The organism is Bacillus sp. FSL P2-0099, from assembly GCF_038007445.1.
In the GTDB taxonomy this organism is placed as follows: domain Bacteria; phylum Bacillota; class Bacilli; order Bacillales; family Bacillaceae_G; genus Bacillus_A; species Bacillus_A mycoides.
In genome coordinates this window covers 4,858,150-4,914,125 of the sequence record NZ_JBBOXE010000001.1, presented here as the reverse complement: position 1 = coordinate 4,914,125, position 55,976 = coordinate 4,858,150, and the positions used below count along the sequence as shown (strand labels likewise).

General features: G+C 37.0%; 66 protein-coding genes, 1 pseudogene and 1 riboswitch (1 of these 68 running past the window's edge). Of the genes and pseudogenes, 52 read left to right on the top strand and 15 right to left on the bottom strand.

Annotated elements, in window-relative coordinates; genetic code table 11:
- The 5 genes and pseudogenes from MKY90_RS30485 to MKY90_RS25635 form a co-directional block, all read left to right on the top strand.
- A pseudogene (locus MKY90_RS30485) lies at positions 1–463 on the top strand (cache domain-containing protein); its annotated part reaches 590 nt to the left of the window's first position; the annotation flags it as partial.
- Complete coding sequence (locus tag MKY90_RS30480) at positions 458–1,411, top strand: methyl-accepting chemotaxis protein (protein WP_445661558.1); 954 nt, start codon at positions 458–460, stop codon at positions 1,409–1,411. The pseudogene MKY90_RS30485 and the gene MKY90_RS30480, both read left to right, overlap by 6 nt.
- A 77-nt stretch (positions 1,412–1,488) precedes the next feature.
- The gene (locus MKY90_RS25645; RefSeq protein WP_002089423.1) at positions 1,489–1,791 is read left to right on the top strand and encodes an MTH1187 family thiamine-binding protein; all 303 of its coding nucleotides are present in this window, start codon (positions 1,489–1,491) and stop codon (positions 1,789–1,791) included.
- 48 nt (positions 1,792–1,839) lie between these two features.
- A complete protein-coding gene (locus tag MKY90_RS25640) occupies positions 1,840–2,085 on the top strand; it encodes a YusU family protein (protein WP_001290599.1) in 246 nt (81 codons plus the stop codon).
- Between the two features lie 310 nt (positions 2,086–2,395).
- Complete coding sequence (locus MKY90_RS25635) at positions 2,396–3,313, top strand: proline dehydrogenase family protein (protein WP_088044972.1); 918 nt, start codon at positions 2,396–2,398, stop codon at positions 3,311–3,313.
- 22 nt (positions 3,314–3,335) lie between these two features.
- On the opposite strand, the gene MKY90_RS25630 is transcribed toward MKY90_RS25635, so the two are convergent.
- Positions 3,336–4,175, bottom strand: a complete 840-nt coding sequence (locus MKY90_RS25630; protein WP_098168788.1) for a D-alanyl-D-alanine carboxypeptidase family protein — start codon at positions 4,173–4,175, stop codon at positions 3,336–3,338.
- A gap of 260 nt (positions 4,176–4,435) precedes the next feature.
- Positions 4,436–4,570, bottom strand: coding sequence for a YuzL family protein (locus MKY90_RS25625; RefSeq protein WP_078204912.1), 135 nt, complete (start codon positions 4,568–4,570; stop codon positions 4,436–4,438).
- Positions 4,571–4,807: 237 nt separating this feature from the next.
- Here MKY90_RS25625 and MKY90_RS25620 point away from each other — a divergent pair, with 237 nt between their 5' ends.
- The 9 genes from MKY90_RS25620 (at position 4,808) to MKY90_RS25580 (ending at position 15,028) form a co-directional block, all read left to right on the top strand.
- Positions 4,808–7,189, top strand: a complete 2,382-nt coding sequence (locus MKY90_RS25620; RefSeq protein ID WP_341092874.1) for a 3-hydroxyacyl-CoA dehydrogenase/enoyl-CoA hydratase family protein — start codon at positions 4,808–4,810, stop codon at positions 7,187–7,189.
- Positions 7,190–7,210: 21 nt separating this feature from the next.
- Positions 7,211–8,383 carry an acetyl-CoA C-acetyltransferase gene (locus MKY90_RS25615; protein ID WP_001206332.1) on the top strand — a complete coding sequence of 391 codons (1,173 nt, stop codon included), beginning with the start codon at positions 7,211–7,213 and terminating at the stop codon, positions 8,381–8,383.
- A 510-nt stretch (positions 8,384–8,893) separates the two neighbouring features.
- Positions 8,894–10,678, top strand: a complete 1,785-nt coding sequence (locus MKY90_RS25610) for an acyl-CoA dehydrogenase family protein (RefSeq protein WP_088293166.1) — start codon at positions 8,894–8,896, stop codon at positions 10,676–10,678.
- A gap of 141 nt (positions 10,679–10,819) precedes the next feature.
- On the top strand, positions 10,820–11,542 hold the full coding sequence (locus MKY90_RS25605) for an MBL fold metallo-hydrolase (protein WP_063218094.1): 723 nt from the start codon (positions 10,820–10,822) through the stop codon (positions 11,540–11,542).
- A gap of 3 nt (positions 11,543–11,545) precedes the next feature.
- Positions 11,546–12,103, top strand: coding sequence for a TetR/AcrR family transcriptional regulator (locus tag MKY90_RS25600; protein ID WP_063218095.1), 558 nt, complete (start codon positions 11,546–11,548; stop codon positions 12,101–12,103).
- A gap of 244 nt (positions 12,104–12,347) precedes the next feature.
- Positions 12,348–12,533, top strand: coding sequence for a hypothetical protein (locus tag MKY90_RS25595; protein WP_001180550.1), 186 nt, complete (start codon positions 12,348–12,350; stop codon positions 12,531–12,533).
- Between the two features lie 13 nt (positions 12,534–12,546).
- A complete protein-coding gene (locus MKY90_RS25590; protein WP_002034620.1) occupies positions 12,547–12,795 on the top strand; it encodes a spore coat protein in 249 nt (82 codons plus the stop codon).
- A 246-nt stretch (positions 12,796–13,041) separates the two neighbouring features.
- Positions 13,042–13,992: an L-lactate dehydrogenase gene (locus MKY90_RS25585; RefSeq protein ID WP_002034621.1), complete on the top strand. Its 951-nt coding sequence runs from the start codon at positions 13,042–13,044 to the stop codon at positions 13,990–13,992.
- A gap of 22 nt (positions 13,993–14,014) precedes the next feature.
- On the top strand, positions 14,015–15,028 hold the full coding sequence (locus tag MKY90_RS25580; RefSeq protein WP_002089394.1) for a PTS transporter subunit IIC: 1,014 nt from the start codon (positions 14,015–14,017) through the stop codon (positions 15,026–15,028).
- Between the two features lie 54 nt (positions 15,029–15,082).
- On the opposite strand, the gene MKY90_RS25575 is transcribed toward MKY90_RS25580, so the two are convergent.
- Positions 15,083–15,730, bottom strand: a complete 648-nt coding sequence (locus MKY90_RS25575; protein WP_002034622.1) for a phosphatase PAP2 family protein — start codon at positions 15,728–15,730, stop codon at positions 15,083–15,085.
- Between the two features lie 144 nt (positions 15,731–15,874).
- Between MKY90_RS25575 and MKY90_RS25570 the strand changes: the two genes are divergently transcribed.
- The 25 genes from MKY90_RS25570 to yunB all read left to right on the top strand — a co-directional run bounded on the left by MKY90_RS25570 (position 15,875) and on the right by yunB (position 35,347).
- Positions 15,875–16,402 carry a hypothetical protein gene (locus MKY90_RS25570; protein WP_012261939.1) on the top strand — a complete coding sequence of 176 codons (528 nt, stop codon included), beginning with the start codon at positions 15,875–15,877 and terminating at the stop codon, positions 16,400–16,402.
- Between the two features lie 55 nt (positions 16,403–16,457).
- Complete coding sequence (locus MKY90_RS25565) at positions 16,458–16,610, top strand: hypothetical protein (protein ID WP_002034624.1); 153 nt, start codon at positions 16,458–16,460, stop codon at positions 16,608–16,610.
- A 350-nt stretch (positions 16,611–16,960) separates the two neighbouring features.
- Positions 16,961–17,779, top strand: a complete 819-nt coding sequence (locus MKY90_RS25560) for a WXG100 family type VII secretion target (protein WP_341092870.1) — start codon at positions 16,961–16,963, stop codon at positions 17,777–17,779.
- A 15-nt stretch (positions 17,780–17,794) separates the two neighbouring features.
- Positions 17,795–17,986, top strand: a complete 192-nt coding sequence (locus MKY90_RS25555) for a hypothetical protein (protein ID WP_064476278.1) — start codon at positions 17,795–17,797, stop codon at positions 17,984–17,986.
- A 14-nt stretch (positions 17,987–18,000) separates the two neighbouring features.
- Positions 18,001–18,264 carry a DUF4176 domain-containing protein gene (locus MKY90_RS25550; RefSeq protein ID WP_002143636.1) on the top strand — a complete coding sequence of 88 codons (264 nt, stop codon included), beginning with the start codon at positions 18,001–18,003 and terminating at the stop codon, positions 18,262–18,264.
- Positions 18,265–18,380: 116 nt separating this feature from the next.
- On the top strand, positions 18,381–18,770 hold the full coding sequence (locus MKY90_RS25545; RefSeq protein ID WP_341092866.1) for a hypothetical protein: 390 nt from the start codon (positions 18,381–18,383) through the stop codon (positions 18,768–18,770).
- A gap of 620 nt (positions 18,771–19,390) precedes the next feature.
- Positions 19,391–19,633: a DUF3937 family protein gene (locus MKY90_RS25540; RefSeq protein WP_002143630.1), complete on the top strand. Its 243-nt coding sequence runs from the start codon at positions 19,391–19,393 to the stop codon at positions 19,631–19,633.
- A 607-nt stretch (positions 19,634–20,240) separates the two neighbouring features.
- Positions 20,241–20,606: an arsenate reductase family protein gene (locus tag MKY90_RS25535; RefSeq protein WP_002129756.1), complete on the top strand. Its 366-nt coding sequence runs from the start codon at positions 20,241–20,243 to the stop codon at positions 20,604–20,606.
- A gap of 41 nt (positions 20,607–20,647) precedes the next feature.
- Positions 20,648–21,031: a glycine cleavage system protein GcvH gene (gene gcvH, locus MKY90_RS25530; RefSeq protein WP_000026895.1), complete on the top strand. Its 384-nt coding sequence runs from the start codon at positions 20,648–20,650 to the stop codon at positions 21,029–21,031.
- Between the two features lie 103 nt (positions 21,032–21,134).
- Positions 21,135–21,464, top strand: coding sequence for a hypothetical protein (locus MKY90_RS25525; RefSeq protein WP_341092865.1), 330 nt, complete (start codon positions 21,135–21,137; stop codon positions 21,462–21,464).
- A gap of 65 nt (positions 21,465–21,529) precedes the next feature.
- Positions 21,530–21,874 carry a toprim domain-containing protein gene (locus tag MKY90_RS25520; RefSeq protein ID WP_000640865.1) on the top strand — a complete coding sequence of 115 codons (345 nt, stop codon included), beginning with the start codon at positions 21,530–21,532 and terminating at the stop codon, positions 21,872–21,874.
- Between the two features lie 3 nt (positions 21,875–21,877).
- Positions 21,878–22,186: a thioredoxin family protein gene (locus MKY90_RS25515; protein WP_081257354.1), complete on the top strand. Its 309-nt coding sequence runs from the start codon at positions 21,878–21,880 to the stop codon at positions 22,184–22,186.
- A gap of 152 nt (positions 22,187–22,338) precedes the next feature.
- On the top strand, positions 22,339–22,683 hold the full coding sequence (locus MKY90_RS25510) for a hypothetical protein (RefSeq protein ID WP_002015939.1): 345 nt from the start codon (positions 22,339–22,341) through the stop codon (positions 22,681–22,683).
- A 125-nt stretch (positions 22,684–22,808) separates the two neighbouring features.
- Positions 22,809–22,916: riboswitch (SAM riboswitch) on the top strand.
- A gap of 308 nt (positions 22,917–23,224) precedes the next feature.
- Positions 23,225–24,250, top strand: coding sequence for a methionine ABC transporter ATP-binding protein (locus MKY90_RS25505; RefSeq protein ID WP_002015938.1), 1,026 nt, complete (start codon positions 23,225–23,227; stop codon positions 24,248–24,250).
- A complete protein-coding gene (locus tag MKY90_RS25500) occupies positions 24,243–24,908 on the top strand; it encodes a methionine ABC transporter permease (protein ID WP_002129754.1) in 666 nt (221 codons plus the stop codon). The genes MKY90_RS25505 and MKY90_RS25500 overlap by 8 nt, the downstream gene beginning before the upstream one ends.
- Positions 24,909–24,930: 22 nt before the next feature.
- Positions 24,931–25,743, top strand: coding sequence for a methionine ABC transporter substrate-binding lipoprotein MetQ (gene metQ, locus MKY90_RS25495; protein WP_098168810.1), 813 nt, complete (start codon positions 24,931–24,933; stop codon positions 25,741–25,743).
- Between the two features lie 71 nt (positions 25,744–25,814).
- Positions 25,815–26,621, top strand: coding sequence for a methionine ABC transporter substrate-binding lipoprotein MetQ (metQ, locus tag MKY90_RS25490; protein WP_098168809.1), 807 nt, complete (start codon positions 25,815–25,817; stop codon positions 26,619–26,621).
- 237 nt (positions 26,622–26,858) lie between these two features.
- Complete coding sequence (gene sufC / locus MKY90_RS25485; protein ID WP_002015933.1) at positions 26,859–27,644, top strand: Fe-S cluster assembly ATPase SufC; 786 nt, start codon at positions 26,859–26,861, stop codon at positions 27,642–27,644.
- Positions 27,645–27,659: 15 nt separating this feature from the next.
- Positions 27,660–28,952, top strand: a complete 1,293-nt coding sequence (sufD, locus tag MKY90_RS25480) for a Fe-S cluster assembly protein SufD (RefSeq protein ID WP_002015931.1) — start codon at positions 27,660–27,662, stop codon at positions 28,950–28,952.
- Positions 28,952–30,172 (top strand): cysteine desulfurase SufS, encoded by a 1,221-nt coding sequence (sufS, locus tag MKY90_RS25475; protein ID WP_002015930.1) that lies wholly within the window; start codon positions 28,952–28,954, stop codon positions 30,170–30,172. The genes sufD and sufS overlap by 1 nt, the downstream gene beginning before the upstream one ends.
- The gene (gene sufU, locus MKY90_RS25470; protein WP_002089369.1) at positions 30,162–30,593 is read left to right on the top strand and encodes a Fe-S cluster assembly sulfur transfer protein SufU; all 432 of its coding nucleotides are present in this window, start codon (positions 30,162–30,164) and stop codon (positions 30,591–30,593) included. The genes sufS and sufU overlap by 11 nt, the downstream gene beginning before the upstream one ends.
- A 48-nt stretch (positions 30,594–30,641) precedes the next feature.
- Positions 30,642–32,039 carry a Fe-S cluster assembly protein SufB gene (gene sufB, locus MKY90_RS25465; protein ID WP_002015928.1) on the top strand — a complete coding sequence of 466 codons (1,398 nt, stop codon included), beginning with the start codon at positions 30,642–30,644 and terminating at the stop codon, positions 32,037–32,039.
- A 737-nt stretch (positions 32,040–32,776) separates the two neighbouring features.
- On the top strand, positions 32,777–34,192 hold the full coding sequence (locus MKY90_RS25460) for a bifunctional metallophosphatase/5'-nucleotidase (RefSeq protein WP_341093298.1): 1,416 nt from the start codon (positions 32,777–32,779) through the stop codon (positions 34,190–34,192).
- A gap of 65 nt (positions 34,193–34,257) precedes the next feature.
- Positions 34,258–34,560: a YunC family protein gene (locus tag MKY90_RS25455; RefSeq protein ID WP_002015926.1), complete on the top strand. Its 303-nt coding sequence runs from the start codon at positions 34,258–34,260 to the stop codon at positions 34,558–34,560.
- A gap of 55 nt (positions 34,561–34,615) precedes the next feature.
- A complete protein-coding gene (gene yunB, locus MKY90_RS25450; protein ID WP_078185108.1) occupies positions 34,616–35,347 on the top strand; it encodes a sporulation protein YunB in 732 nt (243 codons plus the stop codon).
- Between the two features lie 56 nt (positions 35,348–35,403).
- On the opposite strand, the gene MKY90_RS25445 is transcribed toward yunB, so the two are convergent.
- Positions 35,404–36,387 carry a M23 family metallopeptidase gene (locus tag MKY90_RS25445; RefSeq protein ID WP_078185109.1) on the bottom strand — a complete coding sequence of 328 codons (984 nt, stop codon included), beginning with the start codon at positions 36,385–36,387 and terminating at the stop codon, positions 35,404–35,406.
- 189 nt (positions 36,388–36,576) lie between these two features.
- Here MKY90_RS25445 and lipA point away from each other — a divergent pair, with 189 nt between their 5' ends.
- A complete protein-coding gene (gene lipA / locus MKY90_RS25440) occupies positions 36,577–37,473 on the top strand; it encodes a lipoyl synthase (protein WP_002015922.1) in 897 nt (298 codons plus the stop codon).
- Between the two features lie 20 nt (positions 37,474–37,493).
- On the opposite strand, the gene MKY90_RS25435 is transcribed toward lipA, so the two are convergent.
- Together MKY90_RS25435 and MKY90_RS25430 are read right to left on the bottom strand one after the other, a co-directional pair.
- Entirely contained in the window at positions 37,494–37,973 is a 480-nt protein-coding gene (locus MKY90_RS25435) for a YbaK/EbsC family protein (RefSeq protein WP_002034581.1), read from the bottom strand.
- 74 nt (positions 37,974–38,047) lie between these two features.
- Positions 38,048–38,602: a histidine phosphatase family protein gene (locus tag MKY90_RS25430; protein WP_098168707.1), complete on the bottom strand. Its 555-nt coding sequence runs from the start codon at positions 38,600–38,602 to the stop codon at positions 38,048–38,050.
- A 135-nt stretch (positions 38,603–38,737) separates the two neighbouring features.
- Between MKY90_RS25430 and MKY90_RS25425 the strand changes: the two genes are divergently transcribed.
- Positions 38,738–39,181, top strand: a complete 444-nt coding sequence (locus tag MKY90_RS25425) for a hypothetical protein (RefSeq protein ID WP_341092859.1) — start codon at positions 38,738–38,740, stop codon at positions 39,179–39,181.
- 22 nt (positions 39,182–39,203) lie between these two features.
- Here MKY90_RS25425 and MKY90_RS25420 read toward each other — a convergent pair whose 3' ends face one another.
- Positions 39,204–40,019: a YhfC family intramembrane metalloprotease gene (locus MKY90_RS25420; RefSeq protein WP_151305052.1), complete on the bottom strand. Its 816-nt coding sequence runs from the start codon at positions 40,017–40,019 to the stop codon at positions 39,204–39,206.
- Between the two features lie 99 nt (positions 40,020–40,118).
- Between MKY90_RS25420 and MKY90_RS25415 the strand changes: the two genes are divergently transcribed.
- Positions 40,119–40,850: a MerR family transcriptional regulator gene (locus tag MKY90_RS25415; protein ID WP_078185113.1), complete on the top strand. Its 732-nt coding sequence runs from the start codon at positions 40,119–40,121 to the stop codon at positions 40,848–40,850.
- Between the two features lie 28 nt (positions 40,851–40,878).
- Here MKY90_RS25415 and MKY90_RS25410 read toward each other — a convergent pair whose 3' ends face one another.
- The gene (locus tag MKY90_RS25410; protein WP_002015915.1) at positions 40,879–41,457 is read right to left on the bottom strand and encodes a YhcN/YlaJ family sporulation lipoprotein; all 579 of its coding nucleotides are present in this window, start codon (positions 41,455–41,457) and stop codon (positions 40,879–40,881) included.
- Positions 41,458–41,575: 118 nt separating this feature from the next.
- On the opposite strand from MKY90_RS25410, the gene MKY90_RS25405 reads away from it, so the two are divergent.
- The gene (locus MKY90_RS25405) at positions 41,576–41,878 is read left to right on the top strand and encodes a YutD family protein (RefSeq protein ID WP_002015914.1); all 303 of its coding nucleotides are present in this window, start codon (positions 41,576–41,578) and stop codon (positions 41,876–41,878) included.
- Positions 41,879–41,888: 10 nt separating this feature from the next.
- Here the strand turns inward: MKY90_RS25405 and MKY90_RS25400 are convergent, their stop codons facing one another.
- From MKY90_RS25400 to glpX, 4 genes are all read right to left on the bottom strand, one after another.
- Entirely contained in the window at positions 41,889–42,410 is a 522-nt protein-coding gene (locus MKY90_RS25400) for a GNAT family N-acetyltransferase (RefSeq protein WP_078185114.1), read from the bottom strand.
- Positions 42,411–42,421: 11 nt separating this feature from the next.
- Entirely contained in the window at positions 42,422–42,919 is a 498-nt protein-coding gene (locus MKY90_RS25395) for a hypothetical protein (protein WP_063218106.1), read from the bottom strand.
- Positions 42,920–43,291: 372 nt separating this feature from the next.
- Complete coding sequence (locus MKY90_RS25390; protein WP_002034592.1) at positions 43,292–43,558, bottom strand: DUF3055 domain-containing protein; 267 nt, start codon at positions 43,556–43,558, stop codon at positions 43,292–43,294.
- Positions 43,559–43,574: 16 nt separating this feature from the next.
- Positions 43,575–44,546 carry a class II fructose-bisphosphatase gene (gene glpX / locus MKY90_RS25385; RefSeq protein WP_002015911.1) on the bottom strand — a complete coding sequence of 324 codons (972 nt, stop codon included), beginning with the start codon at positions 44,544–44,546 and terminating at the stop codon, positions 43,575–43,577.
- Between the two features lie 147 nt (positions 44,547–44,693).
- On the opposite strand from glpX, the gene MKY90_RS25380 reads away from it, so the two are divergent.
- The 5 genes from MKY90_RS25380 (at position 44,694) to MKY90_RS25360 (ending at position 48,626) form a co-directional block, all read left to right on the top strand.
- A complete protein-coding gene (locus MKY90_RS25380; protein ID WP_002145069.1) occupies positions 44,694–45,134 on the top strand; it encodes a DUF86 domain-containing protein in 441 nt (146 codons plus the stop codon).
- Positions 45,135–45,212: 78 nt separating this feature from the next.
- Positions 45,213–45,845, top strand: coding sequence for a helix-turn-helix transcriptional regulator (locus MKY90_RS25375; RefSeq protein WP_063218107.1), 633 nt, complete (start codon positions 45,213–45,215; stop codon positions 45,843–45,845).
- 107 nt (positions 45,846–45,952) lie between these two features.
- A complete protein-coding gene (locus MKY90_RS25370; RefSeq protein WP_078204906.1) occupies positions 45,953–46,717 on the top strand; it encodes a TIGR01457 family HAD-type hydrolase in 765 nt (254 codons plus the stop codon).
- Positions 46,718–46,831: 114 nt separating this feature from the next.
- Positions 46,832–47,362 carry an iron ABC transporter substrate-binding protein gene (locus MKY90_RS25365; RefSeq protein ID WP_098168710.1) on the top strand — a complete coding sequence of 177 codons (531 nt, stop codon included), beginning with the start codon at positions 46,832–46,834 and terminating at the stop codon, positions 47,360–47,362.
- Between the two features lie 107 nt (positions 47,363–47,469).
- A protein-coding gene (locus MKY90_RS25360) for an IS3 family transposase (RefSeq protein WP_215598873.1) occupies positions 47,470–48,626 on the top strand; the annotation gives its coding sequence in 2 pieces (ribosomal slippage) (positions 47,470–47,722 and positions 47,722–48,626; 1,158 coding nt in all).
- 58 nt (positions 48,627–48,684) lie between these two features.
- Here the strand turns inward: MKY90_RS25360 and MKY90_RS25355 are convergent.
- Positions 48,685–49,266 carry an NAD(P)H-dependent oxidoreductase gene (locus MKY90_RS25355; protein WP_215599242.1) on the bottom strand — a complete coding sequence of 194 codons (582 nt, stop codon included), beginning with the start codon at positions 49,264–49,266 and terminating at the stop codon, positions 48,685–48,687.
- Positions 49,267–49,552: 286 nt separating this feature from the next.
- Between MKY90_RS25355 and MKY90_RS25350 the strand changes: the two genes are divergently transcribed.
- The 3 genes from MKY90_RS25350 to MKY90_RS25340 all read left to right on the top strand — a co-directional run bounded on the left by MKY90_RS25350 (position 49,553) and on the right by MKY90_RS25340 (position 53,898).
- Positions 49,553–50,341 carry an ABC transporter ATP-binding protein gene (locus MKY90_RS25350; RefSeq protein WP_098168712.1) on the top strand — a complete coding sequence of 263 codons (789 nt, stop codon included), beginning with the start codon at positions 49,553–49,555 and terminating at the stop codon, positions 50,339–50,341.
- Positions 50,325–52,898: an FtsX-like permease family protein gene (locus tag MKY90_RS25345; RefSeq protein ID WP_002191072.1), complete on the top strand. Its 2,574-nt coding sequence runs from the start codon at positions 50,325–50,327 to the stop codon at positions 52,896–52,898. Before MKY90_RS25350 ends, MKY90_RS25345 begins: the two co-directional genes overlap by 17 nt.
- Positions 52,899–53,418: 520 nt before the next feature.
- On the top strand, positions 53,419–53,898 hold the full coding sequence (locus MKY90_RS25340; RefSeq protein ID WP_098168714.1) for a GNAT family N-acetyltransferase: 480 nt from the start codon (positions 53,419–53,421) through the stop codon (positions 53,896–53,898).
- A gap of 19 nt (positions 53,899–53,917) precedes the next feature.
- On the opposite strand, the gene MKY90_RS25335 is transcribed toward MKY90_RS25340, so the two are convergent.
- Entirely contained in the window at positions 53,918–54,409 is a 492-nt protein-coding gene (locus tag MKY90_RS25335; protein ID WP_002015902.1) for a phosphatidylglycerophosphatase A family protein, read from the bottom strand.
- Between the two features lie 120 nt (positions 54,410–54,529).
- Between MKY90_RS25335 and yutH the strand changes: the two genes are divergently transcribed.
- Positions 54,530–55,531: a spore coat putative kinase YutH gene (gene yutH / locus MKY90_RS25330; protein ID WP_002089339.1), complete on the top strand. Its 1,002-nt coding sequence runs from the start codon at positions 54,530–54,532 to the stop codon at positions 55,529–55,531.
- Positions 55,532–55,590: 59 nt separating this feature from the next.
- Here yutH and MKY90_RS25325 read toward each other — a convergent pair whose 3' ends face one another.
- A complete protein-coding gene (locus MKY90_RS25325) occupies positions 55,591–55,806 on the bottom strand; it encodes a hypothetical protein (protein WP_001137788.1) in 216 nt (71 codons plus the stop codon).
- Between the last annotated feature and the right edge of the window lie 170 nt (positions 55,807–55,976).

The window sequence follows — 55,976 nt, the reverse complement described above, 5'->3', positions numbered from 1 at the left end:
CAATATTCAATACAATAATGACGGAGAAATGTTTATTATAAATGATAAAAATATGGCTCTTGTTTATCCAGAAAAAGTAGGGAAAGATGTTTCTAAAGAGCCACTTATGAAGAGTTTAAATAAAGAGGTAACAAAATATGCTGTCACTACATTAAAAGGTGAAGATGTAGTTGTTTATAGTCAGTCATTTGATGCGATGAAATGGAAGATAGGAATCTTTTATCCGAAACAAACGATTGATGGATTGTTAAGTAGTACGAGAAATACAGTTATTATAATGGCGTGTATTAGTTTATTGATTGGAATAGTAGCATCATATTTATTCTCAAGAAGATTAGCAAGACCATTGCAACTATTAACAAATCACGTTCAAAAAGTAGCAGAAGGTGACTTAACGTTGCAAATGAAAGTGACAAGTAAGGATGAAGTCGGAGAACTGACAAATCATTTTAATCATATGGTTGAGCAAATGAATGAAATGGTAAGTAAAATTAAAAATAGTGTATCGACAGTACAGAAATCGACTCACAATCTGCATTATTTAACGAATGAAACTGTAGCAGCTAGTAGAGAAGTTTCAGGTGCTATGGATGATGTGAGCGGAGGCGCGTCTACTCTTGCTAATAGTGTAGAGGAGGTTTCAGAGCAACTTGAAAATATGGCGCAGTCGATGGGAGAAATGAATAGTTCCGTTGGTGAAATAAAGGGAGTGACTGGTAAGGCGGAAGAAGCGTCTAAGCAGGGACTCAATACGATGCGAAATTTAGTTCGTACAAGAGAACAATCATCTTCTATCGTTGTTCATACGGAAGAAGCGTCCGGTAAGTTAGAGCAAAGGGTTGGATCGATTCAAAATGTGGTAGAACTTATAAAAGGTCTTTCGGATCAAACGAATTTACTGGCTTTAAACGCTTCAATTGAAGCAGCACGTGCAGGTGAGCAAGGTAAGGGCTTTGCTGTTGTTGCGGAAGAGGTTCGGAAATTAGCTGAACAATCAAAAGAGGCAACGGGTGAGATTACAATAATGATTAGCGATGTGCAGTTAGAAGTAAAGCGAGTTGTAGAAGTTGTAAGTAAATTGAAAGACATTGCGGATATACAAAATAAAGTTACGACAGAGGCGGAGACAGAATTCCGCACAATTATGTCAGTTGTAAATACTATTAGTGCCTCAGTTGAAAAAATTGTAGAAGAGGTAAATAACATAGGTCACGAGCAAGAAGAAATTACAGAAGTTATGCAAACAATTGCTAGCACGAGTCAAGAGAGTGCGGCTGTTTCTGAAGAGGTAAATGCAGCAACTGAGTCACAAGTGAATCATTTAGAAAAAGTAGCTCATACGATGGAAAGTTTGACAGAGAATATGCAGGACTTAGAAAGATTGGTTGAGCAGTTTAAAGTAGAAGAGTAACGTATTAGTAAAATGATGAGAATTTCGGTAAAATAGACAATGGATATATAAGAAGCAGTAATAGGAGGAAGATTATTATGGCAATTGTTGATGTATCGATTATTCCAGTAGGAACAGGTAATCCAAGTGTTAGTGAATATGTAGCAGAAGTACAAAAGGTACTAGAGAAAAATGCTGATCGCGTGAAGTATCAATTAACACCGATGAATACAGTAATTGAAGGAGATCTTCCTGTCATTTTAGAAGTCATTCAACAAATGCATGAAGTTCCATACACGAAAGGTGCACAGCGCGTTGCGACAACAATTCGTATCGATGATCGCCGTGATAAAGTAAGTACGATGGAGAAGAAATTAAACTCTGTTCAATCAAAATTATAAGAAAAAGCAGCGATCTTCGCTGCTTTTTTCATATAGGAGGAAAATAAGATGAGTGAAAAGTTTAATGAGCAGTTTGATGGCTTGTTAGAGAAATACACGGAACTATTACTTGGAGAGAGCAACGAAGAGCGAAAAGAGCAGGTACAGAAATGGGCACTTTATTCTTATATGGCTAAGACGATGCCAGCTTTAGTGAAACATTGGAATGAGACGTATCCAGATGCAAAAGAAGAGATGGTACAGTTAATTACGAATATTAAAAAGCTGAATGATGAAAAGCGAAATGAGAAGTAAGAAGGCTTGAGATAATGTTACTTCAAGTTTTTGTTATTAATATCCTTATATAATTTACATGAAATATAAATGGTTTTGTGAGCATGTCGAATATTTTCGGTATGCTCATTTTTTCCCTAGTAAACCCGTTTTTTCTGAATGTCGAAAAATATTTTCTTCATATTTACAAACGAGAATATAGGGTTTTAAATGTTTTGATAGTATTTTATAAATTATCTAAATAATTATTTGTATCAAATAATTTTAAACAATGATATAATTTTGAAGAGGGGTAAAAAACAGATAAATTATAGTCGTAGGGGTGAATTACATGGAACAATTAATGCGAAATTCGTTTCTTTTCTTATCTAAAAATAAAGCGCTAACAAAACTGGCTAAAAAGTACGGTTTACGCTTTGGTGCAGGTCGCTTCGTCGCAGGGGAAACGATTGAATTAGCGACAGCTGCAATTAAAGCATTAAATAAGCAAGGTCTTTGTGTAACGATCGATTATTTAGGTGAATTCGTTGATAACGAAGCGGAAGCAAATGAAATGGCTAGCGAATCGATTGAAGCGATTCGTGCAATTGGAAGAGAAGGTCTTAATTCGCAGCTTTCTTTAAAGATGACTTCTATGGGATTAGATATTTCTGACGAAATCGTAATGAACAATATGCGCCGTATTTTAGAAGCTGCAAAAGAAAATGGTGTGTTTATTACAATTGATATGGAAGACTATACGCGCTGCGGAAAAACAATTGATATCTTTAAACAGTTAAAATCTGAGTACGATAATATTGGTACAGTTATTCAAGCTTACTTATATCGTACAGAAAAAGATATGGAAGAATTAAATGCTTATAGTCCTAATTTACGTCTTGTAAAAGGAGCTTATAAAGAACCTGAAGAAGTAGCGTTCCCAGAAAAGAAAGATGTAGATGACAATTATAAAAAAATTATTAAAATGCACTTATTAAATGGAAATTACACTGCAATTGCTTCACATGACGAAGCGATTATTGAATATACGAAAAAACTTGCGGAAGAACACAACATTCCAAGGGATCAATTTGAATTCCAAATGTTATTTGGTATTCGTACAGAGCGTCAACTTGAGCTAGTAAAAGAAGGTTACAAAATGCGCGTTTACGTGCCTTATGGAAACGACTGGTATGGCTATTTCATGCGCCGTCTAGCAGAACGTCCAGCAAACGTTGCGTTCGTATTAAAAGGTATGATCAAAAAATAACCAAGGAGAAAATACTCCTTGGTTATTTTAATTGCTGAAATGCGTAGTGCGCCATTTTCTTCGTATCAGGATATAGCTGCGTACGAGTAGAAGATAACACGACGTTAATGACGCGTTTACCGTCTTTTTCATCAACTGTTACGACTGTGTATTTTCCGAGAGCTGATAAACCGCTTTTACTTCCAATTGCATATGGATCATCATATAGTTCTTCCCGTCCATAGTTTGCGATTTTCGGAGAACGCTCTGAAGTATGTAGTGTTGTATGTATTGAATTCATATATTCTAAAACGATCGGATACTTCAAGGCTTCTTTCGTAATAATAGCAATGTCATATGGTGATACTTTATTTCCAAGTGCATCAGCACCGCTTGCGTTTTTGAAAGTCGCATGTTTTGTCCCAAGTTCCTTCGCCCTAGCGTTCATCATTTTCACAAACTCATTTTTTGATCCTGCGATATGTTCTGCAATTGACTCAGCGATTGGGTCTGCACTAATAATAAGCATAAGTTTTAATGCCTCATCACGTTTTAATTTTTCACCCGCGTGAAGCTTAATCTTCTTACTTTGACTTTCCGTTTTAATCGCATTCTCTGTAACCGTAATTTCTTCATCTTCTTTCACATTTTCTAGTAAGAGTAAGGTAGTCATCATTTTCCCTATACTAGCCGGATAAGAGCGTTCATCTTCCCGTTTTCCATACAAAATTTCACCTGTGTCTGCATCGATTGTAATCCCGTATTGCCCAGTAATGTTAGGCTGATCTGCTCTTACAACTTGTTGCCTTTGTGCATAAGAGAAGAAAATCATCCCTGTAAATAGTGTGGCAATCATTACAATCATAATTATTGTTCGTTTCATCGTCGTTCCCTCTTTTGTTTTCCATATGTACAAATAAATTGGGCAGAAAAAGCAGCCATTAATCATTATGCCACGTTCTCTGCCCAAAAATATACCGTTATTTTTCGCCCATATTATGCTTCTTGCCCCGCATTAACGGGCAGTAAGACTCCCACCTCAAAATTCGGCTTGAACAAAGAAGTTAGGTGGGAGGTCAACTGTCCGTAAAAGCCCGATTGGTTCAACTAATAATCAGTGGGAAAGAACAAAAGCCCCACTGATTAAAGTTTCACTTTATATTGTTGGTTATTACTTTGACGCCCTTTTTCAACACCGCGATTATGCGGACCTGCATTTCCAGTTACACTTGCTGCGCTAATTCCAGCTTTTGAAGGGTTCTTCTTAAGTTTTGCCATATATATTCCTCCAGTTTCGTCAGATTATAAAAAGGAAAAGTGCATTTTGATGAAGAAAATACACATGTATAGCATAGCCAAATGAAAGAAATATATTTATTTCAGAAAATTTTATCAATAAATATATTGCGAAAATTCAAACTGTATCATATATTTATTAGTAGAGGCTCACTCATTGATTGCGACTTATGTCGAAAAATTGAATGAGCATTCATTCAAGAATAGGGGGAGAAATGGATGTTCCAAATTAAAAAGGCTGCTGTTCTAGGTTCAGGCGTAATGGGTTCAGGGATTGCGGCACACTTAGCTAATATTGGTATTCCGACATTATTGCTTGATATTGTACCACCTGCGCTTACGAAAGAAGAAGAGGCGAAGGGACTTACATTAGAACATAAAAGTGTGAGAAATCGTTTTAGTAATACGGCTGTGCAAAAACTATTAAAGCAAAAACCAGCTCCTCTGACAGTGAAAGGAAATTTAGCACTGATTGAAGCAGGTAACTTAGAAGATGATCTTGAGCGTCTAGGTGATGTAGATTGGATTATTGAAGTAGTAGTTGAAAACTTAGATATAAAGAAGAAACTATTTGAAAAAGTAGATGCTGTTCGTAAACTAGGCTCAATTGTGAGCTCAAATACATCAGGCATTTCCGTTGAAAAAATGGCAGAGGGTCGTTCAGACGACTTCCAGAAACACTTCTTAGGAACACACTTTTTTAACCCACCACGATATTTAAAACTTCTAGAGGTAATACCGACGAAAGAAACTGATCCACAAGTATTAAGCTTCATGAAACTATTTGGCGAAGACGTTCTTGGAAAAGGCGTTGTTATCGCAAAAGACACACCAAACTTTATTGGAAACCGCATCGGTACGTATGGCTTGCTTGTAACATTGCAAGAAATGATTAAGCGTGGCTATAGCATTGGAGAAGTTGACTCTGTAACAGGTCCATTAATTGGTCGTCCGAAGAGCGCAACGTTCCGTACATTAGATGTTGTTGGTTTAGATACATTCGTACACGTTGCAAATAACGTATATGAAAACGTACAAGAAGAAGAGCGTGATGTATTTAAAGTACCAGCTTTCATGCATGACATGCTTGATAAAAAATGGCTTGGAAGCAAAACAGGTCAAGGCTTCTTCTTAAAACAAGGAAAAGAAATTTTAGAACTAAATCCTGAAACGATGGAATACGAAGCTCGCAAAAAATTAAAAGCTGCATCTATCGAGTTAAGTAAACAAGAAAAAGGTTTATCGAATAAATTGAAAGCGCTTGTATACGCGAAAGACCGCGCAGGAGAGTTGTTATGGAACATCATCACACCAACTCTTTTATACTCTGCAAAACTTCATAAAGAAATTGCTGACGATATCGTTGCAATTGACCAAGCGATGAAGTGGGGCTTCGGCTGGGAGCAAGGACCATTTGAAGTTTGGGATGCAATCGGCGTTGAAAAGTCCGTTCAAAAGATGGAAGAAAACGGCGTAGTTGTTCCGACTTGGGTGAAAGAAATGTTAGAGAAAGGTTTCACTACTTTCTACAAACACGATAACGGAGATAGCTACTATTACGATAATGGCGAATATAAGCTAATCGAACGCAATAAAAAGGCAATTTCTCTTAAACAATTAAAAGCGAAAAATGGCGTATTAAAGAAAAATAGCGGAGCGAGCTTAATCGATTTAGGCGATGGTATCCTTTGCTTAGAATTCCATTCGAAGAGCAATGCAATCGGTATGGATATTACGCAAATGATTAATTACGCTGTTGATGAAGTAGAAAAGAATTATAAAGGTCTTGTTATCGGTAACCAATCGAAGAACTTCTGCGTTGGTGCGAACCTAGCAATGATCTTAATGGAAGCACAAGATGACAACTACTTTGAAATTGAGTTGGTTGTGAAAAACTTCCAAGATGCAATGACGAAAATTAAATACTCTTCTAAGCCAGTTGTAGCGGCGCCATATGGTATGACGCTTGGCGGAGGTACAGAAGTTTGTTTACCAGCAGCGAGCATTCAAGCTTCTAGTGAGACTTATATGGGCTTAGTAGAAGTAGGTGTTGGCTTAATCCCTGGCGGAGGCGGTAACAAAGAGTTATACATTAAACACTTAAACAAAATGGCAAACGGTGTAGAATTCGACTTACAAAAAGTTGCGAATAAAGTATTCGAATCTGTAGCGATGGCGAAAGTTTCTACATCAGCACAAGAAGCTGTATCGAACAACTTCTTAGGCGATAAAGACGGTATTAGTGTGAATGGTGATCACTTACTATATGATGCGAAACAAAAAGCACTTTCTTTATATGAAGCAGGTTATAAAGCACCTATCCGCAAAAAGATACCAGTTGTTGGTGAGACAGGATATGCAGCGCTTGTACTTGGTGCAGAGGCAATGCATTTATCAGGTTACATTTCTGAACATGATCTGCACATTGCGAAGAAACTGGCATATGTCATTGCGGGCGGAAAAGTGCCGTACGGAACAGAAGTTGATGAGCAGTATTTATTAGATGTAGAACGTGAAGCATTTATTAGCTTAGTAAGTGAGATGAAATCACAAGCAAGAATGCAGCACATGCTTGTAAAAGGAAAACCATTACGTAACTAATAACGAGGGGAGATATCGTTCATGAGAGAAGCTGTCATTGTTGCGGGAGCAAGAACACCAATTGGAAAAGCAAAGAGGGGTTCATTAAAAACAGTTCGTCCTGACGATCTAGGGGCGTTAGTAGTAAAGGAAACGTTAAAGCGTGCGAATTATGAAGGGCCAATAGATGATTTAATTTTCGGTTGTGCGATGCCAGAAGCAGAACAAGGTTTAAATATGGCTCGTAATATCGGCGGGCTAGCAGGACTTTCTTACGATGTTCCAGCTATTACAATTAACCGTTACTGTTCTTCAGGTTTACAAAGTATCGCTTACGGAGCAGAGCGCATTATGCTTGGTCACTCTGAAGCTGTATTATCAGGCGGAGCGGAATCAATGAGTTTAGTTCCAATGATGGGGCACGTTGTTCGTCCGAACAGTCGCCTTGTAGAAGCTGCTCCAGAATATTATATGGGTATGGGACATACAGCAGAGCAAGTTGCTGTGAAATATGGAATTTCTCGTGAAGAACAAGATGCATTTGCAGTAAGAAGTCATCAACGTGCTGCGAAAGCATTAGCTGCAGGGAACTTTGCGGATGAAACAGTATCTGTAGATGTGACGTTACGCTCTGTTGGATCAAACAACAAACTGCAAGAAGAAACAATCATTTTCGCACAAGACGAAGGTGTAAGAGCAGAGACGACGCTAGACATTTTAGGTAAATTACGCCCAGCATTTAACGTTCGCGGTTCTGTAACGGCTGGTAACTCTTCACAAATGAGTGACGGTGCAGCATCTGTACTATTAATGGATCGTGAAAAAGCAGTGAGCGATGGCATGAAGCCACTTGCAAAATTCCGCTCATTCGCAGTAGCTGGAGTACCACCAGAAGTAATGGGAATCGGCCCAATTGCTGCAATTCCGAAAGCGTTAAAATTAGCTGGTTTAGAGCTATCTGATATCGGTCTATTTGAACTAAATGAAGCATTCGCTTCTCAATCTATCCAAGTTATTCGTGAACTTGGTCTAGATGAAGAAAAAGTAAACGTAAACGGCGGTGCAATCGCACTTGGACATCCACTTGGCTGTACAGGAGCAAAACTAACACTATCTCTTATTCACGAAATGAAACGTCGCAACCAACAATTTGGTATCGTAACAATGTGTATCGGCGGCGGAATGGGAGCAGCGGGAGTGTTTGAATTACTATAAAAAAAGTGGAAGCGGCTCGCTCAGAATGTGAGGGGGATGGAGCTTCAGACGAAGAGGCGCTGTTTGCCTCGTAGGAAGAAACGAAGCCACCGAACATTCTAGCCGCTGGAACTGGATTATATAAAAAGTGCAGGTGGCTTGCTTAGAACAGGAGGGCGTTGGAAGCCCTGACGAAGAGGCGCTTTTTGCCTCACAGGAAGGGGTGAAACGACCGACTGTTTTAGCCACTGGAACTGGATTATATAAAAAGTGCAGGTGGCTTGCTTAGAACAGGAGGGCGTTGGAAGCCCTGACGAAGAGGCGCTTTTTGCCTCACAGGAAGGGATGAAACGACCGACTGTTTTAGTCGCTGGAACTGGATTATAAAAAAAGCGCAGGCGGCTCGCTCAGAACAAGAGGACGCTAAAGCAAAGAATGGAAGCAACAAAGGTTTATAAAAAATAAAATTGAGAGCCAGCTTCTTTCAAAATGAGAGAAGCGGCTTATGAAAATATGAAGGAGGAAATTTTCATGGAAAAAACAGTAGGAAATGCGGTTAAAGGCGGTAGCTTTTTAGTAGAGGAAATTACAATTGATCAAGTGTTTACGCCAGAAGATTTTTCATCTGAGCATAAAATGATTGCAAAAACGACAGAGGACTTTATCGTAAATGAAGTTCTTCCGGAGCTTGAATATTTAGAGCAACACGAGTTTGATCGTTCTGTTCGTCTTTTAAAAGAAGCTGGGGAACTTGGTTTATTAGGCGCTGACGTACCAGAAGAGTACGGCGGAATTGGTCTTGATAAAGTAAGCTCAGCGTTAATCGCAGAGAAATTCTCGCGCGCTGGTGGTTTTGCAATTACTCACGGTGCTCACGTAGGTATCGGATCATTACCAATCGTATTATTCGGTAACGAAGAGCAAAAGAAAAAGTATTTACCATTACTTGCAACTGGTGAAAAATTAGCGGCATACGCATTAACTGAGCCAGGTTCAGGATCTGACGCATTAGGTGCAAAAACAACGGCACGTTTAAATGCAGAAGGTACACATTACGTATTAAATGGTGAAAAGCAATGGATTACAAACTCTGCATTCGCTGACGTATTTATCGTATACGCAAAAATTGATGGAGAGCACTTCTCAGCATTTATCGTAGAGAAAGAATATGCTGGTGTATCTACAAGCCCAGAAGAAAAGAAAATGGGTATTAAATGTTCTTCAACTCGTACGTTAATTTTAGAAGATGCATTAGTACCGAAAGAAAACTTACTTGGTGAAATCGGTAAGGGTCATATTATCGCGTTCAACATTTTAAATATCGGCCGTTATAAATTAGGTGTTGGTACAGTTGGATCTGCGAAACGTGCAGTAGAAATTTCAGCACAATATGCAAATCAACGTCAACAGTTCAAACAACCAATCGCTCGCTTCCCATTAATTCAAGAGAAACTTGCGAATATGGCAGCGAAAACATATGCAGCTGAAAGCTCTGTATACCGTACAGTAGGTTTATTCGAAAGCCGCATGAGCACATTATCTGAAGAGGAAGTAAAGGACGGTAAAGCAGTAGCAGCTTCTATCGCTGAATATGCAATCGAGTGCTCTTTAAATAAAGTATTCGGTTCTGAAGTACTAGATTATACAGTAGATGAAGGTGTTCAAATTCACGGTGGTTACGGATTTATGGCAGAGTACGAGATTGAAAGAATGTACCGCGATTCTCGTATTAACCGTATTTTCGAAGGCACGAACGAAATTAACCGCCTAATCGTACCAGGTACGTTCTTACGTAAAGCGATGAAAGGTGAATTACCACTTCTTCAAAAAGCACAAAAATTACAAGAAGAGTTAATGATGATGATGCCAGAAGAAGTAGGCGATGAGCCATTAGCACTTCAAAAATATTTAGTAACTAACGCGAAGAAAATCGGCTTAATGGTAGCTGGATTAGCAGCTCAAAAATACGGTAAAGCATTAGATAAAGAGCAAGAAATTCTTGTGAATATCGCTGACATCGTAAGCAATCTTTACGCAATGGAATCAGCTCTTCTTCGTACAGAAAAAGCAATTAAAACAACTGGTCTTGAAAAGAATAAACAAAAAGTGTTATACACTGAAGTATTCTGCCAAGAAGCATTCAACGAAATCGAAGCAGATGCGAAAGAAACACTTATCGCAGTTGAAAACGGCGACATGCTGCGCATGATGTTATCATCATTACGTAAATTAACTCGCCACACACCACTTAATGTAATTCCGAAGAAACGTGAAATTGCTGCAAAAATTTTAGAAGATGAGCGTTACACAGTTTAATAGCTGTAAAGAAAAGTAGTCGTATAAACGGCTACTTTTCTTTTTTTTTTTGTAAAAATGAAATTTTTAGTGACATAAAACTAATACCATTAGTATAATGAAACTAATGGTATTAGTTTTCGTGAAAAGGGAGATGGAAATATGAGAATGATGCATGAAAAAACGGTATATCAATTGTCATTTTTGCCAAGAGTGTTTCCTGTGAATTGTTACTTTGTGGAGGAAGAAGATGGTTTAACTTTAATTGATGCGGCTTTGCCATATAGCGCAAAAGGTATTTTACAGGCGGCTGAGAAAATAGGGAAACCCATTACTAAGATTGTATTAACACATGCGCATGATGATCACATCGGTGCATTAGACGCGTTAAAGGAAGTACTTCCTAATGTTCCAGTCTATATTTCTAAGCGGGACGCAAAGCTGTTAGAAGGAGATACGACGTTACAAAAGGATGAACCGAATATACCGATAAAAGGCGGTGTACCTAAAAAGGTAAAAACGGTACCTGATGTTTTATTGGAAGATGGCGACCGAGTTGGATCGCTTCTTGCGATTATGACACCGGGACATACGCCAGGATCCATGTCGCTTCTTGATGTACGAAATAAAGCTCTTATTGTCGGGGATGCCTTCCAAACAAGAGGGGGTATGGCTGTTTCGGGGCAAATGAAATTTTGGTTTCCGTTTCCTGCAATGGCAACGTGGAGCAAAGAAATATCATTACAAAGTGCAGAGAAGCTAAGCGAATATGAGCCTTCCTTACTTGCGGCAGGACATGGGAAAATGATAAAGGATCCAGGCACTGTCATAAAACTTGCTATTAAGGAAGCTAAGCGGAATATAGAAAGTAGGAAAGAGGGATAATTTATGTCACCGAGAATCGGACTTACATTACAGAAAATTGTAGAAACAGCGGCAGAAATTGCAGATACAAATGGAATACAAGAAGTAACGTTAGCTTCATTAGCGCAAACATTAGGGGTACGTTCACCCTCGCTATATAATCATGTGAACGGTTTACAAGATGTACGGAAAAATCTCGGTATGTACGGAATAAAACAGCTGCATAACAGACTGGAAGAAGCGGCTGAGGGTAAACGTATGGATGAAGCAGTTCATGCTTTAGGAGAAGCGTACGTAGCATTCGTCCGCAAACATCCTGGACTGTATGAAGCAACCTTTTTACGAGATGAAGAAGTAAGAAAAGCAGGTGACGGAATTGTAAAGCTTTGTCTTCATGTTTTACAACAATACGGCTTAGAAGGAGAGAATGCACTTCATGCGACACGTGGATTCAGAAGTATTTGTCATGGATTTGCGTCGATTGAACAGCAGGGTGGATTTGGTTTGCCGCTAGATTTAGATACGAGTTTACATTTATTATTAGAAACCTTTATTAAAGGATTGCATGTAATGAAAGAGTGAATAAGAAGCGAGACAACATGAATTTGTTGCTGATCATGCTTTTTGTATAGTAGGCTTCGGTTTGCTGGAGGCAAAATTACAAGTGGTAGTTGTGTTCTTAATTCTTTCGTTAATTATAGGTGTTGCAGCTTGAGTATGAATAAGAGAAAACCTTAGAAGCGATTCTAAGGTTTTTTTAGTGCATATAATCCTAAAAGAAATAAATACTAAATCGTGAATGAACAAAGAAAGGTAGGAGTATTTTATGCAAAACTTAACAGAGCTTGAAGTAGAAAATTTACGTCATTTAATTGGTGGACATGCGACGATTATTAACAAATTGGACCAGTATGCACAGGCTTGTACAGATCCACAGCTAAAGCAAATGCTACAAAAGGATGCGCAAGATGCACGAAATACGAAACAGCAGTTAATGACTTTTTTAGGATAGGGGGAAAAGAGAAATGAATGAAAAAGATATGGTAAATGATTATTTAGCAGGGTTAAATTCAAGTTTAACAAGTTATGCAAATTATATTTCTCAGTCTGATAATGAACAGTTACATCAAACGTTAATTCAAATTCGTAATCAAGATGAATCCCGTCAACGTAATATGTATGAATACGCAAAGCAAAAAAGTTATTATAAGCCGGCAGCACCTGCTAATCCAATGATTGTGCAGCAATTAAAAAGTCAATTAAGTGCGGAATAGTGTGATGAATGAAACGAGCGAATGGATTCGCTCGTTTTTTTGTTTGGTATATGTCAATAAATACATAAAAAATATTTTTCCGGTTGTAACAAATATGACGAAAATGGAATATAACAATTCACAAAAAGGACAAAAGTTTGCTCAATATTTCACAAAGTATCCATGGTTTCTATCGTGAGAACCTCTATAATTAGGGGTGTAAAGAACGAAAGAAATAGACTACATGATCAATTAGGAGAGATTGCTATGAATAGAAACACAAGAAAAATTGCAATTATCGGTACTGGATTAGTTGGATCAAGCTGTGCGTATTCCATTGTAAACCAAGGGATTTGCGAAGAGCTATTGTTAATTGATATAAATCATGAACGTGCAGTTGGAGAAGCGATGGATTTATCGCACTGCATTAACTTTACAAATACAAGAACAAAAGTATATGCAGGAAGTTATGAAGACTGCAAAGATATGGACATTGTCATTATTACAGCAGGACCAGCGCCGAAGCCTGGACAAAGTCGTTTAGACACTTTAGGAGCCAGCGCTAAGATTATGGAGGGTGTTGTTGGCGGCGTAATGGAAAGTGGATTTGATGGCATTTTCTTACTCGCATCGAACCCAGTTGACATTATTACATATCAAGTGTGGAAGCTATCTGGATTACCTAGAAATCGTGTGATTGGTACAGGTACATCACTAGATTCTTCTCGCTTAAGAACAATTTTATCTGAAATGTTACATGTAGATCCTCGTAGTATTCATGGGTATTCATTAGGAGAACATGGTGATTCTCAAATGGTTGCTTGGTCTCACGTAACTGTCGGTGGAAAACCGATTTTACAAATTTTAGAAGAGAAAAAAGACCAATTTGGTGAAATAGATTTAGATGAAATTGTTGAGAAGACTGCAAAAGCTGGATGGGAAATTTATAAGCGCAAAGGAACTACTTATTACGGAATCGGAAATTCTTTAGCTTATATTGCTCGCTCAATTTTCAATGATGATCACCGTGTTATCGCTGTTTCAGCCATTTTAGATGGTGAATATGGCGAATACGATATTTGTACAGGAGTACCAGCAATTATTACTAGAGACGGTGTAAGAGAAGTGGTAGAACTAAACTTATCAGAAGATGAAGAAAGTCGCTTTGCAAAATCAAACGATGTTTTACGCGATTATATGAAAACAATTGGTTACTAAATTATAGGAGAAGGTGAAACAAATGAAGGAATATATAATGTCTCGTGTGTTTAAAGCTTCAGCCGGAATCGCACAGGGTATTTTCGTATCCCTTGGAATTGGTTTACTGATCGAAAATATAGGAAGAATTGTTGATATCCCATTACTTATTACAATCGGAGTTGTTGCAAAATCACTTATGGCACCAGCAATTGGAGCCGGGATTGCCTTTATGCTCGGTGCAAACGGACTCGTAATTTTCTCAGCAATGGTAGCTGGAGCAATTGGAGCAGGTTCCATTTCAATTACTGAAGCTGGTCTCATCATTAAAACAGGTGAACCAATCGGTGCATTATTAACAGCGACTTTAGCAGTTTATATTGGTAAACGATTAAGTGGAAAAACTGCTTTAGATATGATGCTCGTTCCATTTGCAGCAATATTAGGTTCTGGTTTAGTCGGTATTTGGTTAGCTCAAAATATTAGCCCAGTTTTAAATACAGTTGGAGCATTCATTAAAGATAGTTCAGCTGGTAGCCCGTTTATCGCTTCTATCGTGATTGCTGTAGTTTGGGGATTGTTACTTATCTCTCCAGCTTCATCAGCAGCATTAGCAATAGCACTTAGTTTAGACGGTGTTGCAGGCGGTGCAGCACTTGCAGGATGTGTTGCTCAATTTATCGGATTCTCTGTTATTTCAGCGAAAGAAAATAACTTAGGTGGCATATTAGCCCAGGCACTTTGTACTCCAAAAGTACAGTTGCCGAACATTACTAAAAATCCAATGATTCTCGTCCCAACTGTCGTCGCCAGTGCTATAGTGGGCCCAGTATCAGCATTAATTTTCCAACTGGAAGCAGGAAAAGAAATTGCAGGTCTTGGATTAAGCTCTCTTATCGCACCAATTAATTTAATTTCCAGCCAAGGGTGGGAAGTTGTCCCAGCGATGGTAATCACTTATATCATCATTCCAGTAGCTGTTTCTTATATACTGTACATTGCTCTTAAAAAAGCAGGTCGTATTCATTCTGGTGACATGACTGTACCACAATCTTAATTTGAAAATCTCCTTAATATAGAGAAAAGCAGACTGAAGCCACAGTCTGCTTTTTTACATTTTATGATTTTGTTTTACTGGAACACGTACTGTTTCTTTTGCTAATAATAGCTGAACACCAAAGTATAGTACGCTTGCAAGCGTCATTCCAGAAATGGCGTCTACAAATGCATGCTGCTTCGTAAATAATGTTGATAAAATAATAAGCGTACCGAAGAAAGTAAGGATGTAATATTCCAAAGTATGCTGTTCTCTACGCTTAAAGGCAGCTAACATAATTACAAATGTCGTAAGGACATGAATGCTTGGGAAACAGTTTACTGGTTGATCAATACTATAAATATAGCGGACTAGTTCGGAAAATACATCTGTTCCAACGACGGTTGGGCGTGGTACAGTTGTCTGCCAAAAAAAGTAAATCGAAAAACAAGCAAGTTTTCCAAGAATTACACTACTTAAAGTGACATAATATTGCTTTCGATCAGCAAAACAGTAATAAATAAGTGCACCGTATAAGTATGGAAACCAAAGTAAGTAAGGAATAATAAATGCTTTCACAAATGGGATCCAATCATCTACTACAGTTGTGACATCTACTGCGTGAACAGTAGATTTATTTAATACGTCGTAAAGGGGACTTACGAGTACGAGTAGAAGTATATAACTTAACGGAAGAAGAGATGAAAGTTTAAATTTCTTCATGATAATCTCCTATGTTTTAGTAATGTAAATAAATTCAATTGATTATAATATAGAAAATCCAATTGGGCTATCGATTTTACTTACATTTTCTTGAATTCACCTTACATTTTTGTCACTTGACTTAAAAGAGGGGGAGGGTGCTATATGAAGCGTTCATTTTATTTCTTAGTTTTTATATTGTTATGCCTAGTGAGTACTGGGTGTGCAAAGGATAAAGAAGGAGAGAAATTAGAATACAACGGGAGAGCACTCGTAATTGGAGTTGTTGGTGAAAAGCCGAAAGATACGTTTAGAAATATAAAGTTTGAAAATGTGAAGTTAGAGGAATTGGAAAAGAAATCTAAGGAAGTGGATGGTTTTCTAATAATGAAAGATCACTTTCAAGAAGCCTCAACAGAGCAGTATAAAGATGTATTTTCATCGCTAAAGAAACCAGTGTTTTTTATTGGTTTACAAGATAAATCATATTCAACTTTTATTACAAAAGGGATAGAGTATAACAGTGCACGAAAAGATGTAAATGCTATGTATACGCAAGGTTTTGCAAATATCGGAAGTGGTGAAGGACAACAATGGGCAGTTGGTTTATCGAATGGTGGAAATACAGAAGAAAGTATTCATAATATGTATATCGTAGTATTTCAAACAATTGCAGATTATTTGAATAGATGATGAAGGAGCCTGTAAACGAGGCTTCTTATTTTTTTATGTAGAAGCATATAACAATGTGATTGAGAAGCTCACGCAAGCTTTACAACGTATGCCAGATGCATTCGCGGCTGTAATGATACCGATTTATAATTTTATATCAGCTATTGCAGATTTAATTATAAAATTTAATAAAGCGCATCGAGTATTAGCTCGTTTTATCAAGGGATGATAATGTTAGTTCCACATCTCCCCCCTTGCGATTGGTATTGGTTTGTGGGCAAGTATGCAAGCAGCTTTAGCTTTATTATGGTAGGTAGAGCCAGGAACGAGGATTCTCCTTTATTTTGCATGCAGAAATCGGTTATATAGTGGTTCAAATGGTTCCATTGTTTATAAAATTGCTAAAGATATATAGATTACTTTTTTATTTGGAGGAATTCCCTAACTATCATGGAATACAATCATCAAAAATTCTAAATAATATAATTTTTACCTTGATTTTTTTGGGAAAAACAGTAATTATATGAATGTGTAATTCTAATGTTAAATTAGGAACCATAGAAATAAGGGGGGGTATAAATGGGAGAGATCAAGGTTACTCCAGAGGAATTAAGAAATAGGGCAAAAAATTTTAAATACGCTAGTGCTGAAGCAACTGATCGTCATAATAGGATTCTTTCAGAATTGTTGAATCTTCAAATGAGATGGATAGGAGCTTCGAGTTTATCTTTTTATAATGATTTGCCTACTTTAACCAAAGCTTATGAATCTTTTAATAGTCATTTGAAAAATATTGAAGAAGAATTAGTGCGTATTGCCCTTAAGTTTGAAACAACGGATAATAATGGAGTTAATATGACTAGTGGTGCTACTGGATTAAGTACTGCCGGATTAAGTGCTGGATTAGGGATTAATAATAAAGTTAATTTACAATCAATAACTGATTTGTTAAGTACCAAGTCTAAAGAAGGCTATTTATATAATGAAAGAAGTGGCCCGTTATATGCTAAAGCTATAGGTGGTGAATTGAAAGCTGGAGCAATTATTGGAGGCAGTGCCTCATATAACACTGTAAAAGTAGGTATTGAAGGTTCAGTAAATATTGATGGAAGAGATTTAAAAGGAGAAGCAAGTTTAAGCATGGCAAACGCGGAAGTTGCTGCTAAAATAGATAAAAATGGCTTTGAACTTGGGGCGGAGGCCTCTTTAGCAAAATATGAAGCGGGGATAGATATACCTATACCATTTACAGATCATGATTTACATCTTGGTGGTTCAGCCTCACTTGGACAAGCCGGTGGTTCACTAAAGGTAAGTTCAAGTGGATTTAAAGTGAATTTCCCTTGGGGACCTGGAGCTAGTCCTGTGGGTACAGGTGTTGAAGTAGAGATAAAGTAAAAAGGAGTATCTTTTATGACTTTAGAAAGTTTGAAAAAAATTTTAACAATTCTTTTTGTTATTTGTTTTTTTGGTACTATTATTCTTACAATGTTTGATACTACATATAATTTAAAAGAAAAAATAATCTTTTCATTGATATATTTAATTACAGTTCCTATTAGTTTTTTAATTTTATATAAAATAGGTAAATTTTTCATTAAATAAAGAGGTGAATTAAAATGGAGAAGGTAGAGAAAGACACATTACTTCCGATTGGTTCAGTTGTGAAATTTAAAACATGGGAACAGCCATTAATGATATATGGTAGAAAACAAGAAGATTCAAAAACTAAGAAAACTTGGGATTATGTAGCTTGTTATTATCCTATCGGAAATATTTCAACCGAATATAATATGTTTTTTAATCATGAACATATATCAGAGGTGATTTTTACTGGATATGTAAATGAAGATGAAATGAAGTTGCGTGAAGATTTAAAATAGCATTATTGATTTTACAACTATAATAATTATAATATATTCACTAGGGTATATTATAGTTATTATAGTTTTTTTGAATGTAAATAGGAGGATATTTATTGTGAGGATAAGGGGGAATGATGTTGAAAACTATTAAAAATACATTATTATTTATTCTATGTTTGGTAGTTCTTAGTGGTTGTTTTACAAGAGAGGGAACGATTGTTGGTGGTAAGGTTCATGGAGGTTCAAATAGTATAGATGGAAAGTATAAAAGTTTCACAGGTTTTGCCACTCAAGATATAGATGTAAAAAAAGGTGAAAGCTGGATATTTTCCTTTGATGATAAAACTAAGCAAGGAACCATAAAGGCTTATGTTTTAGATTCAAATGATAATACAATACTGGAAGTTAATAGTGGAAACAGTAAAAATAATATTAAAGTGTCTAAAGATGATACATATAAAGTTAAAATTATAACAGAAGAACATGGTGGAGAATTTGAAATATCATGGAAAAAAGAAAAGTAGTTAAGTTAATGAGTATCGGGCTATTATTATGTTCTTAGGATTCGGATATCTTCCAAAGAGATGGGGAAAAAGGAAAGTTTCAGAAAAGTTTCTGCAAGCAAAATTTGCTGATGAAGGAAAAGGGATTTTGATTATTACTTATGCTATAGATTTATATGTAATATCTATTCCTTTAAAAGTAAAGAAATATAATTCACTTTAATTTCTATTGAATATAGAAGTGATTATGCTATGAAAGTCATGTTTATGCATGGCTTTTTCTTTGCAGTAATTTCTTACCTGTCGGTTCTATCGCATCCGTTGTAGCGTTATGTGGCGGGATATTCATTATGGGTGGTAGCCAGGAAAAGGGATTTCCCCTTATTTTAAGGACTGGGATTGGCTATATAGTGGTTCAAATGATTCCGTTATTTATGCGATTAATTGTCGGGATTGCTAAAGCTATTTTGTCCTACACTTGTAGGGCTTTTTTATTAACAGTAATTCCTCAATATTCACGAAATATGCAAATGTGCATATTGTATTTATTTGGATTTTATTCATGTTAAAATTACATATAAAGATTTTTATATGTAATGAACTGAAAGCAGAAATATCCAATGAATTTTGAGAGGTGTTACATGTTTAAAAATAAGAAATTGATTCAATTTGGTCTAACATTACTTGTATGTTTATGTGTAATTGATTTTACAATCAGTTATTTTCAAGCGTATCTTGAATCAGCCGCAGGTATTAAATGGGTAATATCAGAAACTTGGAGAACTATTTTGTTAGATGCCCCTGAAAGTATATTGGTTATTTTAGGCGCAGTTGCTTTATATGATTTCACAAAAGAAACATTGCCAAAAGACGCATCACTTTAAATGCGTCTTTTTTTATTTCATTCAATTAGCAATTTCATGGATAGTAGTCTTGGTGTAAAAGCGGAATAAGAAGCCCTAATTAGGGCTTTTTTCATTGCAGTAATTTCTTCAACATCATGGAATACTCTCACTATTACGGCCAAAATCGTTAGTTCCTTTTATCTGTACGCCTTTGTCATTTAAAGTGTTTCCGGGTTCTGTGATTATAGGCTGAAATGGTTAAATAAACGTTTGTTTAAGATGTATGTTCGGTAGGAAGAAACCGATGCAACTCAAAGGTTAACAAAGAAAAGTAGGAAATTAATCAAACGTTTGTTTAAGATGTATGTTCGGTAAGAAGAAACCGATACAGCTCAAGGGCTAACAAAGAAAAATAGGTAGTTAATCAAACGTTTGTTTAAGATATATGTTCGGCGTGGGATGAGAAAAAAATTTTAAAAAATTATATATTTATTTTTTCTTAATAAATGGCGGAAAAATAAGAAAAATTAGCAGGATTATTAAAAATTATCACGAAATAAGTAAAAGTTTAGCGAATAATCGTTTGAAATAATAAAATGTTTTCTATATGATAAAGGTAAAGGTTAGTAAAAAAGTAGGTGAATTTATGACAGTAACATTTTATTCATATCCAAAATGTGGCACATGTCAAAAAGCAAAGAAATGGTTTGAGGCAAACGATGTAGCATATGAGATGATTCATATTGTTGAAAATCCACCGTCAAAAGAAGATTTACGTAATTTACATGAGAAAAGTGAATTACCATTAAAAAAATTCTTTAATACAAGTGGAATGCGTTACCGCGAACTTGGTTTAAAAGATAAGTTAAAGGATGCAAGCGAAGACGAAATGTATGAGCTTTTAGCATCTGATGGCATGTTAATTAAACGTCCAATTGTAACAGATGGAACGAGTGTAACACTTGGTTTTAACGAAGAGCAGTTTGAAAGTGTGTGGAAAAAGTACCAATAAGGTATTTTTACATAATTAATACATTCACTGGAGGTACAGTCATGAGCATTCCAAATAATTTACGTTACTCTGAAGAACACGAATGGGTAAAAACAGAAGGTAATGCGGTTGTTATCGGTATTACTCATTTTGCGCAAGGTGAGTTAGGCGATATCGTATTCGTTGAACTTCCTGAAGTAGGTGCAACAATCCAAGCTGACGAGCCATTCGGAAGCGTAGAATCTGTTAAAACAGTTTCTGAATTATACGCACCTGTAAGTGGTAAAGTTGTAGCAGTAAACGAAGAATTAAGTGACCAACCAGAACTAGTTAACGAATCTCCATACGAGGGTGCATGGATGGTTAAAGTTGAACTTTCTGATGCAAGCCAAGTTGAGAAGTTATTAACTGCAGAAAAATATGCAGAAATGACAAACCAAGACTAATTATAGTCGAAGAAAAAGGACAGCCTTTGTGCTGTCCTTTTTTATGTTGTGTACATAATGAATTTAAAAACATATATATTAATTATTATGTAGGAGAACGTTTTTGAAAAACTTTTTTCATGGAGGCTTCATGCTGATCGAGCGGCTTGCACTTTTCTTTGTGATCCAGCTCCAGCGGCTAGATTGTTCGGTGGCTTCGCTTCTTCCTACAAGGCAAAAAGCGCCTTTACGTCAGAAGCTCCATCCCCCTCACAATCTGAGCGAGCCGCTTGCACTTTTCTTTGTGATCCAGCTCCAGCGGCTAGAACAGTCGGTCATTTCACTCCTTCACTTGAGGCAAAGAGCGCCGCTAGTTCAGGGGTGCGGGTGCCCTCCTGTTCTGAACGAGCCGCTTCCGCTTTTCTTTTGCAAAAATAAACAGGAAACAACATGAAAATAACGAATATACTATATACTAAGTTAAAGGTTGTATAGTATATGGTGATCGGGTGATGACATATGATTTATGTGGAAAAAGTCATTATTGTAGAAGGTAAATCGGATAGAAGAAAGATTGAATCTATTATTCGTGAACCAGTGGAAATTGTTTGTACAAATGGTACAATTGGTTTGTCGAAAATGGATGAGCTCATTGATCAATTTTTTGATAAGGACGTATATGTGCTAGTGGATGCTGATGATGCAGGAGAAAAGTTAAGGAAACAATTCCGAAAAGAATTTCCGCAAGCAGAGCATATTTATATTGATCGCTCGTATCGCGAGGTGGCGACTGCACCTTCTTCACATTTAGCAAATGTATTATGGGGAGCAGACATTGACGTTTATACAGAATATTTACGGTAAGGAATGATAGAAGTGATTGATTGGACAGGTGCCGAAGCTACAGCCCTAATAGGAAATGAAGAAAAAACAGTGTTATATGTGTATACACCAATGTGTGGAACATGCCAATTGGCAAAGAAGATGTTAACGGTCGTTGAGATGACGATTGAAGATTTGAAAATTGGAATGTTAGATTTAAATTATGCCCCGCATTTAGCGAAAGAGTATGGGATAGAAAGTGTACCGTGTTTACTTGTTTTTGAAAATGGGACACTGATGAAGAAAATATATGCATTTCATTCGGTTGAATATTTATATACGGAATTAAAGTAGGCGGCAAAGTTTTTGCCGCCTCGACATATTTCTTGGGAAATATGTCGACATGCGTGATAGATACAGTATTTGTCGAGCGAAAATAACAGGATTGCCCTTTAATAAGAGGGAATGGTATGTAATAGAAAGTGATATGAGGGATGTGGTTTAGGATGAAATTATATTCTTTGCTTCAATCATTTGTAAATTACGCTAATGGTCAATATCATTTAGAACCGCTTTTAAGGCAAGGAGAAAGAACTGTTAATTTTCGTTTTGGAGATGAATGCTGTTCGTTACAAATTTCAAGAGATTATATAGAACTTTTGAAAGAGGCGAGAGGAACGGAACAAATCGTTTGTTTAGAGGAAGAGGATGTACAAAAATTAGTGACTGGAAATATGAGGTTGCAAAAGTTAATGAGTGATGGACGGGTACAATATTCTGGAACGTATCGAACGATGTTATTAGTTGAATCGATGTTTCATATATGTAAACCGATGTCAGTCGGAGCTTAAAATTCTGAAGTTTCTTTTTTTGCGAAAATTTCTGTTGACAGAGCGTGTGGATATTGATACAATTCAATTCATAAAATATAGACAATTTCATAAATTTTAAATCAGACGAAAATTTAATCTGATTTCTCTTATTAAGAGAGGTGGAGGGACTGTGCCCTGTGAAGCCCGGCAACCGTCAACTTATGTTGAAATGGTGCCAATTCCTGCAAAGCAAATGCTTTGAGAGATGAGAGAGAGGGATAATGTTGTTATATACGCATATAAACCTTTCTGCTTCTCTAGAAGCGGAAAGGTTTTTTGTTGTTTGAATGCGGAGGACATTCAAATAATAAGAGGAGCTATAACGATGGACTACACGCATGAAAAATAAAAAAATGCGGAGTCTATCCAAAGTTTTATGAAATCTAGCTCCAGCGGCTAGAACAGTCGGTCGTTTCATCCCTTCCTATGAGGCAAAAAGCGCCTCTACGTCTGGGATTCCAACGCCCTCTTGTTCTAAGCGAGCCGCTTGCGCTTTTTAAACAAAAAAGGGGTGAACATCATGATTTTATTAGAAAATGTAAAGAAAATATATAAGGCAAAAAGCGGTGATGTCACTGCTGTAGATAACGCCAACTTAAAAGTAGATAAGGGTGAAATATTTGGTGTTATTGGATATAGTGGCGCTGGGAAAAGTTCGTTAATCAGATTGTTTAATCAGTTAGAGAAACCAACTTCTGGCCAAATTACAATTGCGAATCGTGTGATTTCAGCGATTACTGGAAATGAACTTCGTAAGGCAAGACAAGAAATCGGAATGATTTTTCAGCATTTCAACTTACTTTGGTCACGAACTGTGCGTGAAAATATCGCATTCCCACTTGAAATTGCAGGTGTCGATAAGGCGGAGAGAAGAAAACGTGTCGATGAGTTAATTCATCTTGTTGGATTAGAAGGAAGAGGAGACGCGTACCCATCTCAGCTAAGTGGTGGACAAAAGCAGCGCGTCGGGATTGCAAGAGCGTTAGCAAATAATCCACAAGTACTTTTATGTGATGAAGCAACGTCAGCTCTTGATCCGGAAACGACAGATCAAATTTTAGATTTATTGTTAGATATTAATAAGCGTCTCGGCTTAACAATTGTATTGATTACGCATGAGATGCACGTTATTCGCAAAATTTGTAATCGAGTTGCTGTAATGGAGAAAGGGAAGATCGTAGAAACGGGTCCAGTACTTGACGTATTCCGTAATCCACAGCAAGACATTACAAAACGATTTGTACAGCAGTTAACTGATTCTGAAGATACAAATGAAACGATTGAAAGTTTAATAGAAAAGTATCCAGATGGAAAAGTAATTCGTTTGCAGTTTGTCGGTGAAGCGGTAGAAAGACCGGTACTTCAAAGGTTAATGCAGCGCGGTGATATAGAAGTTAGCATTTTGCAAGGAAATATCGCGCAAACGAATAACGGATCTTACGGAAGTTTAGTCGTTCATTTAAATGGTGAAGAAACAGCGATCCAGCAAGCAATAGAAGGGATTCATCAAGATCAAGTAGAGCTGGAGGTGATTGCACATGGATAAGTTAATCGCAAATATTGATTGGAATCAAATGTTAGAAGCAACTGGTGAAACGTTATATATGACGGCAATCGCAGCGCTTGCCACATTTGTTTTAGGACTTATTTTAGGACTATTACTCTTTATGACAGCGAAAGATAATTTATGGGAAAATAAAGCGATTAATACGGTGATTGGAGCGTTCGTAAACATTTTCCGTTCTATACCGTTCATCATTTTAATTATTTTATTAATCCCGTTCACAAAGATTCTTCTTGGAACAATACTCGGAGCAAGTGCAGCGCTGCCAGCTTTAATTATTGGAGCGGCACCATTTTACGCGAGAATGGTTGAAATCGCGCTTCGTGAGATTGATAAAGGTGTAATTGAAGCTTCAAAAGCGATGGGAGCAAAAACAAGCACAATTATTTTGAAGGTGTTAATTCCAGAATCGTTACCAGCGTTAGTATCTGGTATTACGGTTACGACTATTGCTTTAGTAGGCTATACAGCAATGGCAGGTGTTGTTGGTGCTGGTGGTCTTGGAACACTTGCTTACTTAGAGGGATTCCAGCGTGGAAATAACGATGTAACAATCGTTGCGACAATTTGTGTATTACTCGTTGTATTTTTAATTCAGTGGATTGGTGATAGTTTAACGACTCGAATAGATAAAAGATAATGAAAACAGGGGGATATTTCAAATGAAAAAATTATTACTTACAGCACTTATTTCAACTTCAATTTTTGGGTTAGCTGCTTGTGGCGGGAAAGATAAAGATGAAAAGAAACTTGTTGTTGGTGCTTCTAACGTACCGCACGCTGAAATTTTAGAAAAGGCAAAACCGTTACTTGAGAAAAAAGGAATTGATTTAGAAATTAAAAAATTCCAAGACTACGTATTACCAAATAAATCGTTAGCGGATAAGGAATTAGATGCAAACTACTTCCAGCACATTCCGTATTTAGAAAAAGAAATTAAAGATAAGAAATATGATTTTGAAATAGCAGGAAAAATTCATTTAGAACCGATTGGTGTGTATTCTCAAAAATATAAGAGCTTAAAAGAACTTCCAAACGGGGCGACAATTATTATGAGTAATTCTATTACTGATCATGGTCGTGGTTTAGCAATTTTACAAAAAGAAGGCATTTTAAAAATTAAAGATGGAGTAGAGCCAGTTAAAGCAACTCCAAAAGATATTGCAGATAATCCGAAAAACTTAAAATTCAAAACAGATATCGAGCCGGGTCTATTGCCACAAGTGTATAACAATAAAGAAGGCGATGCGGTTCTAATTAATTCTAACTATGCAATTGATGCGAAATTAAACCCAGAAAAAGACGCGATTGCAATTGAAGGAAATGATTCTCCATACGCAAACGTAGTAGCTGTTCGTAAAGGCGATAAAGATAAAAAAGAGATTAAAGCTCTTATAGAAGTACTGCATTCTAAAGAAATTGAAGACTTTATTACTAAAGAATATAAAGGGGCAGTTGTTCCTGTAAAAGAATAATTGCGGAAAAAGGGCTGGTGTATGCCGGTCCTTTTTTTACTACATAACTATAGGGGAGAAGGGGACATCATATGAAAAAGATTCTATTGTCAGTTGTTACAGCACTGTCTGTATTTACATTAGCTGCCTGCGGGGGGAAAGAGGAGAATAAGCTTGTTGTTGGAGCTTCTAACGTACCGCACGCTGTTATTTTAGAGAAAGCACAACCGATATTAGAGAAAAAAGGTATTAAATTAGAGATTAAAAAATTCCAGGATTATGTTCTGCCGAATAAAGCGTTAGCGGATAAAGAAATTGATGCGAACTATTTCCAGCACATTCCTTACTTAGATAAAGAAATTCAAGAAAAGGGATATAAAATTGTAAACGCAGGAAAAATTCATTTAGAGCCAATGGGCATTTATTCTAAGAAATATAAAAGTTTAAAAGAACTTCCAGATGGCGGAACAGTTATTATGAGTAATAACGTAGCTGAGCGTGGCCGTATGTTAGCGCTATTGCAAAAAGGTGGTGTTATTAAGCTTAAAGATGGGGTAGATATTGTTAAGGCAACAGTGAAAGATGTTGTGGAAAATCCAAAGAACTTGAAGTTTAAAACAGATGTAGAACCTGGACTTTCACCGAAGCTTTACGAAAATAATGAAGGTGATGCTTTATTTATTAATTCAAACTACGCAATTGATGCGAAATTAAATCCAACAAAGGATGCAATTGCAATTGAAGGATCAGACTCTCCTTATGCAAATATTATCGCAATTCGTAAAGGTGACGAGAAGAAAAAAGAAATTAAAGAGTTAGTAGATGTATTGCATTCAAAAGAAATTCAAGACTTTATCAATAAAGAATATAAAGGTGCTGTACTTCCAGTAAATGAATAAGTGCAGGAAAGGATTGGGAAATTTCCAGTCCTTTTTTCTTTATATATATAAGAAGAAAAGTGTATCATATAAGTATGCAAGGGAAATACTTATATACATTTGTGAAAAAATTGTTACTTTTTTTCGTCGTTTGCGATATCATTTTATTTGCTATAAGATTAGAATGAGAATAAAATGAGAATATGAACGTTTTAGTAATTTTTAAAATGTATATAGAGGATTAATGGAGGTATTGAGATGGCTGGTTCTACATTAACGGTTAAAGACTTACACGTATCAATCGACGGTAAAGAAATTTTAAAAGGTGTAAACCTTGAAGTAAAAGGTGGAGAAATCCACGCAATTATGGGACCTAACGGAACAGGTAAATCAACTTTATCTTCTGCGATTATGGGTCACCCAAAGTATGAAGTAACAGAAGGTAGCATCATCATCGACGGTGAAGATGTATTAGAAATGGAAGTAGACGAGCGCGCACTAGCAGGTCTATTCTTAGCAATGCAATATCCAAGTGAAATTAGCGGAGTAACAAACGCGGACTTCTTACGTTCTGCAATTAATGCACGTCGTGAAGAAGGCGAAGAAATTTCTCTTATGAAATTTATCCGTACTTTAGATAAAAACATGGAATTCCTAGAAATGGATCCAGAAATGGCACAACGTTACTTAAACGAAGGTTTCTCTGGCGGTGAGAAAAAACGTAATGAGATTCTTCAATTAATGATGATCGAGCCAAAAATTGCAATCTTAGATGAAATCGACTCAGGTCTTGATATCGATGCATTAAAAGTTGTATCTAAAGGTATTAACCAAATGCGCGGCGAAGAGTTCGGTTGCCTAATGATTACGCATTACCAACGTTTATTAAACTACATCACTCCAGACTTCGTTCACGTTATGATGAACGGTCGTATCGTTAAATCTGGTGGCCCTGAGCTTGCACAACGTCTAGAAGCTGAAGGTTACGACTGGATTAAAAAAGAATTAGGTATTGAAGACGAAACAGCAGAGCAAGAAGCGTAAGAGAGGAGCATAAACATGACAATCGGTACATTACCTTTCGATCAAGAAACAATCCGTCAGCGCGCAAGCGAAGTAAACGAAGCTGCTTGGTTGACTGAGTTCCGCTTACAAGCTCTTGCACAAGCAACTGAACTTCCAATGCCAACGCCTGATAAAACGAAAATTGAAAAATGGGACTTTATCGGAAAAGGCGACGCTGCTAAGCAAGAGCCTGTAAGTTCTTTAACAGAGCTTCCAGAAGCAGTGAAAAACTTAATCGATGAAAATAACAGCGTATTAGTACAACGTACTGGTACAACTGCTTTCGTTTCTTTAGCAGACGAAGCAAAAGAAAAAGGTGTTATTTTTACAGACATCGTAACAGCTGCAACAGAGCATGCTGAATTAGTACAAAAGTACTTAATGAAAGACGGCGTGAAAGTAGACGAGCATCGTCTAACTGCACTTCATGCTGCATTAATCAACGGCGGTGCATTCGTATATGTTCCGAAAAACGTTGTTCTTGAAACTCCACTTCAAGCTGTATTCTTAGTAGACGGCGAAGAAGCTAACGTATATAACCACGTATTATTCGTAGCTGATGCGAACAGTACTGCAACATATGTAGAAAACTACGTTGCAAATGAAAATGCTAAAGGTATTGCAAATATCGTAGCAGAAGTAATCGTGGAACAAGGTGCACAAGTGAAATTTGGTGCGGTTGATCTATTAGCAAAAGACGTAACAACTTACGTTAACCGCCGCGGCATTGTTGGACGCGACGGCCGTATTGATTGGGCTCTAGGCCTTATGAATGACGGAAATACAATCTCAGAGAACGTTACGAACTTAATGGGCGACGGATCATTTGCTGATACAAAAACAGTAACAATTGGCCGTGGTAACCAAACACAAAACTTTACAACTAAAGTTGTTCATTTCGGTAAACACTCTGAAGGTTGGATTTTAAAACACGGAGTACAAAAAGATAGTGCAACATCTATCTTTAATGGAATTGGTAAGATTGAACACGGTGCATCTAAATCAAATGCACAACAATCTTCTCGCGTTCTTATGTTAGATGAGAAAGCTCGCGGTGATGCAAACCCAATTCTTTTAATCGATGAAGATGATGTAATGGCAGGTCACGCAGCTTCAGTAGGCCGCGTAGATCCATACCAATTATACTACTTGATGAGCCGTGGGATTCCAAAACGCGAAGCAGAACGTTTAGTCATCCATGGATTCTTAGCACCTGTAGTAAATGAGCTTCCAATTGAAGGAGTAAAGGCACAGCTTGTTGAGGTAATTGAAAGGAAAGTTCGCTAATGAATATTCATGAAATACGCAAACAGTTTCCAATTCTTGATCAAAAAGTGAACGGCAAACAACTTGTTTATTTCGATAGTGCAGCAACTTCTCAAAAACCAATTCAAGTCATTGAAACGTTAGAACGTTACTATAAAGAATATAATTCTAACGTGCATCGCGGTGTTCATACGCTCGGTACGAAAGCTACCGACGCGTATGAAGGTGCACGTGAGAAAGTTCGCAAGTTTATTAATGCGAAATCAATGGAAGAGATTATTTTCACGCGCGGAACGACAACTGCATTAAATACAGTAGCAGCTAGCTATGGTCTTGATAATGTAAAAGAAGGCGATGAAATCGTCATCTCTTACATGGAGCACCATAGTAACATCATTCCGTGGCAACAAGTTGCGAAGAAAACTGGTGCAACTTTAAAATACCTTCCGCTTCAACTAGACGGTACAATTTCTTTAGAAGATGTTCGTCAAACAGTTACACCGAATACAAAAATCGTTTCTATCATGCACGTTTCTAACGTACTTGGAACGATTAATCCTGTAAAAGAAATCGGAGCAATCGCACATGAAAACGGTGCAATCATGATCGTTGATGGAGCACAAAGTGCACCTCATATGAAAGTGGATGTACAAGATTTAAACTGTGATTTCTACGCATTATCTGCTCATAAGATGTGCGGACCAACAGGTGTCGGCGTATTATATGGTAAGAAAGAATTGCTAAACAATATGGAACCAATTGAATTTGGTGGTGAAATGATTGATTTCGTAGACTTACAAGAGTCTACTTGGAAAGAGCTTCCGTGGAAGTTCGAAGCAGGTACACCGATTATCGGTAATGCAATCGGACTTGGTGCGGCAATTGATTTCCTAGAAGAAATCGGTCTTCATAATATTGAAAAGCATGAACATGAATTAGCGCAATACGCTTTAGAGAGACTATCAGAAGTAGATGGCGTTACAATTTATGGTCCAAAGCATCGCGCTGGTCTAGTTACATTTAATATTGAAGACGTACATCCTCACGATGTAGCAACTGTATTAGATGTAGAAGGCATTGCGGTTCGCGCAGGACATCACTGTGCACAACCACTTATGAAGTGGCTAAAAGCTTCTTCTACAGCACGTGCGAGCTTCTATTTATATAATACAAAAGAAGAAATTGATACATTTGTTGAATCGCTAATCAAGACAAAGGAGTATTTCACAAATGTCATTTAATAATTTAGATACGTTATATCGTCAAGTTATTATGGATCATTACAAAAATCCTCGTAACCATGGCGTGTTAGAAGATAGTGTTACCGTTAACTTGAACAATCCAACTTGCGGCGATCGTATTCAACTTACGATGAAAGTAGAAGAGGGTATTGTACAAGAAGCGAAGTTTGAAGGCGAAGGATGTTCAATTTCAATGTCTTCAGCTTCAATGATGACACAAGCAGTAAAAGGAAAGAAAATTGAAGAGGCTCTTAAGCTTTCTAAAATTTTCTCTGACATGATGCTAGGAAAAGAGTATGATGACAGCATTGATTTAGGAGATATTGAAGCATTACAAGGCGTATGCAAGTTCCCGGCACGTATTAAATGTGCAACATTAGCGTGGAAAGCGTTAGAAAAGGGCTTAAACGAAGATAAGTAATGTTAAAGGTTCCTAAAAACGAGGTTATATAAGGAGGGACACACCAACATGGCGAAGCAACTGCCAGATATCGGCGATTATAAATATGGTTTCAAGGATAAAGACGTTTCGATTTTCCGTGCTGGACGCGGTTTAACAAAAGAGATCGTTGAAGAGATTTCACGTATGAAAGAAGAACCACAGTGGATGTTAGACTTCCGTTTAAAATCACTGGATAAGTTCTATGAAATGCCAATGCCACAATGGGGCGGCGACTTAAACGACTTAGATTTCGATGAAATTACGTACTACGTAAAACCATCTGAGAAATCTGAGAAGTCTTGGGATGAAGTACCTGAGGAAATTAAAGCGACATTTGATAAATTAGGTATTCCTGAAGCTGAGCAAAAATATTTAGCTGGTGTATCTGCACAGTACGAATCTGAAGTTGTATACCACAACATGAAAGAAGACCTAGAAGATCTAGGAGTCGTCTTCAAAGATACAGATAGCGCATTAAAAGAGAACGAAGATATTTTCCGTGAGCATTTCGGAAAAGTAATCCCACCAACAGACAACAAATTCTCTGCATTAAACTCTGCAGTTTGGTCTGGTGGATCATTCATCTACGTTCCAAAAGGTATTAAAGTTGATACACCACTTCAAGCGTATTTCCGTATTAACTCTGAAAATATGGGACAATTCGAGCGTACGCTTATCATCGTAGACGAAGGCGCACACGTACACTACGTAGAAGGTTGTACAGCACCTGTTTACACGACTAACTCACTTCATAGTGCGGTAGTAGAAATCATCATTAAAAAAGATGCATATTGCCGTTATACAACAATCCAAAACTGGGCGAACAACGTATACAACCTAGTTACAAAACGTGCGGTTTGTGAAGAAAACGCAACGATGGAATGGATTGACGGTAACATCGGATCTAAATTAACGATGAAATACCCAGCAGTTATCTTAAAAGGCGAAGGCGCTCGTGGTTTAACATTATCTATCGCGATTGCTGGTAAAGGCCAACACCAAGATGCTGGTGCGAAAATGATTCACTTAGCACCAAACACGTCTTCAACAATCGTTTCTAAATCGATTGCGAAGCATGGTGGTAAAGTAACTTACCGTGGTATCGTACAATTCGGACCAAAAGCGAAAAACTCTCGCTCTAACATCGAGTGTGACACGTTAATCATGGATAACCAATCTACATCTGATACAATTCCTTACAACGAAATCAAAAACGATTACGTTTCACTTGAGCACGAAGCGAAAGTATCTAAAGTATCAGAAGAACAATTATTCTACCTAATGAGCCGCGGTATTTCTGAGCAAGAAGCTACAGAAATGATCGTAATGGGCTTCATCGAGCCATTCACTCGCGAACTTCCAATGGAATACGCAGTTGAAATGAACCGCCTAATCAAGTTTGAGATGGAAGGTTCTATTGGTTAAATAGAAATGCGGAGCCGACTGTTCAGACCCGTTGGCTAAGGTTCTTTCGCACAGAAGATGCTTTTTATCTTCTGGTGCGGAAGGTTCTTAGACATGAGGGTCTAGGAGACGAAGCTGGACATATTTAAAGTGGAAGCGGCTCGTTCAGAATGTGAGGGGGATGGAGCTTCTGACGTAGAGGCGCTTTTTGCCTCATAGGAAGAAGTGAAGCCACCGAACATTCTAGCCGCTGGAACTGGATAATATATGTATGAAGAAAGCGCCCTGCATAGCAGGGCGCTTTTTTATGTTGTATATTCGGGTTCGACTGTAAGATACCCGGGTGGGTTTTTAATGAAATATATCGACCACAAATCGGAATATATCGGCGATTATTTCAATATATCAGCGGTTCGACAAGGAATATCGATTTGTCGACAAAGTAAGACAAAAGAAATCCCTCATATCCCCCTCAACATTTAAATACGAGAGGAGCACCTATATGGAAGTAAGACAAAGATACTGACAAATCTCCTCCCCCCACCAACTAGAATCATTTCACAAAAATTCTCCCCCTCAAACTAATCAACAGACTAGAAAAAGTAATATAAAGTTTTCCATATTAAAAGGGCAATCTTTGGCTTTTTCTTATAATGCGAGTACAATGTAGAATAGCAAGAAAAGACGAAAAGTATTTACAGGATTATTGCGTACGTATAGCGTAAATGGCAGTAAGGAACTGAGAGGAGGTTTTTTCTCTGAATATAAATAAAGAAACAATCATCCACCTTTATCATACAAACGATATACATAGTCATTTTGAAAATTGGCCGCAAATTTCTCGGTTTGTACAAGGGGAGAAAAGGCGAAGACAGGAAGCGGGAGAGACTGTTTTAACTGTGGATATTGGCGATCATGTGGATCGTTTTCATAGTATTTCGGAAGCGACAAATGGACTTGGGAATACAAAATTATTAAATGAGGCGTTATATGATTATGTAACGATCGGAAATAATGAAGGAATTACATTGGCGAAAGAGCATTTGAATCGTCTATATGATGATGCTGGTTTTGAGGTGCTTGTAGCGAACTTATTTGAAAAAGAGGGTGTACGTCCAGCGTGGGCGAAGCCTTATAAATTACATACAACGACAGATGGGATTACGATTGCCTTTATTGGATTAACGGTAGCTTATCCAGAGTTTTATCATATGTTAGATTGGCATATTGAAGATCCAATCATCCATTTAGAGTCTATTTTAGAAGAAGTGAAAGATGAGGCACATATTACGGTTGTCCTGTCTCACCTTGGAAAAAGCATGGATGAATATATGGCGGGGCATTATGATATAGATGTTATTTTAGGGGCACATACGCATCATTTATTTGAGCGTGGCGTTCTTGTGGATAATACTTTGCTTTGCTGTTGTGAAAAGTGGGGACATTACGTTGGTCACGTTCAGCTTACTGTGGATAAAGAGACGAAGAGACTGTTGAAAAAAGACGGTAGAGCGATTAAGACAGAACGGTTAGGTGCTTATAGCGATCCGTTATCCACAATTGAAATGCTAAAGGAAGAAAGTAAACAGATAATGGCTGAGCCTGTCGTTCATTTAAAAGAATCATTGCCGGTTGATTGGTTTAAGGAGACGACGTTTTCTCATATGTTGGCAAGTGCACTTAAAGAGTGGTGTAATGCGGATGTTGGGATGGTGAATGCTGGTGTACTTCTTGAGGGATTAAATGAAGGTGTTGTGACGCGCGGAGATATTCATCGGATTTGTCCACATCCAATTAATCCATGTCTGTTAAAAGTACCAGGGAAAACGTTAAGAGAAGTTATTTTGAAAGCGCGCCGCCCGAATATGGAGAATCTTGAGGTGAAAGGATTCGGATTTCGTGGAAAAGTAATGGGGAAAATGATTTACGATGGTTTGGAAGTGATTCCAGATACGATTCCAGGGAATAAAATTTTACTAGAAGATGTATTGATTAACGGCGAATCGCTGGAATTAGACCGGATATATACGGTAGGAACGATTGATATGTTTACATTCGGATACTTATACCCAGAGCTATCCACACTTTCTGACAAACAATATTATATGCCGGAATTGCTTAGAGATGTACTAACAGACATGTTGATAACTTATACATCTTCAGTCAAACTATAGGCTAGTTAACTTGTAACACTCATTTTTCTCTTGTCATAAAGATAAGAAAGAGAGGAGTGTGAACTATGGTTAATGTAGAGCCAATTATAATTGATAACTATACGTTCATTGCTGTTAGCGTAAAACTTCCAAAGACAAATTTGCTAGCTGTAATGAGCGATAAAGGATATATTATGTGCGGTGCTTTAGATGTAGGTCTTCTAAATGAGAAGTTAGGTGATCGAGGAATTATTGCTGGCCGTGCGGTTGGTGTAAGAACGATTGAACAACTTCTTGAAGCACCGCTGGAATCAGTAACGACTGGAGCCGAAGCTTTAGGTATTCCGGTAGGCACAATCGGAAAAGATGCACTATTAAAAATGAGATAAGCATATATCGTCCCTCTTTCTTGCATAGAAATAATATAAGAAGGAGGGTTTTCTTATGAGCATATTTCGTTCGAAAAATTCGCGGTTTCGAAGGGGACCGATTTCCTTTCGGTATATACTGCTTATTTCGTTTATTATTTTTATCGTAATGGTAGTTCAAGGTTTATGGATTGTAAATAAAAGTATTCAGCCAACGTTAATTAAGTATGGGGAAACAGAGACTCATAAAATGGCAACAGCAGTTATGACGAAAGCGGTAAAAGACCGAATTAATGAAGGGTTTGATGTAGATTCATTAATGAAAGTACAAACGGATAGGAACGGGAAAGTATCTACAATTGATTTAAATACAAAACAAGTAAATGAAATATTAACATCGACTACTGCATACATAGAAAAATATTTACAACAAGTAGAAAAAGGGGATACGAAAGCACTTGGTATTTTTGAAGAGAATGGGGTATCTATGTCAATTCCTTTTGGGCGCATAACTGATAATGCGCTTCTTGGTAATATAGGACCGGATATTCCGATTAATTTTACGCCAATTGGTCATGTGAATACGGATATTAAACAATTAGTTGAGCCGCAAGGAATTAATAATACAGCGATCAAAATTATTATGGAAGTGGAAGTGACGTTACAAGTTATGATTCCGTTACGCACGAAAGAAATTAAAGTGAAGCAAAACATTCCGATTGCGACGCGCATCGTTCAAGGTGAAGTGCCTACTTATTACGGAAGCGGGGGTGTTGTTGTACCAGATAAAAAGAAAACGGATAATTAGTCAGTAGTGTTCTATTGATTTATATTTATAAAAATAACCGTAGCGATTTGCTACGGTTATCGTTTTGTATTTGCTCGTTCTTTTCGTTCCCAAAGGCTTAAATGCATGTATGGATCGAAAGCCCATTCTGTATAGCCATTGTCTTTATACATGCCGAAATGTAAGTGGGGCGGGAATTTTCCAGCTGTACCAGGAGGACCGTAGCCGGTACTACCGACAAATCCGATTACTTTTCCTGGTTCGACAATTTGTCCGAGCTGTATTTCTTTAGAGAACCCGCCTAAATGAGCGTAATAGTGGTAATTATTATGAAGGTCACGAATACCAATGCGCCATCCACCAAGACGATTCCATCCTTTTGTTTCAATAACGCCATAGCAGGTTGATCGTACTGGTACGCCATATCCAGCAAAAATATCGGTTCCTTCATGAATCCTCCTGCCGCCAAAGCTTCTACCAGCACCGAAAGTACTACGATAGCTATGGTCACTGCGAATCGGGAGAGGGAAAGCATTACCTTCTAAATTAATGCGTCCATAATGTTTATAAATTCGGGCGTATTCTGTAATTAATTCAACTGTTTTTGCACGTCTATAATATTCCCAAAGCATAATGTTAATACGGTCTTCCGACGTTCCTTGTTTCTTTAAAATAGTTGCTGCTGTATGCAGAAGATCACGGTCGTTATTTGCATTTGCAAATCCATCTTTGTCACCATCTAAACCCATTCCGCCAAATAGAGAAATTGTATGGGGGAGAGTATCATTACTATTAACAGGTCCAGCCCATATTTCAGGTTTGAAATAAAGGGAAATGATGGCATCGGTTTTTTTCGGAATATCCTTTCTTACGCTCCGTATGTTTCTTTCGTATTGATCCATTGCAGCTAAGTAATACCACGGAATACCTGAAGATTGCTCAGTTTCTTTATATAGTGCCATGCGCTTTTCATATATGCTTTGCTGATTATCTTCACCGTAAGCGATGTTTTGGTGGAGAAGAAAGCAAATCGAAAGCAAAAGAGAAATTTTTCGAAGCATGAAATAGACTCCTTTCACAACATCACTCTTTTTAGTGTGGGATATACGGAGTATTTCATTATAGGGAACGATTGGAAAAAATCTTAGAATCTTCATTTGAGCAAATCGCTTTCATACGTTAGAATAGATATGTTACATTGAAAGAAGCGAACACGGTAAACTATTTCATATTGTGCGGAGTTGATAACCATGACAAAACAAACAGAGTATAAGCGCAAGCCCGAATGGTTGAAAATTAAGTTAAACACGAATGAAAACTATACAGGCTTAAAGAAAATGATGCGTTCTAAGAATCTTCATACAGTTTGTGAAGAGGCGAAATGTCCGAATATTCATGAATGCTGGGCTGTAAGGAAAACAGCAACATTTATGATCTTAGGTGCGGTTTGTACACGTGCTTGTCGTTTTTGTGCGGTTAAAACAGGCTTACCAACTGAGCTTGATTTACAAGAGCCAGAACGCGTAGCAGATTCTGTAGTACAAATGGGCTTAAAGCACGTTGTTATAACAGCGGTTGCACGTGATGATTTAAAGGACGGCGGAGCAGCTGTTTTTGCTGAAACAGTACGCGCTGTACGTCGTGAAAATCCATTCACGTCTATCGAAGTATTACCATCTGATATGGGTGGGGTAGAAGAAAACTTAAAAATGTTAATGGATGCAAAACCAGATATTTTGAACCATAACATTGAAACAGTACGTCGATTATCTAACCGAGTTCGCGCTAGAGCAAAATATGACCGTTCATTAGAGTTTTTACGTCGAGCAAAAGAAATGCAGCCTGATATTCCAACTAAATCGAGCATTATGCTGGGCTTAGGTGAAACGAGAGAAGATTTAATTGAAGCAATGGATGACTTACGTGCAAACAATGTGGATATTTTAACTCTTGGACAATACCTACAACCATCTAAGAAGCATTTACCAGTTATTAAATATTACCCACCAGCAGAATTTGCAGAGCTTAAAGAAATTGCACTTAGCAAAGGATTTAGCCACTGTGAAGCTGGCCCACTTGTACGTTCGTCTTATCATGCGGACGAGCAAGTACGTTCTGCAAAAGAAAAAGTAGCAGAAGCGAAATAAAGAAAAAAGAGAGCTAATCATTAGCTCTCTTTTTTCTTATACTCTAAAACTTTATTTTGACATGTGGATAAAATCTTTTTTAATTCCTCTGTGGATAATTCAATTGTAAATTCAGGTACACCAGGTGTAATTAAAATTTTATCGTAAGTATAAATTGAACTGTCCACAATAATCGTTACATCTTGTGAATAACCGAAAGGAGCTACACATCCTGGCGTGCAACCAGTCTCTTCTCTTAGCTCATTAGGAGAACAGAGAGATAAGCTCTCTCCTGTTATTTCCTTCATCTCTCCTCGGTTGAGGCGAGTGCCTTCTAACGTAAAGAATACGTAATGCTCCCCGGATTTTGATTTTAAAAATAAGCTTTTACTTGGAGTGCCTTGCAAACCAAGTCTTTCACGAACGATACGATCTGTTTCATAGTCAAGTACTGGTTCGTGTTCAAATTTTTCATAAGAAGCATTTGTTTTATGTAGTAAAGAAAGTACATCTTCGTACATATTGAATGATACCCCTCTCTATTGTTAATACAGTCTCTTCTCGTGGCGTCAACTGAGTGTTTTGGAAAGGGATACTACTTGGACGATGCTTCCCATAATCGTTTTATGAAACTTTTCTCATCGATTGTAATTTCGTAAACATCAGGATTCGTTAAAGTTCTCCATTCATGAAAGCCGATCATACGATCAAAGTGCTTTAAAATGAGCGTAAGTAAGTTTCCATGTGTAACGAGTAGTGTTGTAGTATGGTTGAACTTTAAAACGTCTTGGATAAGCGATATAGCACGGTCCGTTGCTTGTTTTGTTGACTCTCCGCCTGAAAAGGCAATATCTATGTTTGTAAAAGTAGATTCTAGTTTTTGCATCCAATCATCCATCGGAACGTTGCTTAATATACGTTCAGCTAATCGTTCATCCTCTTCGATAGATAGGTTAGCTTTGAGCGCATAGGGCCGAATGGAATCGATAGCTCGGACAAATGGGCTCGAAATAATATGATCTATTTGTAGCTGATTTTCTAAGAGGAATGCAGCAAGAGTGTTTGCTTGATTTTTTCCTGCAATCGTTAATTCGGCATCACGTTCTTGTCCAGTTGCTGAACAATGTCGTATTACAATCAATTTCTTCATAATTCATCCCCATCTTTCAAGTTGACGCTTATATACTTCGACAAATGTGGAAAAAATTCCTTTTTATTGGAAACGGCATATTGATCTAAATATGTGGAAAAGTAATGTGGATAAATGAACATTTGAGGTGTAATGATGAAAAAAATGATATGTATTATATTCGGTCTTTGTTTTTTTATACACTTGTCCACAACATATGCAGAATCGAATACAAAATTAAATTATCCAAGCAATCGAAATAAGCCATTTGTGAGTGAAGATGCGTTTTACGAACAGTTAGATAAGAAAATCTATAAAGAATACAACAATGCAGCATATAGTGTTCGTAAAAAAATCTCATTTAAAGAAGTACCACATGAGGAATTTATCTTCCTGCAAAAAACAGATGTCGGTTGTCACAGTAAAATGACGATGGAAGGTTCTTTCGTTCACCCGGATCGCCAAGTATATTTCTTTGCTTCTTTTACTCAAAATGAAATAGAAGAATTTCATAAGTACATCGTTATAGATGCGGAAACAAAGAGGGAGCTGCAAGGGGGGAAAAGTTATCATCACTACGAAAATCCATATAAAAAATAACCCACCAACTGGTGGGTTATTTTTATTCCGATACACTCATTAATTTCTCTTTCATTTTACGAATAAGAATGAAACCACCAATCGCGAAGAGAAGAGTAATTCCTTCTGCTACAAAGATGTTAATCATTTTTGTTTGGTAAAGTGCTGCGAAAAAGTCTACAAGTGCGTGGAATAGTATAGCGTATACGAGGAAAATGTATTTCTTTTGTTTTACTGCGTATACGACAAGCATTGTAAAAGCAATTTGCAGAACGAGTGCCATAATTCTTTCTAAGCTACCCAGTAAATATAAATAGGCAGGTTGTTCTATTAACATATCCTTTACAAGATTTAATTGTGGTAGTTTTTCTGCCATTTGAGCGAAGCTATCATTGTTAATAGCATTAGCGAATATAAGTGTCTGCAATGCAGAGAATCCGCCAACTAAAATGGATTCAATCCCGCCATGACCAATTCCATAAGCGAAGCCATCTTTATATTCTAGATATTTTTTTAGTAGGAAGAAGAAGGCAACGAAGCGTCCTAATTCTTCAAAAATACCAGCAGTTAGTCCGCCATAAATTGCAAAGACATACGGATTTTCTAAAAATGGAGCGATTGCTGGATTACCACGCATAAATAGGTGGAACGGTGTTTCGAGAATTTGGGTAAATCCAATAAAGATAAGAACACCAACGCCGACCACTTTCCAATTAATATTATATTTTTTACGGAAATAAACGAGTACAATAATTGGGACCAGAACCGAAACAACGAGTTGAAATATGATGCTGGCAATTACAGTATTTGAAACCATACTTTCACCGCTTTCTAATATATGTACATATCTATTATGCATGAAATATGGGAGAGATGAAACTTTTAGAGATAAATGAATTTACTTATTGACTCTAACGTTGCGTCATACTTTATCGTATGTACTAAGGGGGAGATACACATGACAATGAAGGTAAAAGAAGTAGCTAATTTAGTTGGGATTAGTGTGCGCACACTGCATCATTACGATGAAATTGGGTTATTAACCCCAGACGAGACGACAGAGTCTGGATATCGTCTGTATTCCAATGAAAATTTAGAGACACTGCAGCAAATTTTATTTTTTAAAGAACTAGGCTTCCCTTTGAAGAAGATTAAAGAAATTATCATGAGTCCATCATTTGATCATGAAGAAGCACTACAACTTCATAAGAAAATGCTTCTTGAAAAGCGTGCTAGGTTAGATAAAGTGATTGCGACGATTGATAAAACAATTCAGCATACAAAAGGAGAGATTGAGATGACGAATAAAGAGAAATTTGAAGGATTTGATTTTAGTCATAACCCGTACGAAGAAGAAGCACGTGAACGATGGGGAGATGAGGCTGTAGATAAAGCGAATAAAACAGCGAAGGGGATGTCTAAAGAGAAACAGGAGGAGTTTAATAATATTTACGGAAATCTAGCAACACTTCGAAATGGAGCACCTGATTCTAAAGAGGCGCAATCCGCAATCGGGGTATGGTACGATTACTTGCAAAACTTCGGTGAATATTCATTAGAGGCCTTTAAGGGACTCGGTCAAATGTATGTTGCTGATGAGCGTTTTACGAAAAATATTGATAAGTTTGGTGAAGGTTTAGCGCAGTTTATGTGTGATGCGATGGAGGTTTATGCGGATCGTAAGAAATAGTAAAAAGGTGGAGGTTTTCTCCACCTTTTTATTTTTTAATCATATCATTTAAAGTTTGATCCCCCGTATTGTTCAAATGAGGATTATCGCTCATTTCACGTTTTAACATATCAAGACTTTGTTCATATTCTTTATCGTTTAAGCTACCAGATTGAAGACCTTGAATTTGAGAAATCAACTTTTGGTTTGTTGATACATATGCTTTATAATAGCGAGGAACGATGGACAAAGCAGTTTTATATACTTGATCTGTTACGAGTTTCGGATCCGTTGTGTTTGCACGGTATACAACGAACACTTCGTCGTCGGTAACGAGTGTAGCGGCATTGGTGACGTCAGGAAGTTTGACTGTCATGCTCGTAATCATTTCAGCGACTTTCTCACGGTTAATGGCGCCTACTTGTTTGTTAGATACTTCATGTTTTTGTTTAGATGAATAGCCCACCCTTGTGAGCCGTGTATTTGTATTTTCCGTATGATACATGTCGTTTTTGTTGGAAACAAGAACACGACTTCCTTCTTCACGCTCCATTTCGGCTTTATTAGTTGATTGGCAGCCTGCAAATAAGGAAAGAGTGAGAAGAGAGAGTATAATTTGTTTTTTCACGATGTAGCACCTCCTTCTCCATAGCATGCACTAATTTTCAATTTTTTGTATTTGAAATTGTTGGTTGTTATGCTTTGTGATACGATAAAAAGAAGAATGCTTAGAGAGGAAGTTCATAATGGAGCAAAAGCAAGAGATTCATACTACGGTGAGCGTTAATAATGTTCAGTACGAAGTAATTAAAAACTTTCGTGACGGTTTTAGTGAAGAAGCACTTAAAGAGCGCTATGCAGAAATTTTAAATAAATATGATTATATCGTTGGAGACTGGGGTTATGAGCAACTTAGATTGCGCGGATTCTTTGATGATAGTAATCAACGTTCGACATATGATACGAAAATTAGTACTTTATCAGAGTATTTATACGAGTACTGTAACTTTGGTTGTGCACATTTTGTATTACGAAAAGTGAAGAAATGAAAAAATCCTCTTACGATTGTAAGAGGATTTTTTCATAGCAGTTATACCAATTATGAGGAGGCTGTTTACTTTTGAAATAGACAGCACCTCGGCAAATATAATTATTTTTTTCATATAGGCTTAATGAAACCGGATTACCTGTAAAACAATCTAGGCGTATTCCAGTGTAGTTTTTTTGTTTTGCTTCGTTTTCCCAAAAGGATAATAGTACTTTACTATATCCTTTGCCTTGCGCGAGCGGATGGATGACAAAAGAGTGGACGATAAGAAAGCGTCCGTCTATTTCTGACCAGTCAATTAGTTTGTATTCTGGAGACGGTGCTTCGTTTAAGACGACGGCACCGACAAGTACTTGATCTTGGAATAGACAATACAATTCGGCCTGTTCTAGATGATAGGAAATGTGTTCTCGCGTCGGATAAGAATCATCCCATTGATAAATTTGGTTCTGTAAGAGTGCTTCTTTGCATGCTGTATACATTACATCTAAGTCATTCAATAAATCAATCGTACCTTTTCTCACCTTTAACATGAGAGTCCTCCTTACAAACAAATTGAAATGTAATCACCTTCAGAAAGAGTTTTGTTTGGTTTCATTTGTTGTCGGTTCAATTGGATATGCCCATTTTTAATTTTATCCACAATGATAGTACGGCTCCAATCTGAAATATATGTGGATAACACTTTATCAATTCGGTGGGAACCAAAAACGATGTCTAATACGATTGTTATTTCGGCTATACCACTTTCTTTGTATTGTGTAATGGAAATGGTAGTACTTGTTTCAGTTTGTTCTTGCTGAGTCATATCGACAGTTTCGACGTGATCAGTAAATGATTTATAAATATGAAGTTTTTGATTCCACGTATGATCTTTCGGACATTTATAAATTGCAAATCGGTATATGTTCTTTCCGTTTGCGTTATGCCTGCGAATGTTCGTGTCGGTAAAAAGGGTAGTACGCCTGCAATTTTTACAATACTTTTCGATTGTTGCTAGTTCGTTTTCATATAAACTCCAAGAAAGTTGTACTTTCTGCATTTTCCTTCACCTCTTATATATTGGTAAAGGAACGTAATACAGCTATTTGGATGTCTTGTAGTATGAAGACATAAGAAGTAGACAAAAATAAAAAGAGGTTCCCCCAAGAGGAACCTCCGTAAACATCATACTACAGATGCGTTACGTTCCTTCGTAATGGGAATGGGCAGACTACTCCCTTGAAAAAGCACGGTGCTTTTTTGAGAGTAATGCTATCCAATTGCTGGTCCATTACAAAGTAAATGTTGGCATACGCAGATAACGTCCTTTCTATCCAAATAGATTTATTCATAAGTATAACACATAAGATTGAAAATTCAAAATATAAATTGTAAAAAAACACCAGCTAACATAGCTGGTGCACCAGATAAATTATATAAGTTCAAATAAAAATGAGCGTAATTCTTCTGCATTTTCTTCAGACATCGAAAATGCATGCTCTAAGTAGCCTTGTTCATTTAAATCGTCAGGACCGATGATAGCAAATTTGTTGCTTTGCATATCAAGGACTATCGTTTTACCGTAATGACGATCGGAGTATAGAAGCGCTAAATCATGACGCTCATTTTCCCCCAAAAAGCTAACGAAACGCGTTTTTGTAGCGACTGTATCGTCGTACAGAAAGAAACGTTCTTCCATACACATGGCTCCTTTATTAAATATCTAAGTTTAAGTGTGGTTTATGGTCTAAATGGTGGTGTGTTTTAATAAATCGTACCGTTCTTGTTTTGTAACGCATAACGATAGAATATGTTTCAGCTAAATCTCCGCCAAGGAATTTCACGCCGTCTAATAATTCACCAGCAGATACACCTGTTGCTGAGAAGATTGCATCATCACCAGATACTAAGTCATCTAACATAAGAAGTTGACGAGGATCTTCTAATCCCATTTCACGACAACGAGCTTCTTCTTCTTCGTTCATTGGAACTAAGCGAGCTTGCATTTCACCTTCAAGGCATTTTAATGCTGCTGCAGAAATAACGCCTTCTGGAGCTCCGCCTACACCTACGAATAAGTCGATACCTGTTCCAGGTAAAGCTGTTGCGATTGATGCACCAACATCTCCATCACCAAATAGTTTTACGCGTGCACCTTTTGCACGAACACGGTCAATAATATCTTGATGACGTTCACGTTCTTGGATGATAACCGTTAGGTCACGAATTTTTTTATTGTTTGCTTCTGCTACAATATCAATTGTTTTTTCAATTGGATCATCTAAGCTAATTTTACCAGCTGCTTTTGGACCAACCGCGATTTTTTCCATGTACATATCCGGAGCGTGAAGAAGGTTTCCTTTATCTGCGATTGCGATAACTGCCATTGCATTTGCAAGGCCTTTCGCAACGATGTTTGTACCTTCTAATGGGTCAACGGCGATATCTACTTCTGGACCGTTACCTGTTCCTAGTTCTTCACCAATATACAACATCGGTGCTTCATCAAGTTCTCCTTCACCGATTACAACTGTACCTGCCATGTTTACTGAATCGAACATATCACGCATAGCTGTAGTGGCTGCATCATCTGCTTCGTTTTTCTTTCCGCGGCCCATCCACTGTGCGGATGCTAAGGCTGCTGCTTCTGTTACACGGACAATTTCTAGTGCGAGTTCACGTTCCAAGGTTGCATTCCTCCAATTTCAAAAATCATACAAATATAACTATAACAAATAACGAGGAAAAGGTGAATTCGAAAAATTGTCGATTTTTTCAGAAGAAAGCGTTACAATTAAAATGTAAATGCTTTAATTTCCAGGTAGGTGACATTCATGTACTTCGTAGACAGAAAAAAAATAGAACAAATGCTAGTATGTTTAGAACGAGCAACAAATACATTTCAAGAGAAAAAGACATATGAAACAGAGTTTGAATTTTATGCATTAGAGCGCATAGCCCATCTTATTATCGATTGTATATTAGATGTAGGGAATGCGATGATTGATGGATTTATTATGCGCGATCCAGGAAGTTACGAAGATATTATTGATATTTTAATGGACGAGAGAGTTATAAGTGGAGAAGAGGGAGCGCATATTAAAGAAATTATTCTTCTTCGAAAAATGCTTACGCAAGATTATATTCAAATGAATCATGATGAATTATATAAGACGATTCAAAAAAATATCGCAGTGGTAGAGAAATACCCAGCAAATATTCGTAGTTATTTAGAAAAGGAATTAGGACCTGTATCTGCATTTGTACCAGAATAATTATGCTTATAAGATCCCCGGGAATTCCTTTGGGGATCTTATATTGTATATGAGAGAGAAAAGGGAGAAGGGTGAAATATGGGGGAAGCACGTACTACGAAAGAAGAGATTGTACAATTATTGAAGGTAAAGGGTGAGCATACTGTAGCAGATTTAGCTGAAGCTTTAGAGATTACTGAGATGGCGATTCGAAGGCATTTAAGTAAACTGGAGAAAGATGAGCTAATCTATTCAAAGATGGTAAGACAGCATGTCGGACGACCAACATATTTGTATGGATTAAGTCAAAAGGGAGAAGATACATTCCCGAAAGAATATAAGCAATTTGCTATTGATATGCTAGAAGATTTGGCTCGAATGGGCGATGAAAAAATGCTGCGTCACGTCTTGCAAGCGAGAACGAAACGAATGGAAGAACAGTTGCAAAAGAGGATAAGTAATCAAAGCAATTTAGCGTATAAAGTTCAAGAAGTAGCTGCTATGCAAGAGAGAAACGGTTATATGGTTCAAATAAAGCGAGATGGGGAGCATTCTTTCATATTTGAAAAGCAAAACTGTCCGTTAAAGGAAATTGCAGAGAGATTCCCGCAAGTGTGTGAAGATGAAAAAGATATGTATAAGCGGTTATTTGCAGATGCAAATGTGAAGACGTTAGCAAACATGTGCGTGGGCGATTGTAATTGTTCGTACCAAATAAAAGAGAAAAAATGAACGTTATGGGACGCTTTAAGGTAAAGCGTTTTTTTCTTTTGAAAAAGGGGTTAATATAAGAGTGGTATGATAGATATGAACGTTAGCATAGAAGGAGAGACAAACAGATGTATAAAGGCTATTTAATTGACTTAGACGGTACAATGTATCGCGGTGAAGAGCAAATTGAAGAAGCAAGCGACTTCGTAAAAGCGTTAGGAGAGCGCGGTATTCCATATTTATTCGTTACAAATAACTCAACTCGTAAACCAGAACAAGTTGCAGAAAAGCTTGTTCGTTTCGATATTCCAGCGAAAGCGGAGCAAATATTCACAACGAGTATGGCTACAGCGAACTTTATTTATGAGCGCAAACAAGATGCAACTGTATATATGATTGGTGAAGAGGGATTACACGCTGCACTTGTGGAAAAAGGCTTTGAACTTGTGGATGAAAATCCTGATTTCGTTGTTGTTGGTTTAGATCGTGATATCACATATGAAAAATTAGCGAAAGCGTGCCTTGCTGTGCGTAACGGTGCAACGTTTATTTCAACAAATGGGGATATTGCAATTCCAACTGAGCGCGGATTATTACCAGGTAACGGTTCATTAACATCAGTTGTTGCAGTATCAACAGGTGTGGACCCAATCTTTATTGGTAAACCAGAATCAATCATTATGGAACAAGCGTTAAAAGTGCTTGGCATAGGAAAAGAAGAAGCTTTAATGGTTGGGGATAACTACGATACAGATATTTTAGCGGGGATAAATGCTAGTATGCATACCCTTCTTGTCCACACTGGAGTAACAACTGTGGACAAGTTAACAGAATATGAAGTACAACCGACGCAAGTTGTGCACAACTTGACGGAGTGGATTGAGAAGATGTAATGAAAGGCAGGTAACCGGAAGAGGTTGCCTGTTTTTTTATGCACAATTGCATATGTACTATAGGGATTTAAAATGTAAAATTTATATGTAGTGATGTAAAGGGGGAAAATAAGAGTGTACTGGATGTCATGTATTATGTTTGTTTTTACATTATGTGTTTTGTTCTTTGTTCTATGGAAGATATATAAAATAAATGAAATGAAAAAAAGCGCGGGAAAACTTATTGCAACATATCCTCGGGTGAAACGACGTTGGATTGCATTACTTGGACCGGTGTATTTCATCGGGCAATGTATGTATATATATGCTCAGTACGTAAGTGGCGATATTGATACAGTTGAACAGTTTCTCGTTCAGTCAGGTAGTTATGCTGTAGCAAGTTGTTTTATGACTTTAATAGCTATCCATCTTATTAAAAGTGTACAAATATATGAAAAAGGTGTAATAGACGGATTGAACTTTTATTCATACGAAGAATTAAAAGGCTATAAAACATCAACATGGGAAAATCCAAAAGAAAATATATTTTTATATCGCGGGCGAGAAAAAATGAATGACAATGTAAATTTACTTATTAGACAGGAAGATATGAATGAATTAGAAAGCATTCTTCAAAGATATATTCCGAAATTGATGATGAAATAAAAACTCCGGTAGTTATGAAGTGAAGTGAACCCGAATAGTGGTACATGAAAAAAACACCTCCTGAATTCGCATACTAAGTATGCAAATTCAATGGAGGTGTTTTTCGTTTGAAGACAAGAGTTCATTACCCAGAAGAAATAAAGTGGAAAGTGATTGAGATGAAAAAGGATGGTTATTCAAATCGTACCATTATGGAGACACTCGGCATTAAAAATGTTTCCCAAATTAAGACATGGATGAAATGGTATCGTACAGATCAAACATATCGTTTTCAACAACCTGTAGGAAAACAATATTCTTATGGAAAAGGGTCAAAAGAGCTAAGTGAATTGGAACAGCTACGATTAGAAAATAAACATTTAAAAACAAAATTACTTGTATGGGGAAAGTATCTGGAAATCGAAAGGAGCTGAAACCACATACCGTTATTACCCTATGGAATGAATTAAAAACAAAAATAACCGTACAAGAACTGTGTAAAGTATTAGAGTTACCACGTTCCTCATTTTATCGTTGGTTACAGATAGCCGAACGCCCTAAAGACGAGATAGAAGAGAAAGTAAAGAAAATCTGCCTTAGGCATAAATTGCGGTATGGATATCGAAGAGTGACCGCCACTCTTCGAAAAATGGGACTGTGTGTGAATCATAAAAAAGTATTACGGATTATGAGACAATATCATATACTCTCAAAAGTGCGTCGAAAGAAAAAGAAATATATGAATGGTGCGGAACCAGTGGTAGCTCCTCATCGATTGGAGCGTCAATTTGAAGCATCAGCCCCAAATGAAAAGTGGTTCACAGATGTGACTTACTTATTATTTGGAGAGCGTACCTTGTATTTATCGACGATTATGGATGCCTTTAATCGTGAAATTATTAGTTATGTCATCAGTGAGTCACAAACACTAACATTAGCGATGAAGACATTAAAACAAGCAATGCGAGGAAGAAAAATAAAAGATGTGATCCTTCACTCAGATCAAGGGAGTATTTATACAGCGAAGGAATTTCAAGCATGTGCCAAAGAAAACGGCATTATCACCAGCATGTCCCGGAGAGGAAATTGCCATGATAATGCCGTCATGGAAAGCTTCTTTGGTCATTTAAAAAGTGAAGCTTTCTACTCACAAAAGATAACAAAAGTATCCAACACAACTGTGCGAAAGATTGTGCTAGAATACATTCATTACTACAATTGTGTGCGAATTCAAGAAAAATTAAACCACCTATCCCCTAAAGAATTTAGGGAACAGATGGTTTAGGTGTTTTGATAGGTGTCCCGTTTTCGGGGTTCACTTCATTATAACCGGAGTTTTTTTATTAAAACGCACGATTCACTACGTCTTTAACTTCTTCAAGATATTGTTTACGCACACTGTCATCCACAGAAGGAACACTTGTATAGAATGTATGCTCCAGTGTTTCAATGCCTGTAAATTCGAAAATACCAGCATCAGTTGTTTTTTTCATTGCATCAAACATACCGCCTGCTGTGTATGCTTCTTTCGTATTTCCCATTGTAGATAATAACAATCCTTTTTTACCGCTTAATAACTTTTCAATGCCATTCTCACCGTAAGCATAAGCGAAGCCGTGGCTAAATACACGATCAACGTATCCCTTTAAAATAGCAGGAAGACCCGCCCACCAAACTGGGTAAATGAATGTAATACTATCAGCCCAAGAGATATGCTTTTGTTCTTCTTTAATATCTTCTGGTGTGTTTCCTTGGGAAAATGAGATGAAATCGGAAGCACCTAATACTGGATTGAAGTTTAATTCGTATAAATCACGAACGCGTACTTCATGACCTTTTCCTTCTAATTCACTTTTTACAGTTTCTAAAATTGCATGGTTGAAGCTTGCTGTATTCGGGTGTGCATAAACGATCACATGTTTCATTGTTCTTCCTCCTAATTGTGGATATGTGAATAGTTTTTATATATTCGTGTAATTATTATGGTTACTTCCGTTGCGAGAGTCAACTTTTCTGACGTGAGAAATAAAGTGAAATTTTAATAGGTGGGGGGTGTCCATCCCGCACTGATTATTTGCTCACACTAATCGGGCACTTACTGCCGGTTAATATAAATGTTAGTATGTGACAAAAAAATACAAAATAGTAGGGATTTTGCATTTTCGAATAGAATATATAGATTGGTAAATAGAGAGAGAAGGGGATATCGGGGTGAATATTATTGAAATTGAAGGGTTAGAAAAATCGTTTGATATTGGGGATAGTAAAGTAAAGATCTTAAAAGATATTAATCTTCAAATTCAAAAAGGAGATTTTGTTTGTATTATGGGGGCAAGTGGATCCGGTAAAACGACCTTACTTCAGTTGTTAGGTGGATTAGATATTCCATCGGTAGGTAGTATTCGAGTTGACGGTACAGAGATTTCAACATTAAAAGAAAAAGAGCTCGCTTTATTTAGAAGGCATAAAATTGGTTTTATTTTTCAGCAGTTTAATTTAATTCCAGTGTTTAATGCGGAGGAAAATGTAGGGTTGCCTTTATTATTAGATAATGTTTCGCAAAAGAAGGCAACGGTGACAGCAAATCGTTTATTAGAGCTCGTTGGATTGAAAGGAAAAGAAAAGCATTTACCAGCACAGTTATCAGGTGGGCAACAGCAAAGGGTTGCGATAGCAAGAGCTTTTGCAAATGAGCCGGCTATTATATTAGCTGATGAACCAACAGGGGCGTTAGATTCAGAAAACAGCAAAAATATTATTGCGGTACTTCGCAATGCATGTGATGAATTAGGACAAACAGCTGTCATTGTAACGCACGATCCGTTCGTAGCGGCCCATGCTGATAAAGTCGTTTTCTTATTAGATGGTGAGGTGATTCATGAGCATACTGAAAGTAAAGGGTGGAAATTTCGAAATATCCCGCAACAAGTTACTCAAATTCAAGAGATTATGAATCGGCACTTTAAAGTAGGAGGTAAAGGTGATGCGATGGGTAATTAAGTATGCGGTAAAATCGATGAAACAAAATTGGTTGCGAAATATGTTGATTGCCCTCGGTGCAGCTTTAGGTGTTATGTTAGCGACGATGTTATTACTAGGTAATCAATCAGTAGAGCAAAGTGTGAAGGAACAAGTAGTAAGTCGGTATGGAGATTATAATTTACAATTTGGCTATATAAAAAATGACATGTATTTAAATAATGAAAGTTTAAAAGGAATAGATGGCTTAGAAAATGCTGAAAAAATATCAAAAGCACTTATACCGTATCCTTTTCCACATTATAAAGAACTATCGGGAAAGCCATCTTATTGGGGTGTTGAGCAAGATTCTCCAGAAATGCATTCTTATAAAATATTAGAAGGACGATATCCGAAAGAAGGTGCTGAAGTAGCACTGACAAAAGGGTATACAGATCGTGAAAATATACGGGTAGGAGATACGATTAAACTGCCATTCCCGCAGCATGGTGAAAAGGCTGTGAAAGTTGTCGGTATTTTAAATCCACCGTTAATGGCGTCAATGGGGCATAGTGCTTATTTTCCAATCCATTGGCTTCAAAAAGAATTAAATTTACCAAATCAATTCAATCTTGTTCAAGTGAAAGTACAAGATGTAAATGTGAAAAAAGCAATTGCTTTTGATGTACATAAAAAGATTGAAAATATAAAGGTGGACCAACGTACTTATGTAGATAAGGCATTTGAACGCCTAAATGTAATGAAGCCATTAATTTTTAGTTTAGGTGGTATTGCCTTATTTGTTGTAGCCCTTTTAATAATGGGAAGTTTCTTCTTATCTGTCAGAAGTCGATTTAAGCAATGGGCATTATTACGTGCACTTGGTAGTAATCCAAATCAAATTATATTAGTCGTTTTATTAGAGGCTTTATGTATTGGGGCAATCGGATCACTAGCAGGAGTTATTCTTGGAGCAGGTACGCAAACAATCGCCGCATCATCTATTAATAAATGGGTGAATATTGAGGGGGCAGTGAAAGAATCATTCTCGATTTCAGGCGAGATTTTACTCATTACGTTTTTACTAGGGATTGTTATGTCTATCATAGGGGCTATTATACCAGCCTTTATGGTTAGAAAGATTCCACCAGTTCAAGCGCTTAGGCCAGGTCTTCCTAGTAATGAGAAAAAAGAAAAAAGGTGGAGTGCTTTTAGTGGTAGCATTTTAATCATTGGTACTGTTATTGGACTAGCGGGTAACGTATTAGAGCGATATATCGGTTTTAATCCAAGTGCGATAGGTGCGCTGTTATTTGCGGTCGGTTTGTTATTTGCGATTCCGTTATTTATTCGGATGATAGCACCAGTGATTGCAAAACCACTTCAAATGATATTACGAATTGAAACGACGATTAGTAGCCGAAATGTAATTCGTTATCGAAATAAGGCAGCTGTATCGGTTGCTATACTAGCATTTGGTTTTATGTTAGCACTTGTTGGAACGATGTATATAAACTCTATTTACGAAGGCATGAAAGATGGGTTACAAAAACATTTACCAGCTGATTTAGTAATAAGAATTCCAATAGAGTCGCAAAGTACTGAAGTATTACCATTTAGTTGGATGGAGAAGGTTAAAAAAATTGATGGTGTAGAAGAGAGCGTAGCAAATGTTACTGACTTTACAGCGAAGCTTATAAATTATGATTTTAAAAAAGCGGATCAAGAGTGGTATGAAAATGTGAGGAAAGATGATTTTGAATATGATGTGATAGAAGTTGTGGGGAATGATATTGTTGCTTATCAAAAAGTAACAAAAGCGAAAGTGATTACAGGACAAGATTTAAATAAGCCATTACAAGATGGTGAGGGAGTCGTTACGAAGAGAACTGCTAAAACATTAGGGATTCAGTTGCATGATACGATTGAAGTACAAGGAAAAGGGAAAGAAAAACAAACGATTAAAGTCGTTTCGATTATTGAGCAAGGATTAAGGGGAAGAGGATTAGACATTTTCGTAAATGAACAATGGGTTCGTGATAAGTTTCACGTGCAAGGATATGAAGCAATTCAAGTTATGACAAATTCTAATCAATCATTTGAAGAGATTAAGAAGCAAGTAAAACAAATTACAAATAATAAAGAGAACGTAGAAGTTATTAATAGCCATGATTTATTAAAAGAACAGAAGCAGTTATTATCGCAAATGATGATGTTAATTCGCTTGTTAGTTGTAATTGTTTTCATTATTTCTGGTATAGGGTTAATGAATGCGATTGTCTCAAGTTTACATGAAAGACGTGCTGAAATTAGTATGATTCGTGCGGTAGGAGCTATTCCGAAGCAAATGAGACGGATTGTTTTATTAGAGGGCACTTTACTTGGAGCGATAGCTGGTTGTATTGGGGTTTTAGGTGGAATTGTATTTAGTTATATTGTGTTATCAAGCTTAGAGTTAACGGTTATTATCATTCCGTATAATCAAGTTTTAATATTGGCACTAGCTAGCATTATACTCGGAGCAGGAGCAGCGATGATTGCTTCATTACAATTAAGAAAGTTTAAATTGAGTGATACTTTAAAGGAGTTATCAGCATAAAAGATTACTATATCCCGCTCATACAAAGTACAAAGAAGACGAATAAAATGATAACAATACCAATGCCAAAGTTAAATACAAGAGTACTATCCATATATGTAACCTCCTTGTTTGAAAGTAAAAAGCACTCTGGCTGGAGTGCTTTTTATTATCCGAATCTGTCGCAACGAACGCTGCAACGTATAGAAAGGGAATAATGGGTTTAAGAGTTAAATTAATTTATGCATTAATTTTGTAAATGAGCAGGTCCTGCTCAGGTATAGAAAAAAGACACTCTTTCGAGTGTCTTTCATGATGACAAAACGTGCCAATTGCTTGGGTTTGATAAGACGTTAATTTTCCGGTTAACAGTCTTTCTTAATCAAGAAGTGTAACAACAGCGATTCAAATAAATTTTAGCATTTTTTTAAGGGGTGTGCGTATGTAACTATGCATATTACGATTAGAGGAGAATCAAGTTTGGAAAATGAATGAGTAAATACATATAGATTAGTAGAGTATTTGATAAGGAGCGAGATGAATGGATATACATAAGTTAACAGAAGAAGAAGCGAAAGAAATAAATACGTGGAAGTATGAAAATCCCTATACGTTATATAGCTTTTCGGGAGATGCTGAAGTAATAGAAGAGTTGCTAGATGGGACGTATTACGGTTGTTGCGGAGAGAATGGAGAATTCATCGGCTATTTTTGTTTTGGAGAAAATGCACAAGTGCCAGGGGGAAGAGATGCTAATTTATATAGGGGAGAAGATGTAGTAGATATTGGGCTTGGAATGAAGCCGGAGTTAACAGGAAAAGGGATGGGGGAAATATTTTTTCAAGCGGGAATAGCATTTGCTACTGAGGAATTGAATTCGAAAATGTTTCGACTGAGTGTAGCGACATTCAATAAGAGAGCGATTAGGCTGTATAAAAACATTGGATTTCAAGTAGGACCTCTTTTTTTGAGCCGTGGAAGAGAGTTCATACTTATGGAATATGAAAGGCCGTCAGTGTGAAACTGACGGCCTAGACCCCTTATTCCGAATGCTCAGCACGGTGCGCTAAACGACTTGAAGCAGCGGCAGCGATTCCGCCAACGATATCATCAAGGAATGTATGCACCTTTCCAGTTGATTTATCATTTAAGTATTCTAAAATACCTGGTTTTAATTTATCGATATATCCAAAGTTCGTGAAGCCAATTGACCCGTACACGTTAACGATTGAAAGTGCGATGACTTCATCAATTCCATATAGTCCTTCATCGCGTTTTACGATATCTTGTAACGGCTGACTTAACATTCCTTTTTCAGCAAGGACATCAAGTTCAATGCCTGTAATAAGAGCGTTTTGTACTTCTCGTTTTGATAGTACACGCTCAACGTTATAACGACATTCTGACATCTCTAAATTTGCATGGTATTTCTTTTGAAGAAAATGAACAAGATCAGCAATATCGTCAATTGTTACACCGCGCTCTTGTAATAGTTGTAATGCTCTTTCTTGTAGTTGATTTGAGTCTTTCATGTTTATCACCTTTTTTTCTTTTTAGTATTTGTATACGTTTCATTGCTTTATCATGTGCATAGGAATGAAAGGCGAGCACAAGCTCATATATATAAAGAAAAACCATAGGTGGCGACTGCGATGATTCAGCATATTTATGAGCATTATCACATGCATGTTAAAGAATTAATCCCCCTTGGCCCCTATAAAAGCTTTTGGATTCGCAACAAAATTTATGTACTTGTTCCAATTGGAGAAATGGAGGAAGAAGTACTTGTAGAGATGAAAAAGCTCAGTGATTATATGAACCAGCAAGGGGATATAACTGTTTCGACTTTCGTTCCGACTATACACGGCTACTATGTAAGTGAGATAGAAGAAAAAAATTACTGCTTATTAAAAGGTATGCGTATGTTAGAGCGACATGCTACATCATTAGGAAGTGAGCTTTCTATATTCCATAAACGTGGCGCATTCTTTCCAGAAGAAGTTGAGCAATTAAGCCGCATTGGTGAATGGAAAGCATTATGGGAAAAAAGGCTCGACCAATTAGAAAGGTTTTGGCAATCGCAAGTGATGAACCATCCTTCAGACGTATTCGATCAATTGTTTATTGAATCCTTCCCGTATTACTTAGGAGTTGCAGAAAATGCAATTCAATATGTTGTCGATACAGAAATGGACGATACACCACAAATAACTGACGCAGCAACAATTTGCCAAGAACGATTTACACCTTTATTATGGCAGCAAACGAAGCGTTTAAAACTTCCTTTTGATTGGGTATATGATCACCCAAGTAGAGATATAGCAGAATGTATTCGCTATATGATGATAGAAAAAAAGAAAGATTGGGAGCAAACGGTAGTTCAATTCATTACAGATTATGAACGTAATTATTCGCTCTCTTCATTTGGTTGGCGCTTATTATTCGCAAGGCTTCTGTTCCCGCTTCACTACTTTGAAACAATTGAACGATATTATCAAACAGGAAACGAAGAACAAAAAGGCATATATAGAGCCCGTTTAGAAATCATTTTACATGATGTGAAGCGCACTGAGCAATTTATGAATCATTTTTACGAGTCATTTCGTTTACCTGTTGATAAGTTAGGCATTAGGAAATTAGATTGGCTATCTTAAAATGAAAAAAGAGACCGGGTGAGGTCTCTTTTTTATATATCACAATTGTATGTAATACATTATGCCCCTACCTGTTGATCTGCACATATATTTAAAATGAATTGATGTCTTTCGATTTTTTCATTTACTTTACTCAATAATTCTTGCTGGATTTCTTTAAATAAAAATTGATAACTTGCATTCCATGTTGGTATAACGGATGAAAGGTCTAATAAATACTCTTTTTTCTTTTCTAGTTCTTGAATTGTTAAGAAAGTGTTCCCCATTCTTGGCATGTGTCGTCCCCCTATGTTTTTTTCTGTATATGTGTGAACGATTCTATAGTATTAATTATCGCACTTTTTGAGAAGGATTTCCAATTTTGTTTTATGATGTTAATAGTGTAGGGGAGTATGTCTTGTTTGCGTACAAAAAAAGAGACCAAATTTGGTCTCTTTTCTTAGAA

Bases quoted from the DNA above. Each gene is read 5' to 3' on its own strand.
- MKY90_RS30480 (WP_445661558.1), top strand. From the start codon at position 458: ATGGTTGAGCAAATGAATGAAATGGTAAGTAAAATTAAAAATAGTGTA.
- MKY90_RS25645 (WP_002089423.1), top strand. From the start codon at position 1,489: ATGGCAATTGTTGATGTATCGATTATTCCAGTAGGAACAGGTAATCCA.
- MKY90_RS25640 (WP_001290599.1), top strand. From the start codon at position 1,840: ATGAGTGAAAAGTTTAATGAGCAGTTTGATGGCTTGTTAGAGAAATAC.
- MKY90_RS25635 (WP_088044972.1), top strand. From the start codon at position 2,396: ATGGAACAATTAATGCGAAATTCGTTTCTTTTCTTATCTAAAAATAAA.
- MKY90_RS25630 (WP_098168788.1), bottom strand. From the start codon at position 4,175: ATGAAACGAACAATAATTATGATTGTAATGATTGCCACACTATTTACA.
- MKY90_RS25625 (WP_078204912.1), bottom strand. From the start codon at position 4,570: ATGGCAAAACTTAAGAAGAACCCTTCAAAAGCTGGAATTAGCGCAGCA.
- MKY90_RS25620 (WP_341092874.1), top strand. From the start codon at position 4,808: ATGTTCCAAATTAAAAAGGCTGCTGTTCTAGGTTCAGGCGTAATGGGT.
- MKY90_RS25615 (WP_001206332.1), top strand. From the start codon at position 7,211: ATGAGAGAAGCTGTCATTGTTGCGGGAGCAAGAACACCAATTGGAAAA.
- MKY90_RS25610 (WP_088293166.1), top strand. From the start codon at position 8,894: ATGGAAAAAACAGTAGGAAATGCGGTTAAAGGCGGTAGCTTTTTAGTA.
- MKY90_RS25605 (WP_063218094.1), top strand. From the start codon at position 10,820: ATGAGAATGATGCATGAAAAAACGGTATATCAATTGTCATTTTTGCCA.
- MKY90_RS25600 (WP_063218095.1), top strand. From the start codon at position 11,546: ATGTCACCGAGAATCGGACTTACATTACAGAAAATTGTAGAAACAGCG.
- MKY90_RS25595 (WP_001180550.1), top strand. From the start codon at position 12,348: ATGCAAAACTTAACAGAGCTTGAAGTAGAAAATTTACGTCATTTAATT.
- MKY90_RS25590 (WP_002034620.1), top strand. From the start codon at position 12,547: ATGAATGAAAAAGATATGGTAAATGATTATTTAGCAGGGTTAAATTCA.
- MKY90_RS25585 (WP_002034621.1), top strand. From the start codon at position 13,042: ATGAATAGAAACACAAGAAAAATTGCAATTATCGGTACTGGATTAGTT.
- MKY90_RS25580 (WP_002089394.1), top strand. From the start codon at position 14,015: ATGAAGGAATATATAATGTCTCGTGTGTTTAAAGCTTCAGCCGGAATC.
- MKY90_RS25575 (WP_002034622.1), bottom strand. From the start codon at position 15,730: ATGAAGAAATTTAAACTTTCATCTCTTCTTCCGTTAAGTTATATACTT.
- MKY90_RS25570 (WP_012261939.1), top strand. From the start codon at position 15,875: ATGAAGCGTTCATTTTATTTCTTAGTTTTTATATTGTTATGCCTAGTG.
- MKY90_RS25560 (WP_341092870.1), top strand. From the start codon at position 16,961: ATGGGAGAGATCAAGGTTACTCCAGAGGAATTAAGAAATAGGGCAAAA.
- MKY90_RS25555 (WP_064476278.1), top strand. From the start codon at position 17,795: ATGACTTTAGAAAGTTTGAAAAAAATTTTAACAATTCTTTTTGTTATT.
- MKY90_RS25550 (WP_002143636.1), top strand. From the start codon at position 18,001: ATGGAGAAGGTAGAGAAAGACACATTACTTCCGATTGGTTCAGTTGTG.
- MKY90_RS25545 (WP_341092866.1), top strand. From the start codon at position 18,381: ATGTTGAAAACTATTAAAAATACATTATTATTTATTCTATGTTTGGTA.
- MKY90_RS25540 (WP_002143630.1), top strand. From the start codon at position 19,391: ATGTTTAAAAATAAGAAATTGATTCAATTTGGTCTAACATTACTTGTA.
- MKY90_RS25535 (WP_002129756.1), top strand. From the start codon at position 20,241: ATGACAGTAACATTTTATTCATATCCAAAATGTGGCACATGTCAAAAA.
- gcvH (WP_000026895.1), top strand. From the start codon at position 20,648: ATGAGCATTCCAAATAATTTACGTTACTCTGAAGAACACGAATGGGTA.
- MKY90_RS25520 (WP_000640865.1), top strand. From the start codon at position 21,530: ATGATTTATGTGGAAAAAGTCATTATTGTAGAAGGTAAATCGGATAGA.
- MKY90_RS25515 (WP_081257354.1), top strand. From the start codon at position 21,878: ATGATAGAAGTGATTGATTGGACAGGTGCCGAAGCTACAGCCCTAATA.
- MKY90_RS25510 (WP_002015939.1), top strand. From the start codon at position 22,339: ATGAAATTATATTCTTTGCTTCAATCATTTGTAAATTACGCTAATGGT.
- MKY90_RS25505 (WP_002015938.1), top strand. From the start codon at position 23,225: ATGATTTTATTAGAAAATGTAAAGAAAATATATAAGGCAAAAAGCGGT.
- MKY90_RS25500 (WP_002129754.1), top strand. From the start codon at position 24,243: ATGGATAAGTTAATCGCAAATATTGATTGGAATCAAATGTTAGAAGCA.
- metQ (WP_098168810.1), top strand. From the start codon at position 24,931: ATGAAAAAATTATTACTTACAGCACTTATTTCAACTTCAATTTTTGGG.
- metQ (WP_098168809.1), top strand. From the start codon at position 25,815: ATGAAAAAGATTCTATTGTCAGTTGTTACAGCACTGTCTGTATTTACA.
- sufC (WP_002015933.1), top strand. From the start codon at position 26,859: ATGGCTGGTTCTACATTAACGGTTAAAGACTTACACGTATCAATCGAC.
- sufD (WP_002015931.1), top strand. From the start codon at position 27,660: ATGACAATCGGTACATTACCTTTCGATCAAGAAACAATCCGTCAGCGC.
- sufS (WP_002015930.1), top strand. From the start codon at position 28,952: ATGAATATTCATGAAATACGCAAACAGTTTCCAATTCTTGATCAAAAA.
- sufU (WP_002089369.1), top strand. From the start codon at position 30,162: ATGTCATTTAATAATTTAGATACGTTATATCGTCAAGTTATTATGGAT.
- sufB (WP_002015928.1), top strand. From the start codon at position 30,642: ATGGCGAAGCAACTGCCAGATATCGGCGATTATAAATATGGTTTCAAG.
- MKY90_RS25455 (WP_002015926.1), top strand. From the start codon at position 34,258: ATGGTTAATGTAGAGCCAATTATAATTGATAACTATACGTTCATTGCT.
- yunB (WP_078185108.1), top strand. From the start codon at position 34,616: ATGAGCATATTTCGTTCGAAAAATTCGCGGTTTCGAAGGGGACCGATT.
- MKY90_RS25445 (WP_078185109.1), bottom strand. From the start codon at position 36,387: ATGCTTCGAAAAATTTCTCTTTTGCTTTCGATTTGCTTTCTTCTCCAC.
- lipA (WP_002015922.1), top strand. From the start codon at position 36,577: ATGACAAAACAAACAGAGTATAAGCGCAAGCCCGAATGGTTGAAAATT.
- MKY90_RS25435 (WP_002034581.1), bottom strand. From the start codon at position 37,973: ATGTACGAAGATGTACTTTCTTTACTACATAAAACAAATGCTTCTTAT.
- MKY90_RS25430 (WP_098168707.1), bottom strand. From the start codon at position 38,602: ATGAAGAAATTGATTGTAATACGACATTGTTCAGCAACTGGACAAGAA.
- MKY90_RS25425 (WP_341092859.1), top strand. From the start codon at position 38,738: ATGAAAAAAATGATATGTATTATATTCGGTCTTTGTTTTTTTATACAC.
- MKY90_RS25420 (WP_151305052.1), bottom strand. From the start codon at position 40,019: ATGCATAATAGATATGTACATATATTAGAAAGCGGTGAAAGTATGGTT.
- MKY90_RS25415 (WP_078185113.1), top strand. From the start codon at position 40,119: ATGACAATGAAGGTAAAAGAAGTAGCTAATTTAGTTGGGATTAGTGTG.
- MKY90_RS25405 (WP_002015914.1), top strand. From the start codon at position 41,576: ATGGAGCAAAAGCAAGAGATTCATACTACGGTGAGCGTTAATAATGTT.
- MKY90_RS25400 (WP_078185114.1), bottom strand. From the start codon at position 42,410: ATGTTAAAGGTGAGAAAAGGTACGATTGATTTATTGAATGACTTAGAT.
- MKY90_RS25395 (WP_063218106.1), bottom strand. From the start codon at position 42,919: ATGCAGAAAGTACAACTTTCTTGGAGTTTATATGAAAACGAACTAGCA.
- MKY90_RS25390 (WP_002034592.1), bottom strand. From the start codon at position 43,558: ATGGAAGAACGTTTCTTTCTGTACGACGATACAGTCGCTACAAAAACG.
- MKY90_RS25380 (WP_002145069.1), top strand. From the start codon at position 44,694: ATGTACTTCGTAGACAGAAAAAAAATAGAACAAATGCTAGTATGTTTA.
- MKY90_RS25375 (WP_063218107.1), top strand. From the start codon at position 45,213: ATGGGGGAAGCACGTACTACGAAAGAAGAGATTGTACAATTATTGAAG.
- MKY90_RS25370 (WP_078204906.1), top strand. From the start codon at position 45,953: ATGTATAAAGGCTATTTAATTGACTTAGACGGTACAATGTATCGCGGT.
- MKY90_RS25355 (WP_215599242.1), bottom strand. From the start codon at position 49,266: ATGAAACATGTGATCGTTTATGCACACCCGAATACAGCAAGCTTCAAC.
- MKY90_RS25345 (WP_002191072.1), top strand. From the start codon at position 50,325: ATGCGATGGGTAATTAAGTATGCGGTAAAATCGATGAAACAAAATTGG.
- MKY90_RS25340 (WP_098168714.1), top strand. From the start codon at position 53,419: ATGGATATACATAAGTTAACAGAAGAAGAAGCGAAAGAAATAAATACG.
- MKY90_RS25335 (WP_002015902.1), bottom strand. From the start codon at position 54,409: ATGAAAGACTCAAATCAACTACAAGAAAGAGCATTACAACTATTACAA.
- yutH (WP_002089339.1), top strand. From the start codon at position 54,530: ATGATTCAGCATATTTATGAGCATTATCACATGCATGTTAAAGAATTA.
- MKY90_RS25325 (WP_001137788.1), bottom strand. From the start codon at position 55,806: ATGCCAAGAATGGGGAACACTTTCTTAACAATTCAAGAACTAGAAAAG.